This is a genomic window from Vibrio sp. B183, assembly GCF_000740665.1.
Classification (GTDB): Bacteria; Pseudomonadota; Gammaproteobacteria; order Enterobacterales; family Vibrionaceae; genus Vibrio; species Vibrio coralliilyticus.
Genome location: NZ_JPQB01000019.1, coordinates 1 through 57671, shown reverse-complemented (window position 1 = coordinate 57671; position 57671 = coordinate 1). Strand labels below are relative to the sequence as shown.

At 46.5% G+C, this 57671-nt stretch carries 51 protein-coding genes, 2 tRNA genes, 2 rRNA genes and 1 other RNA gene (1 of these 56 running past the window's edge); 21 read left to right on the top strand and 35 right to left on the bottom strand.

The features are described 5' to 3' along the window. A protein-coding gene (locus IX95_RS20670) for a CYTH and CHAD domain-containing protein (RefSeq protein ID WP_038163665.1) crosses the window boundary here: on the bottom strand, positions 1–773 show its 5' portion. 745 nt of this gene lie to the left of the window's left edge; the window shows 773 of its 1518 coding nt (coding positions 1–773); it begins with the start codon at positions 771–773; its stop codon lies beyond the left edge, outside the window. Positions 774–977: 204 nt separating this feature from the next. On the opposite strand from IX95_RS20670, the gene IX95_RS20665 reads away from it, so the two are divergent. From IX95_RS20665 to IX95_RS20655, 3 genes are all read left to right on the top strand, one after another. After that, entirely contained in the window at positions 978–1658 is a 681-nt protein-coding gene (locus IX95_RS20665; RefSeq protein WP_038163663.1) for a TIGR00153 family protein, read from the top strand. 130 nt (positions 1659–1788) lie between these two features. Continuing rightward, complete coding sequence (locus IX95_RS20660) at positions 1789–3048, top strand: inorganic phosphate transporter (protein WP_006957777.1); 1260 nt, start codon at positions 1789–1791, stop codon at positions 3046–3048. Positions 3049–3202: 154 nt separating this feature from the next. After that, positions 3203–3814, top strand: coding sequence for a TIGR04211 family SH3 domain-containing protein (locus IX95_RS20655; RefSeq protein ID WP_006957778.1), 612 nt, complete (start codon positions 3203–3205; stop codon positions 3812–3814). 41 nt (positions 3815–3855) lie between these two features. Here the strand turns inward: IX95_RS20655 and IX95_RS20650 are convergent, their stop codons facing one another. Both IX95_RS20650 and IX95_RS20645 read right to left on the bottom strand, forming a co-directional pair. Further along, the gene (locus IX95_RS20650; RefSeq protein WP_038163660.1) at positions 3856–4632 is read right to left on the bottom strand and encodes a general secretion pathway protein GspB; all 777 of its coding nucleotides are present in this window, start codon (positions 4630–4632) and stop codon (positions 3856–3858) included. Further along, on the bottom strand, positions 4632–6242 hold the full coding sequence (locus IX95_RS20645; protein WP_038163658.1) for an ExeA family protein: 1611 nt from the start codon (positions 6240–6242) through the stop codon (positions 4632–4634). The genes IX95_RS20650 and IX95_RS20645 overlap by 1 nt, the downstream gene beginning before the upstream one ends. A 90-nt stretch (positions 6243–6332) precedes the next feature. Between IX95_RS20645 and IX95_RS20640 the strand changes: the two genes are divergently transcribed. Continuing rightward, the gene (locus IX95_RS20640) at positions 6333–7550 is read left to right on the top strand and encodes a multifunctional CCA addition/repair protein (RefSeq protein ID WP_038163656.1); all 1218 of its coding nucleotides are present in this window, start codon (positions 6333–6335) and stop codon (positions 7548–7550) included. Positions 7551–7941: 391 nt separating this feature from the next. On the opposite strand, the gene eno is transcribed toward IX95_RS20640, so the two are convergent. The 5 genes from eno to rlmD form a co-directional block, all read right to left on the bottom strand. Next, entirely contained in the window at positions 7942–9240 is a 1299-nt protein-coding gene (gene eno / locus IX95_RS20630; RefSeq protein WP_038163654.1) for a phosphopyruvate hydratase, read from the bottom strand. A 78-nt stretch (positions 9241–9318) separates the two neighbouring features. Beyond that, the gene (locus IX95_RS20625; RefSeq protein ID WP_038163652.1) at positions 9319–10959 is read right to left on the bottom strand and encodes a CTP synthase; all 1641 of its coding nucleotides are present in this window, start codon (positions 10957–10959) and stop codon (positions 9319–9321) included. Between the two features lie 156 nt (positions 10960–11115). Beyond that, positions 11116–11916 (bottom strand): nucleoside triphosphate pyrophosphohydrolase, encoded by an 801-nt coding sequence (mazG, locus tag IX95_RS20620; RefSeq protein WP_038163650.1) that lies wholly within the window; start codon positions 11914–11916, stop codon positions 11116–11118. Positions 11917–12162: 246 nt separating this feature from the next. Further along, the gene (relA, locus tag IX95_RS20615) at positions 12163–14382 is read right to left on the bottom strand and encodes a GTP diphosphokinase (protein WP_038163647.1); all 2220 of its coding nucleotides are present in this window, start codon (positions 14380–14382) and stop codon (positions 12163–12165) included. Between the two features lie 74 nt (positions 14383–14456). Continuing rightward, entirely contained in the window at positions 14457–15776 is a 1320-nt protein-coding gene (gene rlmD / locus IX95_RS20610; RefSeq protein WP_038163645.1) for a 23S rRNA (uracil(1939)-C(5))-methyltransferase RlmD, read from the bottom strand. Positions 15777–15946: 170 nt separating this feature from the next. Here rlmD and barA point away from each other — a divergent pair, with 170 nt between their 5' ends. Further along, complete coding sequence (barA, locus tag IX95_RS20605; protein ID WP_038163643.1) at positions 15947–18730, top strand: two-component sensor histidine kinase BarA; 2784 nt, start codon at positions 15947–15949, stop codon at positions 18728–18730. Here the strand turns inward: barA and acpS are convergent. The 11 genes from acpS to rpoE form a co-directional block, all read right to left on the bottom strand. Further along, complete coding sequence (acpS, locus tag IX95_RS20600; protein WP_038163640.1) at positions 18715–19098, bottom strand: holo-ACP synthase; 384 nt, start codon at positions 19096–19098, stop codon at positions 18715–18717. The genes barA and acpS overlap by 16 nt on opposite strands. Before the next feature lie 5 nt (positions 19099–19103). Continuing rightward, positions 19104–19835, bottom strand: a complete 732-nt coding sequence (gene pdxJ / locus IX95_RS20595; RefSeq protein ID WP_006957789.1) for a pyridoxine 5'-phosphate synthase — start codon at positions 19833–19835, stop codon at positions 19104–19106. Beyond that, positions 19832–20560 (bottom strand): DNA repair protein RecO, encoded by a 729-nt coding sequence (gene recO, locus IX95_RS20590; RefSeq protein ID WP_006957790.1) that lies wholly within the window; start codon positions 20558–20560, stop codon positions 19832–19834. The genes pdxJ and recO overlap by 4 nt, the downstream gene beginning before the upstream one ends. 93 nt (positions 20561–20653) lie before the next feature. Then, positions 20654–21628: a GTPase Era gene (gene era / locus IX95_RS20585; protein WP_021458523.1), complete on the bottom strand. Its 975-nt coding sequence runs from the start codon at positions 21626–21628 to the stop codon at positions 20654–20656. Next, on the bottom strand, positions 21621–22298 hold the full coding sequence (rnc, locus tag IX95_RS20580) for a ribonuclease III (protein WP_038163637.1): 678 nt from the start codon (positions 22296–22298) through the stop codon (positions 21621–21623). The genes era and rnc overlap by 8 nt, the downstream gene beginning before the upstream one ends. Before the next feature lie 81 nt (positions 22299–22379). Continuing rightward, entirely contained in the window at positions 22380–23276 is an 897-nt protein-coding gene (gene lepB / locus IX95_RS20575) for a signal peptidase I (RefSeq protein ID WP_038163635.1), read from the bottom strand. Positions 23277–23364: 88 nt separating this feature from the next. Further along, positions 23365–25158 carry a translation elongation factor 4 gene (gene lepA / locus IX95_RS20570; protein ID WP_038163633.1) on the bottom strand — a complete coding sequence of 598 codons (1794 nt, stop codon included), beginning with the start codon at positions 25156–25158 and terminating at the stop codon, positions 23365–23367. A 105-nt stretch (positions 25159–25263) separates the two neighbouring features. After that, positions 25264–25734, bottom strand: coding sequence for a SoxR reducing system RseC family protein (locus IX95_RS20565; protein WP_038163632.1), 471 nt, complete (start codon positions 25732–25734; stop codon positions 25264–25266). Further along, the gene (rseB, locus tag IX95_RS20560; protein WP_038163629.1) at positions 25731–26696 is read right to left on the bottom strand and encodes a sigma-E factor regulatory protein RseB; all 966 of its coding nucleotides are present in this window, start codon (positions 26694–26696) and stop codon (positions 25731–25733) included. The genes IX95_RS20565 and rseB overlap by 4 nt, the downstream gene beginning before the upstream one ends. After that, positions 26693–27322, bottom strand: a complete 630-nt coding sequence (locus tag IX95_RS20555; protein ID WP_038163626.1) for an RseA family anti-sigma factor — start codon at positions 27320–27322, stop codon at positions 26693–26695. The genes rseB and IX95_RS20555 overlap by 4 nt, the downstream gene beginning before the upstream one ends. Positions 27323–27348: 26 nt before the next feature. Continuing rightward, positions 27349–27927 (bottom strand): RNA polymerase sigma factor RpoE, encoded by a 579-nt coding sequence (rpoE, locus tag IX95_RS20550; RefSeq protein ID WP_038163622.1) that lies wholly within the window; start codon positions 27925–27927, stop codon positions 27349–27351. A 383-nt stretch (positions 27928–28310) separates the two neighbouring features. Here rpoE and nadB point away from each other — a divergent pair, with 383 nt between their 5' ends. After that, entirely contained in the window at positions 28311–29927 is a 1617-nt protein-coding gene (gene nadB, locus IX95_RS20545; RefSeq protein WP_006957799.1) for an L-aspartate oxidase, read from the top strand. A 13-nt stretch (positions 29928–29940) separates the two neighbouring features. Here the strand turns inward: nadB and IX95_RS27100 are convergent, their stop codons facing one another. Together IX95_RS27100 and IX95_RS20535 are read right to left on the bottom strand one after the other, a co-directional pair. Beyond that, complete coding sequence (locus IX95_RS27100) at positions 29941–30336, bottom strand: protein YgfX (RefSeq protein ID WP_443082996.1); 396 nt, start codon at positions 30334–30336, stop codon at positions 29941–29943. Then, positions 30308–30568, bottom strand: coding sequence for an FAD assembly factor SdhE (locus IX95_RS20535; protein ID WP_006957800.1), 261 nt, complete (start codon positions 30566–30568; stop codon positions 30308–30310). The genes IX95_RS27100 and IX95_RS20535 overlap by 29 nt, the downstream gene beginning before the upstream one ends. A 187-nt stretch (positions 30569–30755) precedes the next feature. Between IX95_RS20535 and ygfZ the strand changes: the two genes are divergently transcribed. From ygfZ to IX95_RS20520, 3 genes are all read left to right on the top strand, one after another. Further along, positions 30756–31724: a tRNA-modifying protein YgfZ gene (ygfZ, locus tag IX95_RS20530; RefSeq protein ID WP_038163618.1), complete on the top strand. Its 969-nt coding sequence runs from the start codon at positions 30756–30758 to the stop codon at positions 31722–31724. Further along, positions 31714–32187, top strand: a complete 474-nt coding sequence (locus tag IX95_RS20525; protein ID WP_038163615.1) for an aminoacyl-tRNA deacylase — start codon at positions 31714–31716, stop codon at positions 32185–32187. Before ygfZ ends, IX95_RS20525 begins: the two co-directional genes overlap by 11 nt. 626 nt (positions 32188–32813) lie before the next feature. Continuing rightward, positions 32814–33020 carry a DUF1107 domain-containing protein gene (locus IX95_RS20520; protein ID WP_006957803.1) on the top strand — a complete coding sequence of 69 codons (207 nt, stop codon included), beginning with the start codon at positions 32814–32816 and terminating at the stop codon, positions 33018–33020. Positions 33021–33073: 53 nt separating this feature from the next. Here the strand turns inward: IX95_RS20520 and IX95_RS20515 are convergent, their stop codons facing one another. The 3 genes from IX95_RS20515 to IX95_RS20505 are packed head-to-tail and all read right to left on the bottom strand — an operon-like array spanning position 33074 to position 36092. After that, entirely contained in the window at positions 33074–34300 is a 1227-nt protein-coding gene (locus IX95_RS20515; RefSeq protein WP_038163613.1) for an FAD-dependent 2-octaprenylphenol hydroxylase, read from the bottom strand. A gap of 25 nt (positions 34301–34325) precedes the next feature. Next, on the bottom strand, positions 34326–35504 hold the full coding sequence (gene ubiH / locus IX95_RS20510) for a 2-octaprenyl-6-methoxyphenyl hydroxylase (RefSeq protein WP_038163611.1): 1179 nt from the start codon (positions 35502–35504) through the stop codon (positions 34326–34328). Positions 35505–35516: 12 nt separating this feature from the next. After that, the gene (locus tag IX95_RS20505) at positions 35517–36092 is read right to left on the bottom strand and encodes a YecA/YgfB family protein (RefSeq protein WP_006957806.1); all 576 of its coding nucleotides are present in this window, start codon (positions 36090–36092) and stop codon (positions 35517–35519) included. 235 nt (positions 36093–36327) lie between these two features. Between IX95_RS20505 and IX95_RS20500 the strand changes: the two genes are divergently transcribed. The 7 genes from IX95_RS20500 to glpQ all read left to right on the top strand — a co-directional run bounded on the left by IX95_RS20500 (position 36328) and on the right by glpQ (position 42470). Beyond that, entirely contained in the window at positions 36328–36636 is a 309-nt protein-coding gene (locus tag IX95_RS20500) for a cell division protein ZapA (RefSeq protein WP_006957807.1), read from the top strand. Between the two features lie 20 nt (positions 36637–36656). Then, positions 36657–36839: non-coding RNA, 6S RNA (ssrS, locus tag IX95_RS26050), on the top strand. A 31-nt stretch (positions 36840–36870) separates the two neighbouring features. Continuing rightward, positions 36871–37458 carry a 5-formyltetrahydrofolate cyclo-ligase gene (locus tag IX95_RS20495; protein WP_038163608.1) on the top strand — a complete coding sequence of 196 codons (588 nt, stop codon included), beginning with the start codon at positions 36871–36873 and terminating at the stop codon, positions 37456–37458. A 63-nt stretch (positions 37459–37521) separates the two neighbouring features. Beyond that, complete coding sequence (gene rpiA, locus IX95_RS20490; RefSeq protein WP_006957809.1) at positions 37522–38178, top strand: ribose-5-phosphate isomerase RpiA; 657 nt, start codon at positions 37522–37524, stop codon at positions 38176–38178. 253 nt (positions 38179–38431) lie between these two features. Further along, positions 38432–39661, top strand: a complete 1230-nt coding sequence (gene serA / locus IX95_RS20485; RefSeq protein WP_006957810.1) for a phosphoglycerate dehydrogenase — start codon at positions 38432–38434, stop codon at positions 39659–39661. Between the two features lie 337 nt (positions 39662–39998). Next, the gene (gene glpT / locus IX95_RS20480) at positions 39999–41363 is read left to right on the top strand and encodes a glycerol-3-phosphate transporter (protein ID WP_038163606.1); all 1365 of its coding nucleotides are present in this window, start codon (positions 39999–40001) and stop codon (positions 41361–41363) included. A gap of 51 nt (positions 41364–41414) precedes the next feature. Then, positions 41415–42470 (top strand): glycerophosphodiester phosphodiesterase, encoded by a 1056-nt coding sequence (gene glpQ, locus IX95_RS20475; protein WP_038163603.1) that lies wholly within the window; start codon positions 41415–41417, stop codon positions 42468–42470. 60 nt (positions 42471–42530) lie between these two features. On the opposite strand, the gene ilvN is transcribed toward glpQ, so the two are convergent. From ilvN to IX95_RS20440, 7 genes are all read right to left on the bottom strand, one after another. Then, a complete protein-coding gene (gene ilvN, locus IX95_RS20470) occupies positions 42531–43025 on the bottom strand; it encodes an acetolactate synthase small subunit (RefSeq protein ID WP_006957816.1) in 495 nt (164 codons plus the stop codon). Position 43026: 1 nt separating this feature from the next. Further along, positions 43027–44751, bottom strand: coding sequence for an acetolactate synthase 3 large subunit (locus IX95_RS20465; protein ID WP_038163600.1), 1725 nt, complete (start codon positions 44749–44751; stop codon positions 43027–43029). Positions 44752–45188: 437 nt separating this feature from the next. Then, positions 45189–46997, bottom strand: a complete 1809-nt coding sequence (locus IX95_RS20460) for an AMP-dependent synthetase/ligase (RefSeq protein WP_038163598.1) — start codon at positions 46995–46997, stop codon at positions 45189–45191. 168 nt (positions 46998–47165) lie between these two features. Then, on the bottom strand, positions 47166–48125 hold the full coding sequence (gene leuO / locus IX95_RS20455; RefSeq protein WP_006957822.1) for a transcriptional regulator LeuO: 960 nt from the start codon (positions 48123–48125) through the stop codon (positions 47166–47168). 394 nt (positions 48126–48519) lie between these two features. Then, positions 48520–49566 (bottom strand): MJ1255/VC2487 family glycosyltransferase, encoded by a 1047-nt coding sequence (locus IX95_RS20450; protein ID WP_038163596.1) that lies wholly within the window; start codon positions 49564–49566, stop codon positions 48520–48522. Positions 49567–49570: 4 nt separating this feature from the next. After that, positions 49571–50101: a phosphatase PAP2 family protein gene (locus IX95_RS20445; protein ID WP_038163592.1), complete on the bottom strand. Its 531-nt coding sequence runs from the start codon at positions 50099–50101 to the stop codon at positions 49571–49573. Between the two features lie 82 nt (positions 50102–50183). After that, positions 50184–50708 (bottom strand): phosphatase PAP2 family protein, encoded by a 525-nt coding sequence (locus IX95_RS20440; RefSeq protein ID WP_038163590.1) that lies wholly within the window; start codon positions 50706–50708, stop codon positions 50184–50186. 465 nt (positions 50709–51173) lie between these two features. On the opposite strand from IX95_RS20440, the gene leuA reads away from it, so the two are divergent. The 5 genes from leuA to IX95_RS20415 all read left to right on the top strand — a co-directional run bounded on the left by leuA (position 51174) and on the right by IX95_RS20415 (position 56834). Further along, a complete protein-coding gene (gene leuA, locus IX95_RS20435; RefSeq protein ID WP_038163588.1) occupies positions 51174–52721 on the top strand; it encodes a 2-isopropylmalate synthase in 1548 nt (515 codons plus the stop codon). Positions 52722–52781: 60 nt separating this feature from the next. Further along, positions 52782–53873 carry a 3-isopropylmalate dehydrogenase gene (gene leuB, locus IX95_RS20430; RefSeq protein ID WP_038163585.1) on the top strand — a complete coding sequence of 364 codons (1092 nt, stop codon included), beginning with the start codon at positions 52782–52784 and terminating at the stop codon, positions 53871–53873. A 54-nt stretch (positions 53874–53927) separates the two neighbouring features. Then, entirely contained in the window at positions 53928–55328 is a 1401-nt protein-coding gene (gene leuC, locus IX95_RS20425) for a 3-isopropylmalate dehydratase large subunit (RefSeq protein ID WP_038163583.1), read from the top strand. 11 nt (positions 55329–55339) lie between these two features. Beyond that, positions 55340–55942, top strand: a complete 603-nt coding sequence (leuD, locus tag IX95_RS20420; RefSeq protein WP_006957836.1) for a 3-isopropylmalate dehydratase small subunit — start codon at positions 55340–55342, stop codon at positions 55940–55942. A 109-nt stretch (positions 55943–56051) separates the two neighbouring features. Next, a complete protein-coding gene (locus tag IX95_RS20415; protein ID WP_038163581.1) occupies positions 56052–56834 on the top strand; it encodes a DUF547 domain-containing protein in 783 nt (260 codons plus the stop codon). A gap of 281 nt (positions 56835–57115) precedes the next feature. On the opposite strand, the gene IX95_RS20410 is transcribed toward IX95_RS20415, so the two are convergent. From IX95_RS20410 to rrf (IX95_RS20395), 4 genes are all read right to left on the bottom strand, one after another. After that, positions 57116–57192 (bottom strand) — tRNA-Asp (locus tag IX95_RS20410). Positions 57193–57223: 31 nt separating this feature from the next. Continuing rightward, positions 57224–57339, bottom strand: a 5S ribosomal RNA gene (rrf, locus tag IX95_RS20405). 13 nt (positions 57340–57352) lie between these two features. Next, a tRNA-Thr gene (locus IX95_RS20400) sits at positions 57353–57428 on the bottom strand. Positions 57429–57470: 42 nt separating this feature from the next. After that, positions 57471–57586 (bottom strand): 5S ribosomal RNA (gene rrf / locus IX95_RS20395). Positions 57587–57671: the final 85 nt, after the last annotated feature.

Below are 57671 nucleotides of genomic sequence, written 5' to 3'. Positions count from 1 at the left end.
CTTTTAATTTCATTCAAGGCTTCTACCGACTCACGCTCAACATAAATTTGCTCGTGGTAATGCCAGTGTGACAAACCATGCTCCAAAGAGTTGATAAAGCAAGACTCAACCGTGTCGTGTTTGTCCGTATTAACCAAAGCCAGCGGTTTGACGTCATCGCCAGTGTAACCATTTGCTAAACGATAACCTTTAGCCGCCTTGCTCAGATTACCAAGGCGCATGCCCCCTTCTTCAGAGAAGCTACGCGCAAGCGTAAATAGAGCATCTGTTTGGCCTGATTTCAGCTCTAGCTCTACTTCACAAATCGGGTCTTCTTTATCACCTGCTTCTACTTTGCCCTGATCGAAAGCAACTTCGATTTGACTGCCGTCTGGCATGGCGATCAACCATTGCTCACGAGTGAAGTTTGTCGAGAAAAGCGGGGTAAGTTCGGATTGCAGCGTTTCAGTGTCTTTGCCAGTCGGCCAGATATCTGATGGGTGAAGAGAAAGAAGCGGATCATTGCTGTCATGCTCGGCGTTGAATTCAGGTCGTTGGTGTAAACCTGCCACCACACGTCCGGACGTCTTGACCGTCTGGACATACACATCGTCAAAACGGCGGATTCTTAAGCCAATGTCATGCTGACGTAACCAATTGTCGGGAGTATCAAAGTAGGTATTTCCTAGCTCACGACAACTGTGCTGAAGTACTTTGGTCTGGGAGATTTTATCTCGTAAAGTATTTGAAAAATCAGGAGAAACAAAAAACTTCAGTTCTATCTCGGTTTCCATAGTTATACCTTTTAAAGCAGATACAAACAGGATATTGCCAATTTTCGTACTGGGCAAGAAAGAAATATCGCAGCAATGATGATCTAAAACAGTTTTAATGATGGATTTAATGCGTTAACATGCGCGCCTTTATAGCCATCGTTCAACATTTCACCACGAATGGTGTATGTTATTTTTAGGTTATATTAATTAGGTTGAATGACCATGCCAGTAAATACAATTATGGGGTTATTTGCAAAGTCCCCTATTAAGCCTTTGCAGCGCCACGTAGTGTGTGTCAACGAATGTTGTTCTCACCTAGTGAATTTCTTTGAAGTCAGTTCAAAGGGTGACTGGGAAAAAGCATCAGAAATTCGTGCACAGATTTCTCACCTAGAGAAAGAAGCTGACGTACTTAAGCGCGAAATTCGCCTTAAACTTCCTCGCGGTTTGTTTATGCCAGTAGATCGTAGCGACATGCTTGAACTACTGACTCAGCAAGACAAACTGGCAAACCTAGCAAAAGATATTGCTGGCCGCGTATACGGTCGTCAATTGACTTTCCCAGAGCCTCTCCAAGAAAACTTCATTGCGTATGTTAAACGTTGTCTCGATGCAGCGAATCAGGCGCAAAAAGTCATCAATGAGCTCGATGAGTTATTGGAAACTGGATTTAAAGGCCGCGAAGTAACACTTGTGGCTGAAATGATCCATCAACTGGATGTGATTGAGGACGATACTGACGCGATGCAGATTCAACTTCGCCAACAACTGATGGCGGTTGAAAACGATCTGAATCCGATCGATGTAATGTTCCTTTATAAGATTCTTGAATGGGTAGGTGGCATAGCTGATCAGGCGCAACGTGTTGGTGCGCGTCTAGAGCTAATGTTGTCTCGCTCATAAACAAATAAGTTAACCAAATAACGAAGAGCATCTTAATAGCACTCCCCTGATAGGCGTTAAATAATGAGACGCCGAAGGGGTTTTGTCGTGCCTAATTTGCTCCGCTTGTTATCAACAACTAGGTATTACGATGGATATCCTTGCGAACTACGGCACTGTCCTGATTATTATTGCAGCAGTTTTTGGCTTTATGATGGCTATCGGTATTGGCGCGAATGACGTGGCCAATGCGATGGGTACATCGGTAGGCTCTAAAGCGCTAACCGTAAAACAAGCGATCATTATCGCGATGATCTTTGAATTTGCGGGGGCATACCTTGCAGGCGGTGAAGTAACCGACACTATCCGTAAAGGCGTAATCGAAACGTCACTCTTTGCTAGCCAGCCGGACGTTCTTGTCTTCGGTATGATGTCAGCCCTACTTGCGGCAGGTACATGGCTACTCCTTGCTTCTTACATGGGTTGGCCTGTATCAACTACTCACTCGATCATTGGTGCCATCATTGGTTTCGCCTGTGTGTCTGTGGGTACCGAAGCGGTCGATTGGGGCTCAGTTCAAGGCATCGTTGGTAGCTGGATCATTACTCCAGTCATCTCAGGTTTCTTTGCGTACGTGATTTTTGTCAGCGCCCAGCGCCTGATCTTTGATACCGAGAAGCCACTCTTCAACGCTAAACGTTTCGTCCCAGTTTATATGTTCATCACTACCATGGTGATTGCGCTGGTAACGATCAAGAAAGGCCTTAAGCACGTTGGTCTGCACCTTTCTGACGGCGAAGCATGGATGTGGGCAGCTGCGGTATCTGCACTGGTTATGGCGGGCGGTTACTTCTACATTCAGAAGAAATTCTCAAGCCGCGAAGATGATCACGGTTTCGCTGGCGTAGAAGGTATCTTCAGCGTACTTATGGTTATCACAGCATGTGCAATGGCATTCGCTCACGGTTCAAACGACGTTGCTAACGCGATTGGCCCTCTGTCTGCAGTTGTATCTACCATTGAACACATGGGCGAAATTACAACTAAGAGCACCATCGCTTGGTGGATTCTACCTCTTGGCGGTTTCGGTATCGTTGTTGGTCTGGCAACACTTGGTCACAAAGTAATGGCTACTGTAGGTACAGGTATCACTGAACTGACACCAAGCCGCGGTTTCGCAGCTCAGTTAGCAACAGCGTGTACTGTTGTTCTGGCATCAGGTACTGGCCTTCCTATCTCGACCACACAAACACTGGTTGGTGCGGTATTAGGTGTTGGTTTTGCTCGCGGTATCGCAGCATTGAACCTAGGTGTTGTACGTAACATCGTTGCATCTTGGATTGTGACCCTGCCAGCAGGTGCACTGCTTGCGGTTGTTTTCTTCTACGCAATTCAGGCAATGTTCATCTGATGAGCAAGTCAATGATGTGTTAACACACTGTCATTATTGACTCAAATCCACAGAAAGGGAGGCTCAGCCTCCCTTCTTTGTTGCAGTGACTGGGGAAACTACTTACTATTTGGCACTAGCAAGTTATAGACAAAAGACTGTTAAAGGATTTACCGTGAAAAAACTGGTTTGCTTCGTTCTAGCATCACTGCTCGCTGTTCCAGCAGCAATGGCTCAAGACCGATACATTTCTGATAAGCTATTTACCTACATGCACTCTGGTCCTAGCAACCAATTCCGCATTATCGGCAGTGTCGATGCCGGTGACAAAGTGAAGCAACTTTCGACCAACCGAGATACTGGCTACACCCAGATTGAAGACGCCAAAGGTCGCAAAGGCTGGGTAGAAAGCCGTTTCGTCACAAGACAAGAAAGCATGGCGCTTCGTCTTCCTAAACTAGAGAAAGAACTGGCAGATGTTAAAGGAAAGCTTGCCAATGCTCGCTCTAGCGCTGACCAAGAAAAAGCAGGTTTAGCGGATTCACTAGAAAACCGTAATCGCCAGATTGCCGACCTTGAGAAGAGCTACGGTGAAATCAGTCAACAACTGACAGCCTCACAAGAAGAAGTCCGTAATCTACGTGCTAAGCTGGATACGCAGAAAGATGACCTACTACTGAAGTACTTTATGTACGGTGGTGGTGTAGCGGGTATTGGATTACTATTTGGCCTGCTCTTGCCACACATTATTCCACGCAAAAAACGCTCTCCATCTGGCTGGGCTTAAATACAGAACATCAAAAAAGGTCGCCTTGGCGACCTTTTTTATTATCCTTTCCAGTCATATAAAGCTGGCACTTCAATCACCGAGCCTTTAAATGAAATCGCACTGCGTTGCGGTTCAATGTGCTGCAATTGAATGTCATTGCTAATCCAGTCACCTTCGCGATATTCGGTCCCATTGACTTTCACCCAACGTTTGTCTGGGTTGCTTGAGTAAACGTGTGTCTGGAAATTCAGCGGTGGCAGCTTTCCTTGCCACTGGCGACTGTATATCGCTAGATCGGACGCCTCACTGTCATCATATTTCGGCTCTGGGTTTGCACTCGACTCCAGTGCAGATTCAACCCGCATAGCCAGTTCAGGTGATAAGCCAGATAAATCTAAACCATCCAATAGTGTACTGTTTTGTGGCTGAGCAGGCGGCTGAACGCGCGGCTGAACAGGTTCTTGAGGTTGAACCACTGGTGGTTGAGTTTCTTCGCTTGCCACTTCTATATGACCAGTGTCAGCCTTAGCATATTCGTAAGTTTCACGAAGCTCGCTAAATGATGGGTAAGGCAAAGTCTGATACGCAAACGGGACTTCTAGCACTTGAGGTTTCGCCTGATGGCTCGCCTGCCATTGCCCTCGTTGCTCGAGGTAACTCTGATATGTACTTAGAGCTCCCGTCACCAACGCAGGGGCAACAATAACCGTAGCTAACAACCAGCCTGATACCGTCCGTCGAGGTCGCACATCATTGACTGATTGGTAATGATTCACGCTGTTAAATGTCTGATGGTTTTGCTCAGAGTGGTCTAAAGCCTGTAGTACTTTTGACATTATGCTTTCTCCTCTGAGGCAGTTAACGAAGGGGCATGCTCTTGAGATAACTTTTCAAGACGCTGCAAGGTTCTTCGTCCGGCAATGCCATCCACATGGAGTCCCTGCCATTGCTGGAAAAGCTCAACCTTACGCATCAGTTCCTGATCATAAACATCGGACTCTCTTTCGGGCTCACCCAGAACTTTAGACAAACGAGCATCCAATTCAGCGATCGCATGTCCTGACATATTAGGTTTCAAAGTCTGATGCCAGTAACCTTGCCAGATCTGGTGATATTGCCCCTGCCATAATTCCTTGAGCTTGGAGATAGGCAGTTCAATTCGCTCCGTTCCTAACAAGAGCTGAGCAGAATTCTGTGTGAGCTTATATAGCACAGCATAACTTTGCAGGCCGTCTTTGCTGAGAGACAAAAGCACGGGAACATTAGCTTGTCTGAGCGTATTCAGCGTTCCACGTGATTGAGTACAACGGAACGCACTTTGATCACTTTGCTGGCAAAGGCGCTCAGCCACAGACGCATTCAGCCCCCACACATGGTAAAGCTCCGCGATACCCTGCTGGAAATCCGTTGCACGAGCCAGAGTGGATTGTAATTCAACAGGAAAAACTTCCTTTTCTATCGCTTCCACATTTGACGCTGGATACGCTTCACTTAGGTGCGCTTCAATCGACGCACTGAAAAGCATTGGAGCTAACCAATAACTACCGACAGCCAGTACAGCTCCTACGGCAGCGGCAATACCCAGTGGAGAACGCTGTGGCAATGAAGGCACTGGTTGAGCGGGCTGATGATACGAGGTTTGAAAACTCATCACCTCTTCACAAGCCGCTTCAACACTTGAATGGCTCGGTACCGCTTCTCCGATGCTGTAAGCTCGTTTTAAAGCTGCATCACAAATCAGATTAATCAGGCGTGGAATACCCAGCGACTGCTGAGCAATATGCTTGAGCGACTTAGCAGAAAACAAACTCGCTTCGCCACCCGCCAATTCAAGACGATACTGAATATAACTGGCGGTTTCTTTGCTATCCAATGGCAACAGGTGGTATCGCCCCGTAATACGCTGCGCTAGCTGGCGCAACTGAGGCATCTGCAATTTCTGTTGTAACTCTGGTTGGCCAACAAGTAGCACTTTGAGTAGCTTCTGGTTGTCCGTTTCAAGATTAGTCAATAAGCGCAACTGCTCTAGCACTTCAGCGGACAAATGCTGTGCTTCGTCGATCACCAGCAAAGTCTGAATACCATTCGCATATGTACTGAGCAGAAATTCATGAATCTTCTGATTCAGTTGTTTGAGCGTTGCGCCAGATTGATACTCAATCGAAAATTCATCGCAGATTGCTTCAAGCAACTCTATGCTTGAAAAGGTAGGGTTGAGGATTAGACCAGGCTGAGTATCCGTACCGAGTGATTTCAGCAATGCGCGTGCAACGGTTGTCTTCCCGGTACCAACTTCACCAGACAACATCGCAAAGCCCCCACCCTCGCCAAGGCCTGCTTGTAAGCGAAACAGCGCTTCTTTATGCCTTTGGCTTTGGAACAGGAAACGAGAATTCGGCACAATCGAAAACGGCAGCTCTGTGAATCCAAAATGTTGTTTATACATACTTCTCGTCTCTGGGAATTTACCGATAAGAAAAGTACCATTGCTGGCATGAATAGCCAATTCTAAAATCCGAATTTAAGAGAGACATCTGTGCAAATATTTCTGGTTGGTGGTGCAGTCCGCGATAAACTGCTGAAAATCGACGTTTACGACCAAGACTGGGTCGTGGTTGGCGCATCGCCTCAGGTATTACTGAACCAGGGGTTTGTTGCTGTTGGAAAGGACTTCCCTGTGTTCCTACACCCTAAAACCAAGCAAGAGCATGCCCTAGCAAGAACCGAACGCAAAACTGGCTCAGGCTACAAAGGCTTTGATTGTTATTTTGCTCCTGATGTCACCCTTGAAGAGGACCTGATTCGCCGAGACCTGACTATCAATGCAATGGCAGAAGATGAGCAAGGTCGGATTATCGACCCTTACGGCGGCCAAAAAGATCTCAATGATCGCGTTCTTCGCCACGTTTCAGATGCTTTTACAGAAGATCCTCTTCGCGTACTTAGAGTCGCGCGCTTCGCGGCGAAATTGCATCACCTTGGTTTTGCCATCGCCCCAGAAACTCAACAGCTAATGGCTCAGATTGTCGAGTCTGGAGAGTTAACTCATTTAACGGCTGAACGTGTGTGGCAGGAATGGCACAAATCGCTATCAACCCAAGATCCACAGATTTTTCTATCGGTCCTGCGTGACTGCGGTGCCCTCAAAGTGATACTTCCTGAATTGGATCGCTTGTTTGGTGTACCTCAACCAGAAAAGTGGCACCCAGAAATTGATACCGGTATTCACAACCTTTTAGTGGCGAAACAGGCTGCCCTACTCAGCCCCTCTAACAGAGTGCGCTTTGCCGCACAGATGCACGATTTAGGCAAGGGAGTGACCCCAAAAAATGAGTGGCCGAGCCACAAGAAGCACTGTCACACGGGCCTTAGCATCATCAAAAAACTGTGTGAGCGTGTCCGTATTCCGAATGAATATCGCGATCTTGCGTTAATGGTGTGTGAGCAACACTCCAATATCCACCGAGCAGCAGAGCTTAGAGCCGATACCATTATCAAAATCCTCAATGGCTTTGATGTATGGCGTAAGCCCGAACGTTTAGAAGAAATCTTGCTGTCTTGCATGGCTGACAGCCGCGGTCGTACCGGCTTCGAAGATATTGAGTACCCTCAAAAAACTATTTTTGAGCAGGCATACCAAGCAGCACTGGCGGTTAACGTTCAAGACATCATACAAGATGGATTCAAAGGTGCCGCAATACGAGGAGAAATGGAGAAACGCCGAATCGAAGCCGTTCGGGTAACAAGAGGTTAAACATTGCATTCAAAGAAAGGCAAAACCCGAAAAACCTAGCGTTAGTGCCTGCTTGACTTACCCCTGCCTAGTCTCTTCCCTAAAAACAAAAACGCCCCCGAAACCGGAGGCGTTTTTAAAGCTTTAAAAACGCCCCCGAAACCGGAGGCGTTTTTAAAGCTTTAAGCTAATAATTCAAGCTATGAATTACTGACCTTTAACTTCTTTTAGACCGTTGTAAGGAGCTTTAGCACCTAGAGCTTCTTCGATACGGATTAGTTGGTTGCTTTCTTTTAGGTGTAGCAGCAACACGGTCAGAACGTCTCATAGTTCCTAAGCTCTAAAACACAAAATGCCCCACTAAAAAGTGAGGCATTCATTAAAGCTTTAAGCTAATAATTCAAACTATGAATTACTGGCCTTTAACTTCTTTAAGACCGTTGTAAGGAGCTTTAGAACCTAGAGCTTCCTCGATACGGATAAGTTGGTTGTACTTAGCAACACGGTCAGAACGGCTCATAGAACCAGTCTTGATTTGACCTGCAGCTGTACCTACCGCTAGGTCAGCGATAGTTGCATCTTCAGTTTCGCCAGAACGGTGAGAGATTACTGCTGTGTAACCTGCGTCTTTAGCCATCTTGATTGCAGCTAGAGTCTCAGTTAGAGAACCGATTTGGTTGAACTTGATAAGGATAGAGTTAGCTACGCCTTTCTCGATACCTTCAGCAAGGATCTTAGTGTTAGTAACGAATAGGTCGTCACCAACTAGTTGAAGCTTGCTACCTAGTAGTTCAGTTTGGTGCTTGAAGCCATCCCAGTCAGACTCGTCTAGACCATCTTCGATAGAAACGATTGGGAATTGGTTAGCTAGCTCAGCTAGGTAGTGGTTGAACTCTTCAGAAGAGAAAGTCTTACCTTCCCCTTTCATGTTGTAGATGCCAGCGTCTTTGTCGAAGAACTCAGATGCCGCACAGTCCATCGCTAGAGTTACGTCTTTACCTAGTTCGTAACCAGCAGCAGCAACTGCTTCTGCGATAACTTCTAGTGCTTCAGCGTTAGACTTAAGGTTAGGAGCGAAACCACCTTCGTCACCAACTGCAGTGCTGTAGCCTTTAGACTTAAGAACTTTAGCTAGGTTGTGGAATACTTCAGCACCGATACGTAGACCTTCTTTAAGAGTCTTAGCACCAACTGGTTGGATCATGAACTCTTGGATGTCAACGTTGTTGTCTGCGTGCTCACCACCATTGATGATGTTCATCATTGGTAGAGGCATAGAGAACTGACCAGCAGTACCGTTTAGCTCAGCAATGTGCTCGTATAGAGGCATGCCTTTAGCTGCTGCTGCAGCTTTAGCGTTTGCTAGAGAAACCGCTAGGATTGCGTTAGCACCGAACTTAGATTTGTTTTCAGTACCGTCTAGGTCGATCATAACTGCGTCGATTGCAGCTTGGTCTTTCGCGTCTTTACCAACTAGAGCTTCAGCGATTTCACCGTTTACCGCTTCAACAGCTTTAAGAACACCTTTACCTAGGAAACGAGCTTTGTCGCCGTCACGTAGCTCAAGAGCTTCACGTGAACCAGTTGATGCGCCAGATGGAGCAGCAGCCATACCTACGAAACCGCCTTCTAGGTGTACTTCAGCTTCTACAGTTGGGTTACCACGTGAGTCGATGATTTCACGACCTAGAACTTTAACGATCTTAGACATTAATGTTTCCTCTCGTTCAAATATAAATGTCAAATTTAAAAGGCAGCAGCACAACCTTCGCCACTGCCCGTATCCTTTTTACTTCTCTAATTCGCTGCGTTGGAATTCACCTGCCGCTTTCACGAACCCTGCGAATAGTGGGTGACCATCGCGAGGTGTCGAAGTGAACTCTGGGTGGAACTGAGCCGCTACAAACCATGGGTGAGCTGGATTCTCAATAACTTCCACAAGTTTCTTATCTGCTGACAGGCCTGACACTTTTAGGCCCGCTTTTTCAATTTTTGGACGCAGATTGTTGTTCACTTCGTAACGGTGGCGGTGACGTTCATGAATAGTCGCGCTACCGTAGAGTTCACGAGCTTTAGTCCCTTTCTCTAGGTGACATAGCTGCGAACCAAGACGCATCGTACCGCCTAGGTCAGACTTTTCGGTACGTTCTTCAACTTTACCTTCGCCGTCTACCCACTCTGTGATCAAACCTACCACAGGGTACTTCGTCTCTTTGTTAAATTCTGTTGAATGTGCACCTTCCATACCCGCAACGTTACGCGCGTATTCAATCAGTGCCACTTGCATACCCAGACAGATACCTAGGTAAGGGACCTTGTTTTCACGAGCGTATTGCGCCGCACGGATTTTGCCTTCCACACCACGATCACCGAAACCACCAGGAACTAGGATAGCATCCAGACCTTCCAGCGCTTCTTCGCCTTTGGTTTCTACGTCTTGTGAGTCAACGTACTTAATCTTAACGCTCAAACGGTTCTTCAGACCTGCGTGTTTCAGCGCTTCGTTGACCGACTTGTAAGCATCCGGCAGTTCGATGTACTTACCGACCATACCAATGGTCACTTCTGCCGTCGGGTTTGCTTCTTCATAGATAACCTGTTCCCACTCAGTCAGATCAGCTTCAGGAGCAGAAATACCGAAACGAGAACAAACCAGGTCGTCAAGACCTTGAGATTTGATCAATTGAGGGATCTTGTAGATTGAATCTACGTCCTTCATAGAGATAACCGCTTTTTCTTGTACGTTACAGAAAAGAGCGATCTTCTTACGCTCGTTCGCTGGGATCATGCGATCAGAGCGACAAACGAGAATATCTGGTTGGATACCGATAGACAGCAGCTCTTTAACTGAGTGCTGAGTCGGCTTAGTTTTCACTTCACCTGCTGCGGCAAGGTAAGGAACCAGTGTCAGGTGCATGAACATAGCACGCTCACGGCCCAGCTCGACTGCTAGCTGACGAATTGCTTCCATAAATGGTAGTGATTCGATATCACCCACTGTACCGCCGACTTCAACGATAGCAACGTCATGACCTTCAGAACCTGCGATTACACGGTCTTTGATGGCGTTAGTGATATGAGGGATAACCTGAATCGTTGCGCCTAGGTAATCACCGCGACGTTCTTTGCGTAGAACATCTGCGTAAACACGACCGGCAGTGAAGTTGTTGCGCTTAGTCATCTTGGTGCGAATGAAACGCTCGTAGTGACCAAGGTCTAGGTCAGTTTCTGCGCCATCTTCCGTAACGAACACTTCACCGTGCTGAGTTGGGCTCATTGTGCCCGGGTCAACGTTGATGTAAGGGTCAAGCTTCATCATAGTCACTTTAAGACCACGAGCTTCAAGAATAGCGGCAAGAGATGCTGCTGCAATACCTTTACCTAGAGAGGATACAACCCCGCCAGTAACAAAAATGTAATTTGTCGTCATGTTTAACCTGAAATTGGTTGAATGAGGGAAATGGATTTCTTCTGGACGGGAGATAAATATACCAGAAGACCCTTATCGCCACAACGTGAAATCTATCACACTGTAATTTTTTATTTTTTGCTTCAAATCAAATTCGAGCAGCTCGATACACTGGGTTTATTGTTGCGACTCTCGCCGTTTCACTTCATCCCACATGCTATCGAGTTGCTGTAAATCGAAGTCCGTCAACTGCTTACTTTGCTCAGCTACCATCTTCTCAACACCTTTAAAACGATGAGAAAATTTGAGGTTTGCTTTGCTTAATGCCGATTCAGGATTTTGTCCAAGATGACGGCTTAAGTTGACGACCGCAAACAACAAATCTCCCAGCTCAAGCTCTACTTTTTCATCATCGGGGGCCACTTGCAGCGCCTCATCCATGACTTCATCGACCTCTTCGCGCACCTTGTCGACAACCGGACCGAGCGAGTCCCAATCAAAACCAAATTTAGCGCACTTTTTCTGAATTTTGGTCGCTCGTGAAAGGGCCGGGAGCGAACTCGGTATTGAGTCTAGGATACTTTGTTCTTTTTTGCCGACTTCAGCTTTTTCTTTGGCTTTTTCCGCTTCCCAGTTGGCGTTGATTTCTTCGTCTGATTCAAATTCAACATCAGAAAAAACATGGGGGTGACGGCGAGTCAGTTTCTCATTCACTGTGTCAACAACATCTGAGAATTCAAACAGCCCCTGCTCTTTCGCCAGTTGACTGTAAAAAATCACCTGAAACAACAAGTCCCCGAGCTCTTCCTGCAAGTTCGGCCAATCACGGTTATGAATTGCATCCACCACTTCGTACGTTTCCTCAATGGTGTGAGGAACAATTGTGTCAAAACTTTGTTTTAGGTCCCAAGGGCAACCATTCTCAGGGTCACGAAGCTGCGACATTATCGCTTCTAGTCGTTCAATCGGGTGATTCATAATCTTTGTTTCCTTTAACCCTATCTATCTAAAGAAAAAGGTGAGCGGTATAACCACTCACCTTTAAAAATTTATCGTCATCCCCAATCGCTCGTCTCACTCTAGGGAATGACCACTCTTTTTTACTAAGTAGTTAGCTCTTCTAACAAGGCAACAAACTTACGAGACTCCTGAGCATAGCTTGCCTATGTGTGGAGCGAGTATAGTCAAGTTAACGCAGTTAGAAAGCCAAATACGACGTAAAAACTAGCCGAGGCGTTTTACCGACATAACATCTTTAATCTGTTCAACTCGTTTCGACACACGCTGCAGAATCTCGATGTTAGTAACCTCTAGATCAAAGTCCATAATCGATAGCTGCTTACGGTAATCAACACGGCTCTTCATGCTGGTGACTTTGATTTTCTCGTTGGCAAATAAGGTGGTGATGTCTTTGAGTAGCCCACCACGCTCCATCGCTTCTACACGAACCGTAAGGATATAAGAGCCGACAAAACCACTGCCCCACACGGTATCAATGATACGCTCTGGCGCGTGATGACGCAGCTCTTCAAGCTGTTCACAGTCGGCGCGGTGAACCGAAATGCCTCGACCTTGAGTGATGTAACCTGCAATCTCATCCCCTGGAATCGGCTGACAGCAGCGCGCAAGGTGCGTCATCAGGTTATCAACCCCTTCCACGACCACAGCATCTTTCTTAGGGCGGCTTTGCGCAGGCGCTTTGGTCTCGGCTTCCTGTAGCTTCTCTAGCGCTTGCTGATCTTCTTCCTCTGCAGTTGGCTTGTTCACCAAAGCATTAATGTGGTTAATGATCTGGTTGATGCGCAAATCACCGCTACCAACACCAACATACAACTCATCGGCACTGTTGACGTTAAAGCGCTTCAACGCATACTGCTCGGCGTCTTTCAGTGTCGCATTGATTTTGGCTAACTCCGCTTCAAGAATCTCTCGGCCCGCTTCAAGGTTTTTTTCACGAGATTGCTTACGGAACCAGGCATTGATCTTAGCGCGTGCTCGACCCGATGTGACAAATCCCATTGATGGGTTCAGCCAGTCACGAGACGGGTTCGGCTCTTTAGCTGTGATGATTTCGACCTGATCGCCCATCGTTAGTTTATGGGTAAACGGCACAATACGGCCTGCAACTTTGGCGCCGATACAACGGTGTCCCACTTCTGAGTGAATGTGGTAAGCAAAATCAAGCGGTGTCGCGCCCATTGGTAAGTCGACCACATCGCCACGTGGCGTAAACGCGTATACTCGATCATCAAATACCTGACTGCGCACTTCATCAAGCATTTCGCCCGAATCTGACATTTCTTCCTGCCAATCAAGCAGTTTACGCAGCCAAGTAATTTTCTCGTCATAACCACTTCGGCCGCCGCCACCTTCTTTGTATTTCCAGTGCGCCGCCACCCCAAGCTCCGAGTCTTCGTGCATGTCTTTAGTACGAATCTGGATCTCGATGGTTTTCCCTTCCGGCCCAAGAATCACAGTGTGGATTGACTGATACCCGTTCGGTTTTGGGTTCGCAACGTAGTCATCAAATTCACTTGGCAGGTGTTTGTATTTGGTATGCACTGCGCCCAGCGCGGCGTAACAGTCCTGAAGTTTGTCGGCGATAATACGGACGGCGCGAACATCAAACAGCTCATCAAATGCTAAGCTCTTCTTCTGCATTTTGCGCCAGATACTGTAGATGTGCTTAGGGCGCCCACTAACTTCCGCATTGATGCCTGAAGAGGTAATTTCATTAGAGAGATCATCCACAAAGTCCGTGATGTATTGCTCACGCACGATGCGGCGCTCTGAAAGCTGTTTCGCGATCTGTTTGTAGGTGTCAGGCTGTTGATAACGGAAAGCGTAATCTTCAATTTCCCATTTCAACTGACCAATGCCAAGACGGTTTGCCAGAGGCGCGTAGATGTTTGAACACTCTTTCGCCGCAGCTTGGCGAACTTCGTCCGGGGCTTTCTTTACCTCGATCAGATTACAGATACGTTCAGCAAGCTTAATGACCACACAGCGGAAGTCATCGACCATCGCTAATAACATACGGCGAACATTATCTACCTGAGCCGAAGCAGCGCTGCCTTCCATAGTGACATTGAGCTGTCCCAGTGCCGCCATTTCCTCAACGCCATCAATCAATTTGATCGTTTCTTTGCCGAAATCCTCTTCCAGCGCTTCACGTTCATAAGCCCCACTGGACACCACTGGAAACAACAAAGCAGCCACTAAGGTGGCTTTGTCCATGGAGAGAGTAATGAGAATTTCGATCATTTCACGCCCACGCCATAACAGCAGTGGACCCTGATCGTTGTCTTGTAGAATGGTTTCACAATGTCGATATACCTCTTTAAGGCGTTTCGACACTTTATTGTCTTGCTCTAGGCTCGCAATCCAATTATCTAGTTCAAACTGTTCGTCTTGATTCAAATGTGCGCTTCTTACCGCAACCATCGTCTTCGTCCTGTAATACTTTTTATCTTCGACCTACCCCGTTTTGAGACTACTCACTACGGGCTAAGTTCGCATTAATCCTTCACAAAAAGCGCCATTGATTCTAAGTGACTGGTATGGGGGAACATATCTAACATCCCCAGTTTCTTTAACTCAAATCCCTGACTTAGTAAGCTCTGAGAATCTCGGGCTAGAGTAGCAGGATTGCAAGAAACATAAACAACTCTTGTCGCACCTAGCGCAGAAACTTGCTCGACAATTCCACTGGCGCCAGCTCGTGCTGGATCGAGCAGTATTTTATCAAACTTTTCTCTCGCCCAGAGCTGACCAGACATATCTTGTTCCAAATTTGCCTGATAAAACTGAGCATTATCAATCTGGTTAACTTGAGCATTATGAGCAGCTTTACTCACCATCTCATCGACCCCTTCAACACCGGTAACACTTTTTACCTGCTTAGCGATGGGGAGGCTGAAGTTCCCTAACCCACAAAACAAATCTAACACTCGATCTTGCTCAGATAACGCCAGCCAATCCAACGCCTGAGCAACCATCTGCGCATTCACTTGTTGATTAACTTGAATGAAATTATTTGGCTCAAACGGGATCGTGACGCCCGTTTCCTTGTAAACACCCGCTTCACCGGCTTCAAGCACCAGCTGTTCGTTGTTTGGCATTAGATAAAGCGTAATCTGATTGAGCGTGGCAAATTCAAGCAGGGCATCATGATCTTTATCTTTCAGTGGCTTGAGGTGGCGCAAAACCAGAATGCGCGTGTTGTCAGCTTTCACCAACTCGACATGACCAATGTTCTCTTGTTGAGAAAAGCGCGTTAGCAACGCATATAACTCAGGCAATAACTCATCCAATTCCGGCGCCAAAACGGGGCAGTGAGTCAGAGTGACGATGTCTTTACTCTGCTTTTTACGGAAACCAAACTTCAGCTGACGCGTTTTTTTATCCACCATGACACTGATGCGAGCGCGGCGACGGTAGCCTTGCGATTCGCCCACTATCGGGGCCTCTAAGTTGAGGCTCTGCCCAGCAAACTTGCTCATCAATTGGCTCAGCGTTTGCTGTTTGTGCATCTGCTGGTGCTCACTACTCAGGTGCTGCATATTACAGCCTCCACATTGCTGATAATGTGGGCAGAAGGGTTCAACTCGTTGTTCACTCGGCGTTTGCACCTTAATCAGCGCCGCACGTGAGAACTTGCTCTTGCTTTCGGTCAACTGAGCTAAAACTTGCTCTCCCGGCAGTGCCCCTTCAATAAAAATTGGCTTCTTATTTTGGTAAGCGATACCTGCACCATGATGATCGAGTTTTTCGATTTTCAACGATTGGTGCTTAGTGTCGAGTTGAGTTTTCTTTTTCGGTTGGAAGAAACGCGCCATACTTTGCTCTGTGCCTTTTAACTATTGCTCTGTATTGCTGTCCAGGCGTCACCTTTTCAGGCCTGAATCATTGTCTGAGCCGAACGAGTTTATTATGCTTAAGGATTCGACGGCTTCTTTTATTTGTGGAAGTTATTTTCCCATATCCACACCACGATGTTTAGACAATAATGACAAGATATGGCTTACGCGCCCGCGTTATTACCCTCACACTCGCGCCGACGTTGATCATTGGCCTGTTACTGAGTGCGTTTTTCTCCTTTAATCGCTACCACGACTTGGAAAAGCAGGTCATCAATTCTGGCTTAAGTATTATTGAACCTCTGGCGATTGCCAGCGAAGAGGGGCTGAAAAACAACAGCCGCGAATCTGTCCGTCGAATTATCAGTTATGCGCACCGCAAAAACTCAAAGTTTGTTCGCAGTATCGCCGTCTTCGATTACAACCACGATTTATTCGTTACTTCCAACTTTCATCCGAACTTTGAATCCCTAACCTTTCCACGCAATGAACCTATTCCTCTGCTGGTGACGTCTGATCTTCAGGAGAACACACTGATTTTGCGCGCGCCGATCATTGCTGAGTCCGGTTTGATATCGACGCCTAAAGGGCAAGATACCAACCCAGCCCTTGGCTACATTGCCGTAGAGCTCGATCTCTCTTCCTTACGCCTGCAACAATATCAAGAGATTTTCTCAGCGTTTTTAGTACTGCTCTCCGGATTGGGGCTGTCCGCGGTGTTTGCCTATCGCCTGATGCATGACGTCACCCGACCGATTTCTCATATGAAGAACATGGTCGACAGAATTCGTCGCGGTCATCTCGATGTACGGATTGAAGGCAAGATGCATGGTGAGCTTGATTCTCTTAAAAATGGTATCAACGCGATGGCGGTTTCACTGTCGGAATACCATGTGGAGATGCAACACAGTATCGATCAGGCGACTTCGGACTTACGGGAAACGCTCGAACAGCTTGAGATCCAGAACGTTGAATTGGATATTGCGAAAAAACGCGCGCAGGAAGCAGCACGCGTGAAATCCGAGTTCCTTGCCAATATGTCTCATGAACTTCGCACACCATTAAATGGCGTAATTGGCTTTACCCGTCAGATGCTTAAAACCAAACTGACTAACAGCCAAGCGGATTATTTGCAGACCATAGAAAAGTCAGCCAATAACCTGCTCAATATCATCAATGACATTTTGGACTTCTCTAAACTGGAAGCAGGCAAGTTGGCACTGGAGAATATTCCGTTTGAGTTCCAGGAAACCCTCGAAGAAGTTGTGAGCTTGCAAGCCACCAGCGCCCATGAAAAAGGCCTCGAATTAACCCTTAAAGTCGATCCTAAGATCCCGGCAGGCCTAGTTGGAGACCCACTGCGAATCCAGCAAGTACTCACTAACTTAGTAGGGAACTCGATCAAATTTACCGAGCGAGGCAACATCGACATCAGTGTTGAGCTACGTTCACAGAAAGAAGATGCGGTTGAATTACAGTTTATGGTACGCGATACCGGAATTGGTATTTCCGAGCGCCAGCAAGCTCAACTGTTCCAAGCATTCAGCCAAGCAGACGCCAGCATTTCTCGCCGTTACGGCGGGACAGGGCTGGGTCTGGTCATCACTCAGAAGCTAGTGAGTCAGATGGGGGGAGAAATCAGTTTAACCAGTCGCCTGCACCAAGGCTCAACCTTCTGGTTTACGCTCAGACTCAACTCAACGGACATGCCAGTGAGCGACTTACTGGAAACCCAAGTACTGCGACAACGTACTTTGCTACTTGTCGAGCCGAACATGCAAGCAGCCTCAGTGACTCAACAAACCCTGGTACAAGAAGGACTGATTGTCACCTACCGCTCATCCATCCCAGAAGAAGCTAGCCAGTTCGATTATGTGCTACTTAATCTCGCGCCGAACAAAACCAACGAAGCTGAGCTGGTTGAACAGTGGGTGAAACAGGCCCAGCAATGTGCACCTCAAGTGGTTGTGGGTATCCCAAGTACCGCTCTGGCGCTGTCGGATCACCTGATTCAAACACACCATGTTCATTGCATCACTAAGCCGTTATCACGTCGGAAACTGCTACAAACGTTAGCCGCCAATCAAGAAAGCTTGCCAATGATTGAGATTGAACCGGCTTACAACGAGACGCTACCTTTAACGGTTATGGCCGTCGATGACAACCCAGCAAACCTGAAACTGATCAGCGCCCTCCTCCAGGAGCGGGTCGAAAAAGTGGTGACTTGCACCAACGGCCTCGACGCAGTAGCTCAAGCGGAAACCCAGCATTTCGATATCATCCTGATGGACATTCAGATGCCACACATGGATGGCGTAACCGCTTGTGGCAAAATCAAGCAGATTGAGCTTAATGCCAACACTCCTGTGATCGCCGTCACCGCGCACGCGATGAGTGGCGAACGTGACAGACTCCTCGGAGCGGGCATGGATGATTATCTCACCAAGCCAATTGAGGAGCACGTGCTGCAACAAGTGTTAATGCACTGGAACCCAAATACCACGGAATCTGAAATGGAGAAGCTCGACTTACCGCCCGACGTTGAGCCTTCCGAGCTATCTTCGTCTGCCGTAATTGAACATGACAACATCATCATCGACTGGCAGGCGGCGTTAAAGCAATCCGCCAATAAAGAAGATCTTGCCCGTGATATGTTGCAAATGCTGATCGACTTTATTCCGGAGGTTAGCAATGTGGTTGAAGCTGCGCTGGAAGAAGATGACTTTGACAGCGAAACGCTGATTCATCACGTACACAAGCTCCACGGCAGCAGCTCATATTGCGGCGTTCCAAGGCTGAAAAAAGTCTGTGCCACCATCGAGAAAGCTTTGCTCTCAGGTGCAAGCTTAGAAGATATTGAGCCGGAGTTGTTTGAGCTGCAAGATGAAATGGAGAAGGTCACCGCGAGTGCGGCGCCTTATTTAGATTCGTAAATAACGGTAGCAACAGCGTAGTGCCGTTCATCAGAAATAGACAGGTGGATACTCTCCACCTGTTTTTTTTGAGCAAACTCTAGGGCTTTACCAGACAAAGACAAAAGTGGCGCACCGTGTTCATCATTGGTAATGGTGAAATCATGGAAAGTCACCCCCAATGCAATGCCAGTTCCCAATGCCTTTGACGCCGCTTCTTTAGCGGCAAAGCGCTTGGCTAAAAACCGCCCCTGCTGCTTAAGCGATTGGAAGCGTTGTAGCTCGACATCAGTTAAAATACGTCGGGCAAACGCTTCACCGCTGCGGGACAGTGCCTTTTCAACACGTTCAATTTCCGCAATATCTGTCCCTAAACCAACGATCGCCATTGCGGTTACTTACGCGCTTCGACCATCAGTGCTTTCATGTCTGCCACGGCTTTATGCAAGCCATCAAATGCGGCACGACCGATGATAGAGTGACCGATGTTCAGTTCATAGATTTCAGGGATAGCAGCAATCGGAGCTACGTTATGGTAAGTCAGACCATGGCCTGCATTCACGGTGATACCTAAGTCAGCCGCATAGCTTGCACCAGCTGCAATTTTCTTCAGCTCATCTTGCTGATCTTCATCGTTTTCAGCATCCGCATAATGACCAGTGTGCAGCTCGATGTAAGGCGCGCCACACGCTTTTGCTGCATCAATCTGTTCACGATCAGCGTCAATAAACAGAGAGACTTTAATGCCCGCTTCCGTCAGTATTTTGGTCGCTGCTTTGATCTTTTCTACGTGGCCCGCCACGTCCAAACCACCTTCGGTGGTCAGCTCTTCACGCTTTTCTGGAACCAAACACACGTATTCAGGTTGGGTTTGCAGAGCAATTTCAACCATCTCATCCGTCACAGCCATTTCAAGATTCATACGAGTTTGGATCGTTTCCCTTAGGATACGTACATCACGATCGACAATATGGCGACGGTCTTCTCTAAGGTGAATGGTAATGCCATCTGCTCCAGCACGCTCGGCGACTTCCGCTGCATGAACAGGATCTGGGTACTTAGTACCGCGCGCGTTACGTAATGTGGCAATGTGATCGATGTTAACACCCAGATAGATTGAGCTCATTTTCCAATACTCCGTGATTTGGGCGCTAAGATTTGCATAAATAGCTCCCGACTCTTTAATGGTTTGCCGCCAAGATACGGCTTTAATGCTATACGTGTAAAGCGTTTTGCCGCTTTAAGTTGTTCTTTTGTGGTGAACCTTCGTTCACTAATCGCAATCAGTTCATTCCCGACGAAAGTCAGATTGTCACGTCGAACTGAAGCGATAAATCCCTTCTGCTCTCGATAGCGATAGGTCATCTCAGGTTCAATCGGCTCTCCAGTACCCGCGCAATGGAGAAAGTCGACGCCATACCCCATAGCAGACAGCAGTGCCAGTTCAAAACGGCGCAATGCCGGTTCCGGATTTTCACACTGAGCCAGTTCAGTAAGAGCATGCAGGTAATCATGAAACAGGGCTGGCATTGACACTTCCGCCATCAGTACTCGCCCAATCAACTCGTTGACATACATGGCGGAGTAAAGGTTGATCCCCGTCAGTGGCAAGCCCAGACTGATCGGCTCCGCCTGACGCAGTGTCTTCATCGATCCTTTACCCGACCACTTAAGTAATAGAGGCGTAAAAGGCTGCAACGCGCCTTTGAGGTTTGAACGTTTACTGCGCGCGCCTTTAGACATTAAAGTGACACGACCAAACTCCTCACTGAAGACATCGAGAATTAAACTCGACTCACTGTAAGGGCGACGATGAAGAACGAAACAACGCTGTAAGCCTTCTGAGGTCATAGAGATTGCCAGATGAATGTTACATAAAAAATAAGGAGCCTGATGGCTCCTTATTCTAACTCATGTTGGAGCGAAGTGAATTCGCAGCCAAGCTTATAGATCGTCGATGTAGCCTAGTGAACGCAAGGCACGTTCATCATCAGCCCAGCCGGATTTCACTTTAACCCACGTCTCTAAGTACACTTTACGACCGAACAGTTCTTCCATGTCCAGACGTGCTTCACGACCTATGGTCTTAATTTTCTCGCCGCCTTTACCAATCACCATTTTCTTCTGACCATTGCGTTCAACCAGAATCAGCGCATTGATATGGAAGCCATCGGTTTCAGGGTTGTAATCAAAACGTTCAATTTCTACCGTCACCGAATAAGGCAACTCTTCACCTGTGAAGCGCATTAGTTTCTCACGCACAATTTCCGACGCCATAAAGCGCTGAGAACGATCAGTAACATACTCTTCAGGGAAGTGATGTGTCGCTTGAGGTAAGTGTTCACGTACATGCTTACGCAGAACATCGATATTTTTGCCTTGCTTCGCGGAGATAGGCACCACATCAACGAATTCCATCTTCTTCGACATGTCCATCATGTGCAGCATAACGTCGTTACGGTCTTGTACGTTATCGACTTTGTTGACACACAATACCACTGGGAAGTTAGACTTCTGCAGCTTAGTCAAGACCATTTCGTCGTCTTTGGTCCAGTGGGTACCGTCAACAAGGAAAAACACTAGGTTCACATCACTCAATGATGAGTTGGCCGCGCGGTTCATTAAGCGGTTGATCGCACGCTTTTCTTCAATGTGAAGACCTGGAGTATCGACATAAATCGCCTGATAATCGCCTTCAGTGTCGACACCCATAATGCGGTGGCGTGTTGTTTGGGGCTTACGAGAAGTGATCGAAATTTTTTGCCCAAGAATTCTGTTCAGTAGCGTTGATTTACCCACGTTTGGACGACCAACAATAGCAACAAAGCCACAATGTTGGTTTTCCGGTGAGCTTACTTCACCACTCGATGAGAAAAACGCATCGATATCGAATTCGTTGTTATCTGTTGAATCAGTCATTGCTCAGTTGCTCTAGTGCTAGTTCCGCAGCCGCTTGTTCTGCCTTGCGGCGGCTGGTGCCTTTACCTATTACAGGCGATCCGACACCTGCAACTTCACACGACACAGTAAACTGCTGGTTGTGTGCTTCACCTTTAATATTAGTCACTGTGTAGACAGGCAGTGGTTTTCTTCGCCCCTGTAGGAACTCTTGAAGACGCGTTTTAGGGTCTTTCTGAGAAACACCCGGTTGGATCGCTTCAAGGCGTTGCTTATACCAGCTAAGGATAATGCCACGCACCATTTCAATATCACTGTCTAGGTAGATTGCACCTATGATAGCTTCAACAGCGTCAGCCAGAATAGAATCACGACGGAACCCGCCACTCTTCAATTCACCTGGACCTAATTTTAAGTGATCTCCTAGTTCGAATTCTCGACCTAGCTCCGCAAGCGTGTTACCACGAACAAGTGTCGCGCGCATACGGCTCATGTCCCCTTCATTCACTTTCGGGAAACGGTGATAAAGATCGTCAGCAATGACAAAACTTAAAATTGAATCGCCCAGAAACTCAAGACGCTCATTATGTTTTCCATGAGCACTGCGGTGAGTCAGCGCTAAGTTAATAAGCTCTGCATCATTGAACTGATAGCCGAGCTTTTTCTCTAGTTTGGCAATAGGAGAATTCATGCTCTCTCATTAAATTGTTTTTCATTCTCTATAGTTAAGTGACGCAGCCAAGACGGCTGCGGCATCAAATATAACGAGAAATTAGTTAATACCACCGATGCGGTTAAACCTAACACCAGTTGGGATCCATGATGGTAAGAAGCTATCTGCACTGCGTTCGAACTCGAAGCTGATCCAGATACCAACCGCTTTACCAACCAGATTCGCCTCTGGAACAAAGCCCCAGTAGCGGCTGTCTGCACTGTTGTCACGGTTATCCCCCATCACAAAGTACTGACCTTCTGGCACAACCCACTCATTAACACCACCACGTGGCTGATAAGCCGACACGCGATCGCGGCGTAATGGGTTCACCAAAATTTGGTGTTCAACTTCACCCAGTTTTTCATTCAGTTGAATCAGTGGCACACCATCTTGGATAAATGGGCTTTCTTCCACATTCGACAACGGCACCTGAGTACATCGGCTTTCGCCTTTAGGTTGAACACACACTTCTTTCTTGCTGCTGTAACGCACCGTATCACCCGGTAGGCCAACAACGCGCTTGATGTAGTCAATGTTTGGCTGAGGTGGGTATTTGAATACTACGATGTCACCACGCTCTGGCTTACCCGTTTCAACCAGTTGTGTACGCCACACTGGGTCCTTTAGACCGTATGCGTATTTCTCAACCAGAATAAAATCCCCAACCAGTAATGTCGGCATCATTGAGCCTGAAGGGATTTGGAACGGTTCGTAGATAAACGAGCGCAATACCAAAACAGCCGCAATGACAGGGAAAATTGAAACACTGTTTTCAATCCACCATGGCTGCTTTTCCACTTGTTCAGCAGTTGCAGCATCCAGTCCGTTTGTCTGAGCTTCAACTGCCGCTAGTTGGGCCTGACGTTTCTTCGCAAACACCAGCTTTTCCAACACCCAAACAATACCAGTGACCAGAGTGACAATAACCAAGATCAGTGAAAATGTATTTGCCATTGACTTCCCTTACCTCAAAAATACGAAAGTGAAAGAGCCGAAACCCTTTCACTTAACAAGTTCTTATATTGAGTCATTACTCAACAAATTAATCTTTACCTACGTGTAAGATCGCTAAGAAGGCTTCTTGAGGCAGCTCTACGTTACCGATCTGCTTCATACGTTTCTTACCTTCTTTCTGCTTCTTCAGTAGCTTTTTCTTACGGCTCACGTCACCGCCATAACATTTTGCGATTACGTTCTTACGTAGCTGTTTAACCGTTGAACGCGCAATAATATGGTTACCAATCGCCGCCTGAATCGCAATATCAAACATCTGACGTGGAATGAATTCTTTCATCTTCTCTACGAGCTGACGGCCACGAGTCTGAGATTGATCTTTGTGCGTAATCAATGCCAGTGCGTCCACTTTATCGCCGTTGAGAAGTACATCAACACGAACCATGTTAGACGCTTCAAAACGCTGGAAGTTATAATCCAGAGACGCATAACCACGAGACGTTGACTTCAGACGATCAAAGAAATCGAGTACCACTTCCGCCATCGGAATATCGTAAGTCACAGCTACTTGGTTACCGTGATAAACCATATCAACCTGAACACCACGCTTCTCAACACATAGAGTAATCACATTACCTAAGTAATCTGAAGGTACAAGGATGTTACAACGCGCAATCGGCTCACGAATTTCTTCGATATCATTCACTGCTGGTAGCTTAGCTGGACTATCAACGTAAAGAATTTCGCCATCCGTTTGCTCTACTTCGTACACTACCGTTGGCGCAGTGGTAATCAGATCGAGATCGTATTCACGCTCCAGACGCTCTTGGATGATTTCCATGTGCAGCATGCCAAGGAAACCACAACGGAAACCAAAACCAAGTGCAGCTGAGTTTTCTGGTTCATAGAACAGAGACGCATCGTTTAAGCTCAGTTTACCTAGTGCATCACGGAAGTTTTCATAGTCATCCGAAGAGACTGGGAATAATCCGGCGTATACCTGAGGCTTCACTTTCTTAAACCCTGGTAGCGGTTCTTTACAACCGTGCTTAGCTAGCGTTAGCGTATCACCAACAGGCGCACCTAGGATATCTTTGATACCACAGACAACCCAACCTACTTCACCCGTTTGCAGCTGCGTCGTGTCTTCCTGCTTAGGTGTGAAGATACCAAGACGATCCACACCCCAAACTTGGCCAGTGCTCATCACCTTGATCTTATCGTTCTTCTTCAGGACGCCATTTTTAATACGGACCAGAGAAACAACACCTAGGTAGTTATCAAACCAAGAGTCAATGATCAAAGCTTGCAGTGGCGCTTCTGGATCACCTTCTGGTGCCGGAATCGCAGAGACGATGTTTTCTAGTACGTCTTCAATACCTAGGCCCGTCTTAGCCGAACAGCGCGTGGCTTCCATCGCATCGATGCCAACAATTTCTTCGATCTCTTCTGCTACTCGCTCAGGATCCGCAGCAGGTAGATCGATCTTGTTCAGAATTGGCACCACTTCCAGATCCATTTCGATCGCGGTATAGCAGTTAGCCAACGTCTGAGCTTCAACACCCTGACCAGCATCAACCACCAGCAACGCACCTTCACATGCTGCTAGAGAGCGAGAAACTTCGTAGGCGAAGTCAACGTGCCCTGGAGTATCGATGAAGTTCAATTGGTAGGTTTCACCGTCTTTAGCGGTATAGTTGAGTGTCACACTTTGAGATTTAATAGTGATGCCACGCTCACGTTCAAGGTCCATGGAGTCCAGAACCTGAGCTGCCATTTCACGGTCACTCAATCCACCACAGTCTTGGATCAAACGGTCTGATAGGGTCGACTTACCATGGTCGATGTGGGCGATAATCGAAAAGTTACGAATGTGCTTCATGATTTGGTGTGACTAAACTCTTTAAAATAGGGACATAAGAAAGCCGTCTTGTGACGGCGTTTCAATCAAGTTGGCAGATTCTACCCAATTTCTGTGCACTTCGCACTAGCTAATTGGATCTCCCAAAACCCGAAGTAATATGACTTCTCGCAGCGACTGGCGTTCAAAATTAACGGCCAGGCTTTTTGCGCCATAAATGCCTGCCACAGTAAAGATAGCAGATGTCAGGATAGCAATACCTTCGCCCAGACCAAACGCAGGCGCTAATAGCCACTGTCCAACAACCGAGCCTAGGATCATGGCAAACAACGGGACTAAATAAACCACCGCGGCCGATTGCAGCAGGCTTTTTTCCGGTAAGCCGATTTCCACCACTTGGCCTTCTTTAACCCGTTTGCTGGTCACTAGGTGCCAGTGCAGAGACTTGTTCCCCACCGCTTTCGAGACAATGCCGGTACCACAGCTTTTTTGCGACGAGCAGCTGCTGCAGCTGGTTTGCTGTTCACAACTCAGCTCCACATCATAGCCCTTAGGCCCTGATTTCACTGCAGATACTGTCGCTAAAGCGGTCATCATTGCGTGGCACTCGCTTGTTTATTGATGGTGACCGATTGAGCAATTCGCTTAGCGGTTGCAGGCGGAATATCTCCGATCACAGAGATCTCTTTGTCACCTTTTACGAAGCTGTGAAGTGTACGGCGCCCTTGACGAACCAGCTGACCTTTAAGTGAGTAATTGTCACTCTCAGACACATAGATGGAAAAACTAAACAGACCATCAGTGTACATCTGAGTTTCGACCATGCGGTTAGTATTCGCCATTCGATAACGGTTCAATTCTTTGGATTCAAACCCTTTCGGGATCCAGCCGACCGTCCAAAAGCTTTTCTCTAGCTCACCTTTTGGCAGAGATAGTACATCGGGCAATTTAACGGTATTCAAACCGCTAAGAATATCGGAAATCTGATCATTGACGCTATAGGAAATGGTGCGAAACTGTTCCAGTACTTCGCCATCGCGATCAACCAGATCAGCTCTTAGTGGAAGTTTAGTTTGCTCATCGATCCATAGGATGTAGGAATAGCGTAACCCGTCTTTCGGAGCAATTCTCAATACTTGGCAAGCCGCACCCGCTTCACGCGCTCGACCGACTTGAATAAAGTCGTAAATCTCACTCAGTTCACCAACATTAGAATTTAGAAGCGGGATAGTCGGGGCAACCATGTTACCGGACTCAATGGTAAACGGCTCAACACCAGGCTCGATATAACTAACCTCATCACCTCGGCGAATCACTTCACGTACAGGTCCACTTAGGTAAACAAGGTGAGCGAGTTGCTGATCTTCGCTGCGAGCGTGGCGATACAGCAAAGGTTCGATGCTGTTTTTCTTAATCAGGATATAAGACAGTTCATAATTGAGGTGCTGACTGGCTTCGTTCATTTGATGCAACAAAGCCTCTGCAGGTTTTTCTTCTGCAAAGGCTAGTGGCGAACTCAAACTGAACAGTGTCAGCGCACTGATCAGAAATTTTCTCATTCAACTACCGTTTCTGGGTTGTCATTATGCTCTACAGCGTTATCGCTATTGAGGCGAAGCTGTAATTCATAGTCTTGAAGCATGGCGTTAATCCGACGGCGCTGCTCCTGCACGTTAGTCTCACTTGAGGCTGTTGGCTGTTCCACCGAAGAACGTGTCAAGCTCACTGGTTCAGCACTGCCAGCAAATGGAATCGTCTGCAGAACAGGCAATTGCTCCGCTTCCGGTTGGCTAGGGTCGCTACCACCATATTGTTGTACGCCTAAGATCACAGCAAGTGACACACACGCGGCAACCGCCACCTGACCAAATTGGCTGAGCCAAGCTGGCAACTGACGACGCGCTTGAGAAGGCGTCGGCTGCGCTTCTATGCGTTGTTCATTAATATCGGTAATCTTGCCAGAGGTGAACGTTGAATGCGTGGGCTCATCTTCTAGCGCAAGTGCAACGCTATCTGCAATGTTCCACTCCGGTTTCTCCGGTGCTTCACCTCGCATCACATCACCAATTAAATGGTAATTTTTCCAGGTTTGTAGGCTAGTTTGGTCTTGCTCTAATTCACCGATTAAAGCCTTATCGACCAACTCTCCATCCATGAGTGCTGAAAGTTTCTCTTTGTCAGCCATTCTTTTCACCATTAACGTTACTGGTACTAGCGTTGCAAAAGGGGTTGAATCTTTTTCTCAACCGCTTCACGAGCTCGGAAGATACGCGAACGCACCGTTCCAACAGGACAATCCATCACCGCAGCGATTTCTTCGTAACTCAAGCCATCAAGCTCGCGCAACGTCATTGCGGTTTTTAAGTCATCAGGTAGTGCTTCGATCGCACCAAAAACTACTTGCTTCAATTCCTTGGACAACGTTAAGTTCTCAGGGTTCGAAATTTCTTTTAATGCACTACCAGTTTCGTAATATTCAGCTTCTTCAGTATCCACATCTTGCGCAGGCGGTCTACGACCTTGAGCGACGATGTGGTTTTTCGCAGTATTAACAGCGATTCGATATAACCAAGTATAGAAGGCACTTTCGCCGCGAAAACTTGGTATAGCGCGATACGCTTTAATAAATGCTTCTTGTGCTACGTCAGGTACATCCCCCGGATTATTGACGTAGCGAGAAATAAGATTACATACTTTGTTTTGGTATTTAGTGACCAACAAATTAAATGCTTGCTTATCTCCATTCTGAACTCGCTCAATTAACACTTGATCGGTCAGCTGCTCGTTCATTCGAGCGGGTACTCCTATTGTTATTAACCCCTATCTTGTCAGATATGAGCATTAATTATGCAAAATGTAGTATTGACACCACTGCTTACTTGAGCACTATTGTGACTCAGCAATGAATATAAAGTTCAAACTTTCTTCGAATTTTATTTGAGAAGTGATGGACCAGTAACTTCTGTTCCAGATTGTGGGGACGAAAGAGTTCAAAAGCAATGTTATTTACGAAGAATTGCATTCACTCCAGTGCTACTATAGTGAGCTAACTCTGGTATTTTCAGAGTCCATATTGCAATTTTAAATTGATTTAAGAGCGGGAACGCTCTGTAGCTGACGCTAAAAAGTTGGATTGGCGCCAGTACAACTTAACTCGGGAATTTAAAAGTTTTATGAACGCAAACCGTGAACATCAATGTGATGTGTTAGTGGTGGGTAGTGGCGCAGCCGGTCTGTCGTTAGCGTTACGTGTCGCGGAATATGGCAAAGTCATTGTATTGAGTAAGGGGCCGAGAAGTGAAGGCGCTACATATTACGCTCAAGGTGGTATTGCCGCTGTTTTTGACGAGTCAGACAGTATTGAATCGCATGTAGAAGACACACTAATAGCTGGCGCTGGCCTTTGTGAGCAAGAAACCGTTGAGTTTATCGCTGAAAATGCCAAAGAGTGTGTCCAGTGGCTGATCGATGGTGGGGTCCCATTTGATCGTGAAGATGGTGACAGTGACGAAAAACCTCGTTACCACCTGACGCGTGAAGGGGGTCATAGCCACCGTCGAATTTTGCATGCCGCGGATGCTACCGGTATGGCCATGCAAACGTCCTTGCAAGATAACGCTCACAACCACCCAAATATCACGGTCCTAGAGCGACACAACGCACTCGATCTAATCTGCGAAGATAAAGTCGGTGGCGACAGCAAGAAAATTGTCGGCGCTTATATCTGGAACCGAAACCAAGAACACGTTGAAACGGTTCGAGCCAAGTTTGTAGTACTGGCAACAGGTGGCGCGTCTAAGGTTTATCAGTACACCTCTAACCCTGACGTTTCCTCTGGTGATGGTATTGCGATTGCGTGGCGAGCAGGCTGCCGGGTTGCGAATATGGAGTTCAACCAATTCCATCCAACTTGCCTGTATCACCCTGAAGCACGAAACTTCCTGCTCACCGAGGCTCTGCGTGGTGAAGGCGCTTACCTGCGTCGTCCGGACGGCACTCGCTTTATGCCAGACTTTGATGAGAGAGAAGAGTTAGCTCCTCGTGATGTCGTCGCGCGTGCGATTGACTTTGAAATGAAACGCCTTGGGGCTGACTGCATGTATTTGGACATCAGCCACAAGCCAGCAGATTTCATCGAGAAGCACTTCCCGACCATCTACACACGCCTGATGGACCTTGGCATCGACATGACCAAAGAGCCGATTCCGGTTGTACCTGCGGCCCACTACACCTGTGGTGGCGTAATGGTCAATAAACAAGGTGAAACGGATCTGTCTCAACTCTATGCCATTGGCGAAGTGAGTTATACCGGATTACATGGCGCCAATCGAATGGCATCAAACTCACTGCTAGAGTGTGTTGTTTATGCGTGGTCAGCGGCCAACGATATTATCCGCCGAATGGATACTGCCGAACTTCCTCCTTCTCTTCCAGCATGGGATGAAAGTCAGGTTAGCTGTTCTGATGAAGAGGTTGTGATTCAGCACAACTGGCACGAATTGCGTCTGTTCATGTGGGACTATATGGGAATCGTTCGTACCGATAAGCGCCTAGAACGCGCGCTACGTCGTATTCAGTTGCTGCAGCAGGAAACGCACGAGTACTACAGTAACTTCAAGGTATCTAATAACTTACTTGAGCTACGTAACCTACTTCAAGTCGCGGAACTGATGGTGCGCTGTGCAATGGAGCGCAAGGAAAGCCGCGGTTTACACTACACGCTCGACTATCCGGAACTGGCCCCGGACAGCGGCCCAACCATCCTTGAACCAGAGAAAATCGATTCTTAATAATAAAGGGAGCTTAATGCTCCCTTTTTAACATCACTAATAACTGCCGATAGTGCTCTTCCTTAACACTGTCTCGCCAAATTATTCTCTTGCGGCCAACTTTAGGCCAGATCAATATTCCGAACCAGGCTAAGCTCAAAATACTTCTTTGTATCTCGATGGGCTCACCATCCATTTCGCAGGAATCCGCAGAAGAGAAAACTAAGCCCCCTTGCATCGGCTCAGCAAACCAGTTTGTTTGACTATGATATTTAAGGAGTAACGCCGCCATAAAGACGGTAGCCGTCAGCGGGAGTTCGGAAGTAATCAAAAAACAGCAGGCCAACATCAGGAAACTGATGTTGGCCTGTTGTGAAACGAATGACGTGGAGGCGAAGAGCCTAACGCACTTTACTGAGGTTGTGGGCAACAATCTTGTCGACCATAGAAGCGTGACCTAAGTTTTCACTGCGACCGTGGCCCATAATCCAAGTAAACAAGTCTGGGTCATCACATTCAAGCAGAGACACAAAGTCACGCTGCTCATTGTCTTTCAGTTCTTCAAAGCACTCTTCAAAGAAAGGCATAATGACAACATCCAGTTCCAGCATTCCGCGGCGACACGCCCATTTAATTCGCGCTTTTTCTTCGGTGGTGTACATTCTAATTCCTCACCTGTTCGGTTGTTTGCGCCGAGTTTAACAATCAAAATTGCCGACAACTACTAACTCAGTCACACTCCCGAGCTAGCTAACACATTTACGGCATAAATCCATACAGCTGAAAGGTTGTTTCCGTTAGTGCTTAAGCGCTAACATAGTGCTATTCGATAGCATTCAGGTAAACATCATGGAATGGCAACACGACTTTGCTCCACTTTCTCTTTCTAGCAATGACTCTCTTCCCGAACTTGTACTCACCCACCTTACGTCGTGGGGAATGATCACCGCACAAGGCGATGATAAAAAGTCTTACCTACAAGGTCAGGTGACCTGTGATGTTGTTCAACTGACCGAAGATACCGCGACTTTTGGCGCGCATTGTGATGCAAAAGGAAAAGTGTGGAGCGTATTCCGCCTGTTCCACCACCGAGGCGGTTACGCAATGCTACAGCCAAGCTCCGCGATTGAGACTGAACTCGCTGAACTTAAAAAGTACGCTATTTTCTCCAAAATAGAATTTGCACAAAGTACCGATGTATTGCTGGGCTTAATTGGCGATAAAGCGAACTATGTCGTTGAAGAGCTCTCGCAACAACGCGGTGATGTGCGAACTATCGAAGGTGGTACCGCGATTAAAATTGATCAGCAACGCTGGTTGCTGGCCATTGATGCCACTACTGCGGAACAACTATGCCAATCGATAAATGCGACCAAAGCTTGTGAAGACATCTGGACTCGACTGGATATTGAAGCCGCTATACCTGCAGTCACACAAGAGCAGCAAAGCGAGCATATTCCTCAAGCGCTTAACGTCCAAGCTCTGGGTGGAATTAGCTTCAGCAAAGGTTGTTACACGGGCCAAGAAACCGTCGCTCGTGCCAAGTACCGTGGTATAAATAAGCGCGCATTACAAATCGTCAAAGGCCACTCTGAGTCAGAGATCAAAGCCGGAGCGGAAATAGAACGCTCTGTGGGTGATAATTGGCGCAGCGCTGGCCAGTTGATGAGTAGCTACCGCTTCAATGATGGCGTAAGCATCGGTCTCATCGTATTACCCAATAACCTTGATTCTGATACCCAATTCCGTTTGAAAGATACGCCAGATTCGGTCTGGACCATGCAAGCACTGCCGTATTCTCTTGAAGATGACAAATAAGTTTGAGACAAAACTAACCCGCTACTTGATCGAGCAGCGGGTTTCTTTCCGTATCTTGCCCCATCAGTCCCCTGCAATCACCATTGAAGACGCGGCTCAACAGCGAGGAGTTAGACCAGCTCAGATGGTCAAATCCATGCTATTACGCGATATGGGTGATTTGTATGTGCTGGCTTGCGCGCCGGGTGACCAATCTGTTGATCCCAAAAAAGTGCGAGCATTACTCGGTTGCCGCCGAATGACCTGCGTTGATCTCTCCATGGTTGAAGAACTGACTGGCTACCAGATTGGCACGGTAACGCCTCTGCTGTTGCCGACAGAGATGCCAATTGTCTTTGATCGCCAGCTCCTGAATGAAGAGACGGTAACCATAAGCAGCGGCTCCAACATGGCAGGGATAGCATTAGCACGAGATGACCTCATTCGTCTCTGCAATCCAGTACTCGCAGACATCTGCCGTTGATAAGCCTTTCAAATCCTCTTGTATCACGTCATACAGATTGCACTTCAATGTGACAAAGATCTCAATAAGAAACATATTCAATTTAAATTATTATTCATATCGAAAGCATATATAGTCAAAAATAATATTTTAGTTTATGCTTATTTTCGTTGGTTAAAGTGCGAGCGAATTATGATGTATTGCTTGGTGTGTTTAGCTGCTGAGCGTTTGAATAGTAATAAACACACAAATCCTTCTCCAACGAAAAAGTGAATCCACTGATTGTTTCAGGACATCCACTTTTTGTGTAATGCATCTGTGACTATTCGCCCGCAATTATGCGGGCTTTTTTTATGCAAAAAATTTACCGTAAGCTGGCATATTATAAAAAAGTTAAACTATTCTTAGAAATGTCATAAATCTCGGGTTAACTATTGCGCTGAATGATTAACCAAGACGAGTTCCCATCACAGAACATAAGTGAGGTAATTGTCACAATAAAATGGATATTTATCGGACGTTTTGCCTACAACAACACAAATATCCAAACAAACTCATTTTACTGCATATTCCTCCACCATAATCACATAAATAACAGGCGGAAAATCGTATACTTTGCAGTGCTTGCTAAACATAAGGATTACTCTATGAGACTGTTTAAGCGCTATACACCAGGTATGATTGCTAAACACGTAAGTCGGCTATTTAAGGGAAGAATTTATATCTACGGTATTGGTAAGTTTGAATTTGATAACGGTAAACTGGTCTTGCCAGAGAAAGCCGAACGGCGACATTTCCAAACGGTCAAGGAAGTGAATCAGGAAATTATGCGACTACGCTGCGCATACGCGTAGGCAAGAATTAAAAAGGGTTGGCAATCGCCAACCCTTTGTCATTTAAAATACCATCAAGGTAAGGTCGCTTCATGATATTGCGCTAGTGCAGGAAGATTCCCTTTTAAGCCAAGGGCGCGCTTCATGATTTCATCCTTCGCTCCTGGCAATTGTCCTACCAAAGCCATGCCAATGCCTCGCGCTAGCTTCTTCGCAGGGTTATCACCAGCAAACAGATCTTTAAAGCCTTGCATCGCGGCAATCATCTTCGCAGCTTCAGATTTACGCCAGCGTTCATAACTGCGCAGGTTACGCTTAGTGCCGATATCTTCACCTTTACGCCATAAGGTCATCACCTCTTGCGCTAGACTCGCGGCATCAAGCAAACCCAGGTTAACGCCCTGCCCGGCTAATGGATGAATAGTATGTGCGGCATCCCCCACTAAGGCGACCCTTTCAACCGCAAAATCACGCGCGTAACGCATTTTTAGCGGGAAGGCGAAACGTTGACCAACGACTTCACACAAGCCCAGTCGAGCGTCAAATTCTGCCGTCAGCGACTTGTTGAACTCTTCATCGGACATCGCGACTAAACTCTCTGCTCGATTCGGTTCTATAGACCAAACAATCGAACTCATATTACTTTCTCCCATAGGTAAGAAAGCCAGAGGTCCTTGTGGGGTAAAAATCTGACGAGCCACTCTGTCATGCGTTTCTGCTGTCCAGATATTCGCAACCACAGCACTATGCCCATAGTCCCAATGCGTTAGCGGTATATCCTGTTGCTTGCGCACCCAAGAATTGGCACCATCCGCGCCGACCACAAGTTTAGCCGTCAATGCATGACCATTATCCAAAGTGAGCCAAGCTTCACTTTCACCAACCGCCATAGAGCTGCACTGAGCAGGCATAAACAGGCTGACGTTCGACTGCTGCTTCACCTGCTCAAGTAGTGATAGCTGAATCACACGATTCTCAACAATATGTCCGAGATCGGGTTGAGCGAGCTTTTGCGCATCAAATTCAATCCGAGCAAAGCTGTCTTGCTCCCAAACTTCCATCGCCGAGTATGGCGCGGCACGGCGCTCTACAATGCCATTCCAAGCCCCTAAATTACGCAATATGTTTTCACTTGAACGGCTCAAGGCTGACACACGAACATCCGGTAAGTCCGTTAATTCGCTATCAGGTACTCGACTTTCTATCACCGCAATACGCAAGTCGGTATCTTTAAATGCCGCGGCCAAAGCTAGGCCAACCATGCCACCACCGACAATTGCAATATCAACGCTTTGCATCATCTGAATTCAATCCTCATTCAAGCTGCTATCGAGCAACTAAGCCTAAAGTTCTTGCTAATAAAGGCGCTTTCAACATTGGAATGTTGTCCATCGCGGCCAAGCTGAGATTTCGACCAATACGTAGCGTGAGATAATCATTAGAAAAAATATGAACCAGAGACGATGTCAGTGAAATCGTCGCACTGCGATCATTTTCGCGGCGGCGTTTAAATTGGCTCAATACCGAATAATCTCCAGGATCGCCGCTATGACTGGCTATCGCCTCAGCCAATGTCGCTACGTCACGAATCCCAAGGTTAAACCCTTGGCCAGCAATCGGGTGCAATGTTTGCGCTGCATTACCAACAATGGCAAATCGATGTGAGGTGTTCTGCTCTCGATAACGTAACAACAATGGATACGCAGCCCGCTGGCCGACTTTTTCCAATTTCCCCAATCGCCAGCCAAATGCGTGCTGGAGCTCTTTTAGAAAGGCATCATCATCGAGCGACATAACGCGCTGTGCATCATCTGGTCTTAAACACCAAACCAGAGACATGCGATGTTCGCTCATTGGCAATAGAGCCACAGGTCCAGAAGAGGTAAAACGTTCGAAAGCGCGACCTTGGTGATGCTCTGCCGTCTTAATGTTAGCAATGACCGCGACTTGCTCGAAGTCGTGCTCGTTGAAATCGAGCCCGATTTGCTGACAGCAGGTCGAAATCGCACCGTCCGCCGCCACCAGCAGTTTCCCACTGATGGTTTGGCCATTATCTAGTTCGATGTGAACGCATTGCTGCTGTCGTTCGATCTGATTAACCGAGGCTGGGCACAGTAAAGTGATATTAGAGTCCTGAGCGACCTTTTCATGATAGAGACGGCCAACATCTGCTAGTTCGACAACATAGCCCAGAGCTTCAACGCCAACTTCGAGGTTATCAATCTCAGTCATACCTGCATGAGAGCGGTCAGAAACATGAATATGGCGGATAGCAGTCGCGAAGGTTGAAATGTCTTCCCACAGCCCGAATTGCTTAAGAATATTGACAGTACCGTAAGACAGGGCAATAGAACGAGAGTCAAAGCCAGGATGAGCCTGATGGTCGACTTGGTAAGGCTCGACAACCGCGATAGACAGCGGCTGCTGAGAGAGTTTATTGATCGCCAGTGCCAGCGTCATGCCCGCCATTGCGCCACCAGCAATTACAACATCAAACTGCTTCATGGGGAGTCCTGATTAGTGGATGGTCGGAGCCTTTTGCTCTACCGGCTTTTGGCCAAATTCAGCGTGAATCGTCAGCGCACACGCTTTAACATGTTCAATCACCTGCTCTAGCAGTTGAGCTTGCTCTTGCATATCGTCATCTTCATCGATGCCCAGCTTGGCAATCTCTTCTAAATCTGCCAACGCTTCTTTAACATCCGTTGAAGCTTTTTTCAGATCAGCATTCACAAGGCCTAAGCCAGAAATGTAGTGATTCACCCATTCAGCAACACCGTCAGCGGTATCGAATAGACTTGCACTGGCATCTTCATCAGGGATCAACATTGAAATATCCATGCCTGAGCCGGTAAATTCTACGATGGTTGCATCCAATGTCGCCTGAGCCAATTGCAGTGACTTAGCAGGCCATCCCATACCATCATTGGTGTAATCAAAGATTAGCGGTTGCCAGCTTTTGTCTGTCAGACTTAAACCACCGCTTAGCATTCCCGCTAACAGGCCATGCAGTTCCGCAGGATTCACCGCCAGACCAGCAGACTGAAGTTCACTTGCTAATGTCAGGTATTCTGGAAGATTGCGTTCGCTCATGAAAGAGACCTAAATTTGCTAAATAAGGCCAATCCTACCATTTACCAAGACCAGCGAAAACGAGCGATTGCGCAATTGTGGATAGCTTTTACACAATTTGCCCAATTACTGTGTTATTGCGTCATGATTTGTGCACCTTGATTGGGAAAAGCTTGAATCTTAACAAGCCTTTTCCTATAGTTTCCTCCTCGGTGATTGTCTGCATATCACCCCTACTAACGCATTTAGAGTCGGTATGAGTAATCAAGCAGTTGAAGTCGAAATTTTAGGTAAACTAACCCGGGTTAACTGCCCGTCTGGACAAGAAGAGTCTTTACGTAACGCCGCTCAGCATCTTGATGAGCGTTTACAAGACATGGCTGCCAAGACAAAGATTACCAACGAAGTTCAACTGCTCACCTTTGTCGCTCTGAACGTCTGTCATGAGCTTGAAAGCCGTGATACAGTAGATGAACAACAGCAAAATGCGTTAAATGAGCAATTGGAAAAGCTCACGGCATCACTCAGTGATGCACTAAGTAAAGTAAAGCCAGGACAACAATAGCCTTTACCGCCAAACAAGAATTTACCCTGGAGTGTTCGTGAGGGGATTAAGTCCCTGAGCCGATAAGCAATCCCTAAGGGTTAGTACTTGATAGCTATTGAGCAAGCTCGGCTTGAACCGAGAAGCCTACGGTTATCATTGCTGATCCGCCTTGAACCAGCTGGTTCAAGGGTCAAAATCTCCAACGGCACTCTGGGGTATCCTCCTCGGTACCCAACAACCATGGGTACTCTTATGATTCTTTCTCGACAAGATTTCAGAAAACTAATTCGCACCAAGCGCAATCAACTCAATGATGAAACCAAGCAAAAAGCGGGGTTGGATTTAATTACCCAATTTGCTCAATTGCCGGAAGTCTCTTCAGCTCAACACATTGCCCTTTACCTGTCTGCTGACGGTGAAATCAATACCGCCCCACTAATTGACTGGTTGAGACAGCAAGGAAAAACGATTTACCTCCCTGTTATCCATCCATTTTCAGCCGGACATTTGTTGTTTCTACGCTACGACCTTGAAACACCGATGGTACTTAATCGTTATAAGATTCAAGAACCTAAGCTGGACCAAACTCAAATTATTCCCGTCAGTCAGCTCGACCTTATCTGTACTCCACTAGTAGCGTTTGATCACCATGGACATCGTCTCGGCATGGGTGGAGGGTACTACGACCGAACGTTGGAGCCTTGGTTCCATCATCAATCTGGGCCTAAACCCATAGGCCTCGCGCATGATTGCCAACAGGTCGAGCAACTACCCACTGAATCTTGGGATGTGCCTTTACCAAAAATAGTGACACCAAAGCAGATCTGGGATTGGGAATAGCCTTAGATTGGTTATATAATCGCGCCGCAAACGTTAAATTCAAACCTCATTCAGGAGATGGGCATGACTCAAGATGAAATGAAGAAAGAAGCTGGTTGGGCAGCACTTAAGTATGTTGAAAAAGACAGCATTGTCGGTGTTGGTACAGGCTCTACGGTAAATCACTTCATCGACGCACTCGGTACAATCAAAGACGATATCAAAGGTGCGGTTTCTAGCTCAGAAGCATCGACTGAAAAGCTGAAAGGTTTAGGCATTGAAGTCTTCGACTGTAATGAAGTATCGAACTTAGATGTCTACGTTGACGGTGCTGACGAAATCAACGCAGCGCGTGACATGATCAAAGGTGGTGGCGCGGCGCTAACACGCGAGAAAATTGTTGCCGCTATTTCAGATAAGTTTGTCTGTATCGTAGATGGTACCAAAGCTGTTGACGTTCTGGGTGAGTTCCCGTTACCTGTAGAGGTCATCCCAATGGCGCGTTCTTACGTCGCTCGTGAAATGGTGAAACTTGGTGGCGACCCTGTATACCGTGAAGGCGTGGTGACAGATAACGGCAACGTTATCCTGGATGTGCATGGCATGCAGATCACCCACCCGAAAGAAATGGAAGATAAAATCAATGCTATCGCAGGTGTTGTGACGGTTGGCTTGTTTGCTCACCGTGGTGCGGACGTGGTGATCACTGGCACGCCTCAAGGGGCAAAAATCGAAGATTAATTGAAGCTAGTTTCGGTTATTTCATTACAAACGGCACCATTAGGTGCCGTTTTCGTCTTTTATCCTATAAAAATTATTCCTTATTCCGTAATTTTCTTACCCAAAGTGTATTTTTTTTGTTAACTTAGTGAGCAGAAGACGCACAAGGAAAACGTTTGCGTCAGGCTTTTTGCTAACAAAACGTTTGCTTTAATAACATTACACCGCTTGTGCGCCAGTTAAGCCCCAAATTTCCATTTTAAGGACGAAGACAATGGCCAAAGTTTCACTGGAAAAAGACAAAATTAAGATCCTCCTGCTTGAAGGTCTTCACCCATCTTCGGTAGAAGTGCTGCAGGCTGCTGGTTACACCAATATTGAATACCACAAAGGCTCGTTACCGGAAGACGAATTGCTAGAAGCAGTAAAGGATGTTCATTTCATCGGTATTCGCTCCCGCACTAACCTATCGCAGGAAGTGATCAACGCAGCGGAAAAGCTAGTCGCGATTGGTTGTTTCTGTATTGGTACCAACCAAGTCGATCTTAATGCAGCCGCCGTTCGCGGTATTCCAGTGTTTAATGCCCCATTCTCGAACACACGCAGTGTGGCGGAATTGGTTCTCGGTCAGGTCCTGCTTCTACTGCGCGGGATTCCAGAAAAGAATGCCCTAGCACACCGTGGTATCTGGAAGAAAAGCGCCGACAACTCGTACGAGGCTCGAGGCAAACGCTTAGGTATTATCGGCTACGGTCACATCGGCACGCAGCTGGGCATTATCGCGGAAAACCTAGGGATGCGTGTTTACTTCTACGATATTGAGAACAAGCTATCACTTGGTAACGCAACTCAAGTACATACCATGAGTGAGCTACTGAACAAGTGTGATGTGATTTCTCTGCACGTTCCAGAAACCGCGGGCACCAAAAACATGATGGGTGCAGAAGAATTTGCTCGTATGAAACCGGGGGCGATTTTCATCAACGCAGCGCGTGGCACTGTGGTTGATATTGAAGCGCTTTGTCATGCGATGGAATCTGGTCACCTAGCTGGTGCTGCAATTGACGTATTCCCAACCGAGCCTAAAACTAATGCAGACCCATTTGAATCACCACTGCAGAAGTTCGACAATGTCATCCTGACACCACATGTGGGTGGTTCTACGCAGGAAGCTCAAGAAAACATTGGTGTCGAAGTGGCAGGTAAACTGGCGAAATACTCTGACAACGGTTCGACGCTTTCAAGTGTTAACTTCCCTGAAGTGTCTCTGCCTGAGCACCGTGACTGTTCTCGTCTATTGCACATTCACAAAAACCGCCCAGGTATCCTGACTCAGATAAACACTATCTTCGCAGAAGAAGGCATCAACATCGCGGGTCAGTATCTACAGACTAGCGCCGATATCGGTTATGTCGTTATCGATGTTGAAACCAGCCGCTCTGAAGAAGCACTTAAGAAACTCAAAGGTATTGAAGGCACGCTACGCGCGCGTATTCTTCACTAAGTAAAACCTCAACGCTATCAAAGCCACTGCCTTTGCAGTGGCTTTTTTAATACTCCACATTTCTGCCCTTACCAAACATCACACCATAATGTTCTCTTGTGAACAAAAACTGTTCATTAATGAGCTTCTTAGTTATCACGAAAACTAGCAATTACGGAATCAAAGTCGAAGTTTTTCAGACTAACTTTCTGTATTTTCGCAAAATTTAATACTTATGCAACATTTATCACAGAAATAACTCTCATTATTCATACAATGCCCAACACTTTCGAACGAAATACATTTTGCTCGTTCGCTTTTCCTTTACTTACCATCGCACAATAACAATGAGGTCCCTATGTTTGGAATCTTCAAACCTAAGGCGCACATCGACCGCTTATCTTCCGATAAGCTCGACAGCACTTATTCCCGATTACGTTGGCAGCTCTTTATCGGTATCTTTGTCGGCTATGCTGGCTACTACTTAGTTCGAAAGAACTTCAGCTTGGCAATGCCTTACCTGATCGAACAAGGCTTTAGCCGTGGCGATCTTGGTGTTGCTTTAGCGGCAGTTTCGATTGCATATGGCTTATCTAAATTCTTAATGGGTAGCGTCTCTGATCGATCAAACCCACGCTATTTCCTCAGTGGCGGCTTGTTGATGTCCGCACTGATCATGTTTTGCTTCGGCTTCATGCCTTGGGCAACGGGCAGCATCACTGCAATGTTCATCCTGCTTTTCCTAAATGGTTGGTTCCAAGGGATGGGCTGGCCTGCCTGTGGTAGAACCATGGTTCACTGGTGGTCACGCAAAGAACGTGGTGAAGTCGTTTCAGTATGGAATGTCGCCCACAACGTAGGCGGAGGTCTGATTGGTCCTCTCTTCATCCTTGGGCTATGGGCATTTAATGACGACTGGCGTACCGCTTTTTACGTTCCTGCCTTTTTCGCCACGCTGGTTGCCATTTTTGTCTGGATGACAGTTCGCGACACACCACAATCCTGCGGTTTGCCACCCATTGAAGAATACAAAAACGACTACCCAGACGATTACGATAAATCACATGAAAAGGAAATGACGGCCAAAGAAATCTTCTTTAAGTACGTTTTTTCTAACAAGCTACTCTGGTCAATCGCCATTGCGAACGCGTTTGTTTATCTGATCCGCTATGGCGTGCTTGACTGGGCACCGGTTTACCTCAAAGAAGCAAAAGACTTCACGGTTGATAAATCTTCATGGGCTTACTTCCTTTACGAGTGGGCAGGCATTCCGGGCACCTTATTGTGTGGTTGGATTTCCGACAAGCTGTTCAAAGGTCGCCGCGCTCCAGCCGGTATCTTGTTTATGGCCTTAGTAACTGTTGCCGTCTTGGTTTACTGGTTCAACCCAGCCGGTAACCCTGCGGTAGACATGATGGCACTGGTTGCCATTGGCTTCCTGATTTACGGTCCGGTTATGTTGATCGGTTTGTATGCTCTTGAACTTGCACCGAAAAAAGCCGCAGGTACCGCTGCTGGTCTAACCGGACTATTTGGTTACCTAGGCGGTGCTGTGGCTGCTAACGCGATTCTGGGTTACACCGTGGATCACTTTGGCTGGGATGGTGGATTTATCATTCTCGTAGCCTCTTGTATCGCGTCGATTATTTGTCTAATTTATGCATTTGTTGGCGAACGTGCTCACCATAAACAGAAAGAAGCCGAAAAGGCAGCACTCGCTTAATACTCATCAAAGAGGCAGCATCGCTGCCTCATTTTAATCAAGGAATGAAGAATGAAAACAACGTCAGTTTGCGCTACATTTCTGGCTCTTAGCCTATCTGCTGGAGCTTTGGCTAAGCCTCTGGTTATCGCTCACCGCGGCGCGTCAGGCTATCTGCCAGAACATACTCTAGAAGCCAAAGCTTTGGCTTACGCAATGAAACCGGATTACATCGAGCAAGATGTTGTCATGACTAAAGACGATCAATTAGTTGTCCTCCACGATCATTATTTAGATCGAGTCACCGATGTAGCAGAGCGCTACCCTGATCGTGCTCGCGCTGATGGCCGCTATTATGCGATTGACTTTACGCTCGCTGAAATCAAAACCCTAAAGGTGACTGAAGGGTTCAATATTGACGACAATGGCAATAAAGTTGCGGGTTATCCGACTCGTTTTCCGATGTGGAAATCCGATTTCAGCGTCCCTACTCTGGCTGAAGAAATTGAGCTGATTCAAGGGCTCAACAAGACACTTGGTTACGATATTGGTATCTACCCTGAAATCAAAGCACCTTGGTTCCACCGTCATGAAGGCAAAGATATCTCTTCCGCTGTGCTTAAGCTATTAAAGCAGTACGGCTATGACAGTCAGAATGACAAAGTGTACCTGCAATGCTTTGACGCCAATGAGCTCAAACGCATTAACGATGAACTCATGCCTAGTATGGACATGGATCTCAAGTTAGTGCAGCTGATGGCTTACACTGACTGGAACGAAACCATGGTCTACAAAGGCGATACGGCAACCCCGTACAGCTATGATTGGATGTTCGAATCAGGCGCAATGAAGGAAGTTGCCAAGTACGCCGAAGGCATTGGCCCTTGGAAACCTATGTTGGTCGATGATAAATCAACCAAAGACAACATTATTATCAAGCCGTTGATGAAAGAGGCAAAAGCAGCAGGCCTAGATGTTCACCCATACACTTTCCGAGCCGATCCTGGCCGTATTCCGAGTTATACGGATAGCTTCGAGGGAATGATGGATATCTTCTACAATCAGGTCAAAGTAGATGGTCTGTTTACCGATTTCCCAGACAAAGCAGTTAGCTTTCTCAGCAAATGACCCTTAAACAAAAAAGCCTTAGTCCATGACTAAGGCTTTTTTTTAACAACTCGTATCAGGCTAAGGTTTTAGTGAACGCTCACCGCGTGCAATCCCTACCACACCACTTCGCGCAACCTCAATAACATCAGTCACCTCTGAAATCGCTTGAATAAACGCATCCAGCTTTTCACTGGTACCCGCTAGTTGAACCGTGTATTGAGAAGCAGTGACATCAACAATCTGACCACGGAAGATATCCGCTGTACGCTTTACTTCTGCACGAGCAAAACCACTGGCTTTCACTTTAACCATCATCAGCTCACGCTCAATATGATCAAGCTCGGTAACTTCTTGAACTTTCAGTACATCAATCAACTTATTGAGCTGTTTCTGAATCTGTTCAAGCTGCATATCATCGGAAATCGTTGTAATGTTCAAACGCGACAGCGTTTCATCATCTGTCGGTGATACGGTTAACGACTCAATGTTGTAGCCACGTTGTGAGAACAGACCTACCACTCGGGATAACGCACCCGGTTGGTTTTCCATTAGCAGTGAAATAATGTGTCTCATATTATGTTCTCTCCGTTTTGCTTAGCCACATCTTGTCCATACCTTCGCCTTTGATTTGCATTGGGTACACATGCTCAGTTTCATCAACATTGATATCAACAAACACTAAACGATCTTTCATTTCTAATGCTTGTTTCAAACCAGACTCAAGCTGGTCTGGAGTTTCAATGCGAATCCCCGCATGTCCGTATGCTTCTGCAATCGCAACGAAGTCCGGAACGGAGCTCATATATGAGTTAGAATGTCTTCCTTGGTAAACAATGTCTTGCCACTGTTTCACCATACCTAGGAAACGGTTATTCAGGTTAATGATCTTGACTGGGATATCATATTGCAGCGCCGTCGACAGTTCCTGAATGTTCATCTGGATACTGCCATCACCCGTCACCACTACCACCTCTTCATCAGGCTTAGCAAATTTAACCCCAAGGCCAGCTGGCAGACCGAAGCCCATCGTGCCGAGACCACCAGAATTAATCCAGCGACGTGGTTTATTAAATGGATAGTAAAGCGCAGCAAACATCTGGTGCTGACCCACATCAGAAGCAACGTACGCATCGCCATTCGTTAGCTTGTGCAGTACTTCAATCACCTGTTGAGGTTTAATGCGCTCAGGCGTGGATTCATAAGACAGGCATTCGCGATCACGCCAAGTCTGGATATCATCCCACCAGCTTTGAAGCGCTTCGCCATCATTGGTCGCGCCTTGCTCTTCCAGCAGTGACACCATACTCGCCAGCACTTTCTCTGCAGAGCCAACAATAGGCAGGTCTGCTTTGACGTTCTTCGAGATAGATGACGGGTCAATATCAATATGCATCACTTTGGCATTCGGGCAGTATTTTTCCAAATTGTTGGTGGTTCGATCATCAAATCGTACACCGATGCCAAAGATTAAGTCTGCGTTGTGCATGGCCATATTGGCCTCATACACACCATGCATCCCCAGCATACCAAGAGAGTTTTTATGCGTACCCGGGAAGGCACCTAGCCCCATTAAGGTACTAACGACAGGTAAGTTTAATGCCTCTGACAGCTTCTGAATCTGCTCATCCGCTTCAGAAATTACGGCGCCGCCACCGACGTAAAGAACCGGCTTTTTCGCCGCAAGTAGTGCTTTCAAAGCCTTTTTGATCTGGCCTTTGTGACCCGTCGTAGTTGGCTTATATGAACGCATTGAAATACTGGCAGGATATTCGTATGGCAGTTTGATCTGCGGATTCATAACATCTTTTGGCAGATCGATAACAACCGGGCCAGGACGCCCTGTTGTCGAAATATAGAAAGCTTTCTTCATGATTTCAGGAATATCTTCTGCTTTCTTTACCAAGAAGCTGTGTTTAACAATCGGACGCGAGACACCGACAATATCACACTCTTGGAAAGCGTCATTACCAATCAGGTTGTTAGGCACGTTACCTGAAATCACGATCATAGGAATAGAATCCATATACGCGGTCGCAATACCTGTCACAGTATTGGTCGCGCCTGGACCTGAGCACACCAGAACTACGCCTGGTTTGCCAGTTGCACGGGTATAGCCATCTGCCATATGGGTAGCGGCTTGTTCATGACGAACTAGGACGTGCTTGATTTGATCTGTCTTAGCATGAAGAGCATCGTAGATATCCAAAACAGAACCGCCTGGATACCCGAAAATTTGTTCAACACCTTCTTCGATCAGAGATTGAACAACCATCTCCGCACCGGACAACATTGCTGCCATATTATTCTCCTCACCAGTTTACCAATTAATAAGGTCAACTAATTGGGCTGGTTTTACATAGTCTAGGGCTTATTCGTAGCCTAAATCGAAATACTTCCACTTTTTCGGCTATGTCTTGTTCTGTCGTAACAGAAAACAAGTTCACGCAACAAATGTAACGTTTTCTTATCAAAGGATCTAATGCGACTTAACTCTCATTTTAAACAAGATGCTATTTATCAAACTAATATAAGGAAAGAACACCAGCCGAAGCATAAAAATCAGAAAATATGACAAATTAACCTCAAAAATTCAGAGTAAAATATTATCCAACACTGTATCTCCACGATATTTTCACCGTAAAAGGTCGTAAAATTCAGGTATAAAAAATCCCTCACCGGCAAGTTTGAACCGATTGAGGGATTTTTAAACACTTCGAAATTTAACTTGTCAGAGATTTACTTTTTCATTGCTGTATCACTGTACATTTCTTCGATTTCGTCCTGATATTTGTCGTTAATAACCTTACGGCGCAGTTTCTGAGTCGGGGTTAATTCACCTTCATCCATCGAGAAGGCTTTTGGTAGCAATTTGAACTTCTTAACCTGCTCAAACTTCGCCAGCTCTTGCTGCAGGTCATTCACTCGTTTTTCGAGCATTTCTATCACTTGATGATGCTTAATCAGCTCAACACGATCATGGTATTTGATGTTCAACTCTTTCGCGTATTCTTCCAAACTGTCGTAGCACGGCACAATAAGCGCAGAAACAAACTTACGCGTATCCGCAATCACGGCGATCTGCTCAATAAAGTGGTCTTTACCGATTGCTCCTTCAATCATCTGCGGTGCAATGTACTTACCACCAGACGTTTTCATCAACTCTTTAATGCGATCGGTAATAAACAGGTTGCCGTCTTCATCAATATGACCCGCATCCCCAGTTTTGAGGAAGCCATGCTCATCAAACGTTTTTGCCGTTTCTTCCGGCATCTTGTAGTAACCACGCATCACCATAGGTCCACGGACGAGAATTTCGTTGTTTTCGCCAATCTTTACCTGTGCACCAGGCATCGCCATACCTATGGAATCTGGGTTGAAGCTATTGTCTGACCAACACGACACCGTCGCTGTCGTTTCTGTCATGCCATAGCCAAGCTTGACGTTGATTCCCATCGCATGGAAAAAGCGACCAATCGTCTCATCCAACTTCGCACCACCACATGGCATAAAGTTAATTCGACCACCCAGTAGAGCGCGTAGCTTGGACAGCACCAACTTGTCAGCCAGCTGATGGGACTTTTTCAAAATGAAAGAGGGTTGACGCCCTTCCTGATCACAGGCGGCTATTTTAGCGCCCATATTCACAGCCCAGGTGAACAACACCTTGCGAATCATCGGAGCCTTGGAGACTTTTTCATGAATGGCTGAGAAGATTTTCTCGTAAAAACGTGGAACCGCACACATCACTGTCGGTTGAACTTCACTCAACGCTTCACGAACCTGCATCGTATCCTGCAGGTAACAGTTGGTAGCACCACGATACAATACGTAGAATGTCCATGCTCGCTCAAACACGTGTGATAAAGGCAGAAAACAAAGCGAAACATCATCTTGAGACAAACTTAATCGGGCGTCATGACCTTCAAGCTGAGCTGCGACATTACCATAGTCCAGCATAACCCCTTTTGGCTGACCCGTCGTACCTGAGGTGTAAATCAAGGTCAGCAAGTCTTCAATATTGGCATCATTGAGGCGAGTATCTAATTCGCTCTGCATGGCTTTATCAGCAGCAAAGACAAACTGCTGCCAAGAGCGAGAAAAATCATAATCGCCTACATCAACATCGTCCGACATCGCCACAACCAATTCCAATTGCGGGCATTGTTCAAAAATCGACACAGCCGCATCAAACTGGGCCTGCTCGCCGACAAATAAGATGCGCACATCAGCGTCTTGCAGAATGTAGGAAGATTGCGCTGCGGTATTGGTAGGGTAAATAGGCACTGTCACCGCACGGGTTTGAAGTGCCGCGAAATCCGTGATGGTCCACTGAGGCATATTGTTGGCAAAGATGCCGATTTTATCTTGGACTTTTATGCCGTGCGTCAAGAACGCAAGCGATAATGCATCTATCTGCTGGCCAAACTGCTTCCAACTGATGCCGTTCCACATCTCACCCACTTTATGTTTAAGAGCAATACGGTCACCGCTTTTGGCAATTTGTTCGCGAATTTTTTTTACAATATGAAAATCTAAGTTGGCCATCTCTAACTACCTTTAAGCTTACACCTGTAAGCTTTTTTGAGCGCACAAGTGTACATTTCAGGTCACAAAAGGCAACTGACAGGCATCAAAGTTACCAACTAAATAGTAAAAAACCTTGAATGGCGAATAGCCACTCAAGGTTTTATTGATCTCTTAAATAACAGTAAATTAGTCTAGAGCAACTACTTCACCACAGATCATCATTAACTGGTCACGTAGCCAGATGTGACCTTTATCTTTCTCACTTGATTCATGCCAGCTCAGGAAGCCGCTGATCTTGCCGTTTTCAAATGGGAAGTCCAGAACTTGTAGCTGATCTTTGTTCGCTGCATTTTCTACCATCCAACGTGGTGCAATCGTCACGAGTTCAGATTGACCAACAACGTAAAGTACGTTGCTCAGGCTCGTACCTTCGTAGTATGCCTGCACATCCAAATCACGATACGCCTGCTCAGAGAAACTACGCTGACCATGTACGCGAGAAAGTTTCGCATGACGCTCACCTTTCAGAAGGTCCGCCGTTACTGCTTCTTGGATGCGTGGGTGAGACTTAGACGCCACTACCACTAGCTCATCTTGGAAGATTTCAGTGCTTGAGAAACCTTGCTCATCAAAGCGAGCGTAATCAATCACGAAGTCGATTTCCTGGTAGCGCATTCTTTCAGCCAGCTGGCGATCAAATTCCGCATCAAGGTGAAGCTGTACATTTGGCGCTTGATCATGAATTGTCGACATGATCTTAGGAGCGAAGCGCATATCGCATGGGCTGCAGATCGCCAGTTTGAACAAACGCGTCGATGTTTCAGGCGAGAAAATTGAGCTTGGTAGCTCGTTACGGATAAGTTGCAATGCTTGGCGTACAGGGCCAAATAGCTGACGAGCGCGTTGAGTCGGTTGGATACCACGACCCTGGCGCATAAACAGCTCGTCGTTAAACATTACTTTCAAACGAGCTACTGCGTTACTTACCGCTGGCTGAGACATGCCAAGGTTATGAGCAGCACGGGTAATATTTTGCTCTTGCATTACTGCATCAAACACAGTCAGAAGGTTTAGATCTACTCCACGTAGAGTGCTTTCCATTCGGTAGCTAGCAATCGCACTCATAGACTCTTTTTTATCAATCATCAGGCAAGCCTCTTGTATTCGTCAATGTATAAATGGTTCTTAAAATGAATATTGGTTGGGAATAGATAACCCGTATTTTGTTATATTTATCCGTCAGATGACTCCTGGCGGATTTCTACTATCAACGAATCAATCAATCATTAGCAACAAGATTGATAATTAATCAGTATTTTTTACTTAAGTCATAAAATTAAGCTTAATAATCACAACCTTAAGCAACATATAAAAAAGTATAAATCACTCATACTGTAAAGATTTAGCCAATGAATTAAGTTTAAGAATGAATGCTAAGAGCTTGACGGGAACTATTGGTAGGAAAAATAAGTCCAAGGGTAGATACAAAAACAGCATCAATAGATTGATGCTGTCAAGATTCTAATGATTGAGTGGTGGGCTAGATGTTAGTCACGTAGCTAGGAAAATCGACTTTCTCCCACAAGCGATGTGTCAGCTCCATTTTGTTTTCCCAGTCACCTTTCACCAGCCAGTCTGCGATCGCCTCTGCAACATCAGGGTAACTGACACTTTCGGCCTGCTCTTCATCCAGCCACTGGCGAACAATCGAGGCATCCAACATATCCATACAACTTGCCAAGCCAAGATCTTCCAATGTGGCGACATTGCTCATCTGCTCGAACTGACCAGACAGAGGTTTAAGCAATAGCTTTTTACCTAGCGTCAATGCTTCTGAGGGCAGCTCAAAACCGCCGTTCGCAATCACGCCATTGCAGCGATTGAGGTGATACTGGAAGCCATGAAAGCTCAGTGGCAAATAGTGGACATTGTCGACAATCTGCTCTTCGATGATATCAGGGTGATAGCACACAAATCGTTGCTTGGAAAAACGCAGTAACAGCTCTGCTATCTCATGGATACTCTCAAATGGCAGATAAACGAGGACAAAATCTTCACCGACAACCTGCTCTTTTTGTGTATGAACAATAGGCGGTAAAATAGGTTGATCAAAGTGATACCAGTGTAAGCCGATGTGGTGCTGAGCTGGGGCAAAATAATGAATGATTTTCTTATCTAACCAACTCGCCCCTTTGAGTGGCACAGAATAACGAAATGCATTCTGATGGCTGATACTAATGGACGCCTTGCCCTGCCTTCTGGCCGCCCACGCAGAGACCGGTTCAAAATCGTTGAGCACTAAGTCAAACCGACTTAAATCTAGTTGTTTGACCTCTTTATAAAAAGCAAACAGATTGTTGTTCAAGCAGGTTTTTTTATAATTAACCTGACCATTTTCGGTCACAAAAGTGAGGCCACGGCGAGTGTGATAATTACCGAACGCTTCCATTGAAAAATACTTGTCTTCTGCTCGGCCTGAGAAAAGGAATTCAACGTCAATACCGCGCTGGTTCAAAGCATGACTCATTGCTCTAGCTCTAGCGATGTGTCCGTTACCTGTCCCTTGCACGCCATACAATATTTTCATTAGCCTAACCTCCCATCACAATCGTCAATGCCATATGAGCACAACCGATTCCAAGCAAAGCACCCAGAATGACGTCTGTCAGAAAATGTACCCCAAGTAAGATTCTTGAAGTCGCGATCAACGCAGCCCAAACAAATGCAAACAATTCGAGTTCGACATAGAAATAACTGATTAACGTCGCCATCAAAAACGCGGCGGCCGTATGCCCTGAAGGCAAGCTGTAACGGTCTGAAGGCGTAATAAATGACGTCACCAGCTCTGACAGCTCTTCTGGGCGACGACGTTTAAAGAGGTTTTTAGCTGTCCAGTAGATAGGTAGCTCTACGACAAAAGCAAGCAAACCGGCCAGTAAAAAGAGCGTACCGACTTCTCCACCAAACCACCAAGCAACAAGGCCGATCACGGCATACAAATGCCCATCCCCCGTGTGAGAGATGGCTTTGCTCCATCGAGAGAGCGGGTATGAGAATTTATGTTGTAAACAAAACAGTGAGAACGCCAAATCAAACTTGGCGATTGGTTCGATTGAACGCATTACCGACTCCTTGTAACGACGGTTCTGCGTTCAAACTAAGAGAAGTAAGTGACAAATCAGTGAAGCTTTAAGGTTGATTCAGTTACATCGTCAACATCAACGCCAGCTTGGCACACGCAATGCCCAAACCCGCCCCTATCACGATATCAGTGAAGAAGTGCACGCCAAGAAAAATCCGTGAGGCGCTCACTGCTGCTGCCCAGCCGTACGCTGCAATGGCATATTGAGGGTAAAAGCTCGCGATTAATGTGGCCATCAAAAATCCAGCCGCAGTATGACCGGATGGCAAGCTATACTGATCCGCCGGTTGAATAAACGAAGTGAGTATTTCGGAACGGTCATAGGGACGACGGCGCCGGAAGCCATTCTTCAAAGCCCAGTAAACGGGTAATTCGATGGTAAATGCCAGAATGCCGACTTTAAGAAAAGCGACACCTGTGGTCGTATCCAGTGCCCACGCGATCAAACCAATCAGCAGATACAGATGCCCATCTCCAGTATGAGAAATCAGGCGACTCAGCTTAGCTATCGGCAGATTAAAGCGATGACCTAAGCAAAATGAGGACAATGCCAGGTCAAATTTGATGATGGGCTCAACGGCACGCACGGTATTTTTCTCCTGTAATCACATGCGAAGTCACATCATAGGTATTGTGAGATGAACCAGAGATTAATCATCTCGTTCATCTTGCCATTCACTGCTCGAATAGCAGGACAATATCTGCTGTATCCTTAATATGGTTTAACGCCACAAATCAGTTCATTTGACTATTGATGAATAAAAAAACAACTTTAGGGTTGACGTACTCGGTGGAGTGCGGTACTAATTTGTTAACTTAATTTTGTGGTTTATTTAACGCCCTAATAGGAACCGTTAACAATGATGAAGCGTTTTTCTATCCTGCTGAGCCTCCTCCTTATCGTGACACGATCGCGCGGGTAGGCTGTGGAAGAAAAATAACCACAACGAGATATCAGAAACCCGCACGCAGATGCGGGTTTTTTTATACCTAAATACCGGAAGAAAACGATTAACTGTGTGGTAAACACACGAGTCAGGAAGGAAGCAAACATGAACGATCAAGTCATTATTTTCGACACCACGTTACGTGATGGCGAACAAGCGTTGTCAGCAAGCTTGACAGTTAAAGAGAAACTGCAGATTGCCTATGCGCTAGAAAGGCTAGGCGTTGATGTAATTGAAGCGGGCTTCCCAGTTTCATCTCCTGGCGACTTTGAATCAGTGCAGACCATCGCCAAACACGTGAAAGATAGTCGAGTCTGTGCACTTGCACGTGCTGTTACGAAAGACATTGACGCAGCAGGCGAAGCGTTAAAAGTTGCTGATCAATTCCGCATTCATACCTTCATTTCTACTTCCACCGTTCACGTTCAAGATAAGCTACGCCGCAGTTACGATGACGTTGTCGAGATGGCGGTCAAAGCGGTCAAACACGCTCGTAAATACACTGACGATGTTGAATTTTCCTGTGAAGACGCTGGCCGTACGCCAATTGATAACTTGTGCCGTATGGTTGAAGCCGCTATCGACGCTGGCGCCAACACGATAAACATTCCTGATACCGTAGGTTACACAGTGCCAAACGAGTTTGGCGGAATTATCCAAACTCTGTTTGATCGCGTTCCGAATATCGATAAAGCCATTATTTCGGTTCACTGTCACGATGACTTAGGCATGTCGGTCGCAAACTCTATCGCAGCCGTTCAAGCAGGTGCTCGTCAAATCGAAGGCACCATCAACGGCATCGGCGAACGCGCTGGTAACTGTTCTCTCGAAGAAATTGCCATGATCATCAAGACACGTCAGGAATTCTTGGGTGTCCACACTGGCCTTAAACACGACGAAATTCACCGCACCAGTAAATTGGTCAGCCAGCTATGTAATATGCCAATCCAGAGCAATAAGGCAATTGTTGGTGCCAACGCATTCAGTCACTCTTCAGGTATCCACCAAGATGGCATGCTAAAGAACAAGAACACCTACGAAATCATGACGCCTGAGTCTATCGGCCTTAAGAACCAAGCACTAAACCTAACAAGTCGTAGTGGTCGCGCAGCAGTGAAAAGTCACATGGATACCATGGGCTACAAAGAAGATGAGTACAATCTAGATGCATTATATGAAGACTTCTTAAAGCTAGCTGACCGTAAAGGCCAAGTTTTCGATTACGATCTGGAAGCCTTGATGCATTTCTCAAATCTTCGCGAAGAAGATGATTTCTACAAATTGAACTACCTAAGCGTTCAGTCAGGTAGCGTCATGGCAACTACAAGCATCAAGCTGCAATGTGGTGATAAAGAGACGTCTGAAGCCGCGGTAGGTAACGGCCCTGTTGACGCGCTTTACCAATGTATCTATCGCGTCACCGGATATGATATCGTGCTAGACAAGTTTGATTTAACCGCGAAAGGCGAAGGTGAAGACGGGCTTGGTCAGGCTGATATTATCGCCAACTACAAAGGTCGTAAATACCATGGTACTGGTGTGTCGACCGACATCGTAGAAGCTTCTGGTCAAGCATTATTGCACGTAATCAACAGCATTCACCGTGCAGATAAGATTGCTGAAATCAAGCAGAAAAAAATCGCAACAGTATAAGTAGACTCTAGGGATGCGAGTCATCTCTGGAACAAAAGATATAAAAATTAAAGGATTACCATGACAGACAAATCTTACAATATTGCCGTTCTACCAGGAGACGGCATTGGCCCAGAAGTAATGCAGCAAGCACACAAAGTGCTAGACGCAATCGAAAAGAAACACGGTATTACCTTCTCTCGCAACCAGCACGATGTGGGTGGTATTGCTATCGACAATCATGGTTGCCCACTACCAGACAGCACAGTAAAAGCCTGTGAAGAAGCAGATGCAGTACTATTCGGCTCAGTCGGAGGCCCTAAGTGGGAACATTTACCGCCAAATGATCAGCCTGAACGCGGTGCTCTTTTACCTCTGCGTAAGCACTTTCAGTTATTCTGTAACTTGCGCCCAGCACAAATTCACAAAGGCCTAGAAGCTTTCTCACCTCTACGTGCAGATATTTCTGGCAATGGCTTCGATATCGTCGTGGTACGTGAACTGACTGGTGGTATCTACTTCGGTCAACCAAAAGGTCGTGAAGGCGAAGGAGCGAATGAAAGAGCGTTTGATACCGAGGTTTATCACCGTTTTGAAATTGAGCGCATCGCGAAAATTGCGTTTGAATCAGCTCGTCTGCGTGATAAGAAAGTTTGCTCAATCGACAAAGCGAACGTTCTACAGAGCTCTATCCTGTGGCGTGAAGTGGTCGAAGAAGTAGCGAAAAGCTATCCAGATGTCGAGCTGTCACACATGTACATCGATAACGCAACCATGCAACTAATCAAAGACCCATCTCAGTTTGACGTCATGCTGTGTTCAAACATCTTCGGCGACATCATCTCTGATGAATGTGCAATGATCACTGGTTCTATGGGCATGTTGCCTTCTGCCAGCTTGAACGAAAGCCAATTTGGGCTGTATGAACCAGCAGGCGGCAGTGCACCAGACATCGCAGGTAAAAACATCGCAAACCCTGTTGCACAGATTCTTTCTGCTGCACTAATGCTGCGTTACAGCCTAGGTGAAGAAGCTGCAGCACAAGATATTGAAGCAGCAGTATCTAAAGCACTGTCTGCTGGAGAGCTGACCGCCGACCTAGCAGGTGATAACCCAGCTCTTTCAACTTCAGAAATGGGCGATAAAATCGCTGAGTACATTCTAAATTCATAATAATTATTCGCTCCTGATAAGCCGTTGTCAGGAGCTATACACGGGATAGTAATAATGGGCAAAACACTGTATGAAAAAGTCTACGACGCACACGTTGCCGTAGCCGCCGAGGGTGAGAACCCAATTTTGTATATCGATCGCCACTTGGTACACGAAGTGACTTCACCTCAAGCCTTTGATGGCCTGCGTGAAAAAGGTCGTCAGGTGCGTCAGGTCAGCAAGACCTTTGCCACCATGGACCACAACGTATCCACTACCACTAAAGACATCAATGCATCTGGTGAGATGGCACGCATTCAGATGGAAACGCTGTCAAAGAACTGTGAAGAGTTTGGGGTAACCCTTTACGACATTAACCACAAATACCAAGGTATCGTGCATGTAATGGGCCCAGAGTTGGGCATTACCTTACCAGGCATGACGATTGTTTGTGGTGACTCTCACACAGCCACTCACGGTGCATTTGGCTCACTCGCTTTTGGTATTGGTACTTCCGAAGTTGAGCATGTTTTAGCAACTCAAACGCTAAAACAAGCGCGCGCTAAAACGATGAAGATTGAGGTGAAAGGTAAGGTTAATCCTGGCATCACAGCGAAAGATATCGTTTTAGCCATCATTGGTGAGACAACAGCAGCTGGCGGTACCGGCTATGTGGTTGAGTTCTGTGGCGAAGCCATTACTGATCTGACGATGGAAGGTCGTATGACAGTGTGTAACATGGCTATCGAGCTTGGTGCCAAGGCAGGTCTAATCGCACCAGATGAAACCACGTTCGAATACATCAAAGGCCGTAAATTCGCACCTCAAGGGGATGACTTGGAAGCTGCCATTGAGTACTGGTCTTCACTAAAAACTGATAACGATGCAGAGTTCGATGCAGTCGTTACTCTAAATGCCGCGGAAATCAAACCTCAGGTGACTTGGGGTACAAACCCTGGTCAGGTAATCGCCGTTGATCAACCTATCCCAGCACCAGAAAGCTTCGCAGACCCTGTCGAGAAAGCATCGGCAGAAAAAGCATTGGCGTATATGGGGCTAGAAGCTGGCAAAGCACTATCAGATTACAAAGTCGATAAGGTATTTGTTGGCTCTTGTACTAACTCTCGTATCGAAGACATGCGCGCCGCTGCAGAAGTAGCAAAAGGCCGTAAAGTTGCAGATAACGTGCAAGCTCTTATCGTACCGGGCTCTGAGCAAGTAAAAGCGCAAGCAGAAGCAGAAGGCTTAGATGTCATCTTTAAAGAAGCGGGCTTTGAATGGCGCCTTCCTGGCTGTTCAATGTGTCTGGCCATGAACAACGATCGCCTAGGTCCACACGAACGTTGCGCATCAACTTCAAACCGTAACTTTGAAGGCCGCCAAGGTCGTGATGGCCGTACCCATTTGGTAAGTCCTGCGATGGCAGCAGCGGCAGCAATTGCTGGTCACTTTATAGATATTCGTGAGTTGGACTAAGGAGAGAACAAATGTCAGGTTTTAAACAACACACAGGCTTAGTCGTTCCTCTAGATGCCGCGAACGTCGATACTGATGCCATTATCCCTAAACAGTTCCTACAAAAAGTTTCTCGTTTGGGCTTTGGTAAACACCTATTCCATGATTGGCGCTTCCTAGATGATGCAGGTGAGCAGCCAAACCCAGAGTTTGTAATGAACGCACCTCGCTATCAAGGTGCCTCAATCCTACTCGCTCGAGAAAACTTTGGCTGTGGTTCCTCACGTGAGCACGCTCCGTGGGCACTGGCAGACTATGGCATCAAAGCGATGATCGCACCGAGCTTTGCCGATATTTTCTATGGCAACTCTATAAACAACCAAATGGTACCAGTTCGCCTCACCGAGCAAGAAGTGGATGAGATCTTCCAATTCGTTGAAGCAAACGAAGGCGCACAAGTTGAAGTAGACCTAGAAGCGAATGTGGTTCGAGCGAACGGCAAAGAGTACTCATTTGAAATTGATGAGTTCCGTCGCCACTGCCTATTAAACGGACTAGATAACATCGGTTTGACACTTCAGCACGAAGATAAAATTGCCGATTACGAAAGTAAGATTCCTTCATTTCTCAAGTAATTAAAACCGATATAAAAAGGTTGGCTGATGCCAGCCTTTTTTTATTTTTGAAAGTTATCATTCGTAGGCTCGGTCTAAAATCATAATGCTATTATGAATAGGACTGACCATGAGATTCTTTCTTGCTTTTGTCGCCACGTTGATATCGTTCCACGCTTTCTCTGCTCCCAAATCTGAACTTTGGCCTTATTGGAATACGAGTAATGAATCCGATACCACCAAAGTCGACCATAAGCCTTGGCAACAAATACTCGATAAATACCTAGTCACGGAAGGCGAATACACGCTTTTTAAATATTCATCAGTCAGTGGCCAAGATAAACAGCAACTCAATCACTACTTAGCACAGCTGAGTCATATTAATCCACTTCAGTTAAGCAAAGCTGAGCAGTACCCATATTGGGTAAACTTGTACAACGCAATTACAGTCGATTTGATTTTAGACGCTTACCCAATCAAATCGATCACAAAACTAGGTGGGTTATTCAGCTTTGGCCCTTGGGGAGATGAAGTAGTTACCATCAATGGAAAAGAGCTCACGCTGAATGATATTGAACATCGAATTTTACGCCCGATATGGAATGACCCAAGAACTCATTATGCGGTCAACTGTGCTAGTTTAGGCTGCCCAAACCTACAATCTCAGGCGTTTACTGCAGAAAATACAGAAGCCTTACTTGAGCAAGCGGCGACCACCTTCATTAACAGTGAAAAAGGCGTGCTCATCAAAAATGGTAAAACTCAACTATCTTCCATTTATGATTGGTTTGCTGATGACTTTGGTAATAACCAACAGTTGATCCAGCATCTGGCAAAATACCGTCCAGAGTTATCGGATTTAAGTGGTAAGTTTAGTTATGAATACGATTGGGACTTAAACGAAAAGAAATAGTGATAACCCAATACGAATGGTGTTACTACCCAGCTCCAGAATAAGTGAAAACTGAACGAAGTAGCGTTTAGCAAGCAAGTCCTTTTGGAACTCGATAGAAAATCATATATACCATAAAACACAAAACCCAGTCCTTAGACTGGGTTTCTCAATAAGTGGCTGACAGTGGGAATGCCTAGTCCTAGTTTGCGCTCAAACGGAACTTGTTAGTTACAGGCCTAAAATCATACTGCAGATGCGAAAAAGCCCTAACATAACTGCTAGGGCTTTATCTAAATAAGTGGCGGAGCGGACGGGACTCGAACCCGCGACCCCCGGCGTGACAGGCCGGTATTCTAACCAACTGAACTACCGCTCCGCAATGGTTAGACTCTGGAGTCTAAATAAGAACCTGGCAATGTCCTACTCTCACATGGGGAAGCCCCACACTACCATCGGCGCTACTTCGTTTCACTTCTGAGTTCGGCATGGAATCAGGTGGGTCCAAAGCGCTATGGTTGCCAAGCAAAATTCTTTGCTGGTGCTGATACCCAGACTCGAACTGGGGACCTCATCCTTACCAAGGATGCGCTCTACCACCTGAGCTATATCAGCATAATTTTGCTCAAGATATTTATCTCAAACAAGGTATTTAAAGCCTGGCGATGTCCTACTCTCACATGGGGAAGCCCCACACTACCATCGGCGCTATTGCGTTTCACTTCTGAGTTCGGCATGGAATCAGGTGGGTCCACAACGCTATGGTCGCCAAGCAAATTCTTTAATTCGGAAAGCTGTTTTTAAGTTCTGTATTTACACATTCAAAGTTCTTGCTTTGAGTCCATGACTCTTATACAA

Excerpts from the sequence above, each read along its gene's own strand:
- IX95_RS20665 (WP_038163663.1), top strand. The coding sequence starts at position 978 with ATGCCAGTAAATACAATTATGGGGTTATTTGCAAAGTCCCCTATTAAG.
- IX95_RS20660 (WP_006957777.1), top strand. The coding sequence starts at position 1,789 with ATGGATATCCTTGCGAACTACGGCACTGTCCTGATTATTATTGCAGCA.
- IX95_RS20650 (WP_038163660.1), bottom strand. The coding sequence starts at position 4,632 with ATGTCAAAAGTACTACAGGCTTTAGACCACTCTGAGCAAAACCATCAG.
- IX95_RS20645 (WP_038163658.1), bottom strand. The coding sequence starts at position 6,242 with ATGTATAAACAACATTTTGGATTCACAGAGCTGCCGTTTTCGATTGTG.
- eno (WP_038163654.1), bottom strand. The coding sequence starts at position 9,240 with ATGTCTAAGATCGTTAAAGTTCTAGGTCGTGAAATCATCGACTCACGT.
- IX95_RS20625 (WP_038163652.1), bottom strand. The coding sequence starts at position 10,959 with ATGACGACAAATTACATTTTTGTTACTGGCGGGGTTGTATCCTCTCTA.
- mazG (WP_038163650.1), bottom strand. The coding sequence starts at position 11,916 with ATGAATCACCCGATTGAACGACTAGAAGCGATAATGTCGCAGCTTCGT.
- relA (WP_038163647.1), bottom strand. The coding sequence starts at position 14,382 with ATGGTTGCGGTAAGAAGCGCACATTTGAATCAAGACGAACAGTTTGAA.
- rlmD (WP_038163645.1), bottom strand. The coding sequence starts at position 15,776 with ATGGCGCGTTTCTTCCAACCGAAAAAGAAAACTCAACTCGACACTAAG.
- barA (WP_038163643.1), top strand. The coding sequence starts at position 15,947 with ATGACAAGATATGGCTTACGCGCCCGCGTTATTACCCTCACACTCGCG.
- acpS (WP_038163640.1), bottom strand. The coding sequence starts at position 19,098 with ATGGCGATCGTTGGTTTAGGGACAGATATTGCGGAAATTGAACGTGTT.
- pdxJ (WP_006957789.1), bottom strand. The coding sequence starts at position 19,835 with ATGAGCTCAATCTATCTGGGTGTTAACATCGATCACATTGCCACATTA.
- recO (WP_006957790.1), bottom strand. The coding sequence starts at position 20,560 with ATGACCTCAGAAGGCTTACAGCGTTGTTTCGTTCTTCATCGTCGCCCT.
- era (WP_021458523.1), bottom strand. The coding sequence starts at position 21,628 with ATGACTGATTCAACAGATAACAACGAATTCGATATCGATGCGTTTTTC.
- rnc (WP_038163637.1), bottom strand. The coding sequence starts at position 22,298 with ATGAATTCTCCTATTGCCAAACTAGAGAAAAAGCTCGGCTATCAGTTC.
- lepB (WP_038163635.1), bottom strand. The coding sequence starts at position 23,276 with ATGGCAAATACATTTTCACTGATCTTGGTTATTGTCACTCTGGTCACT.
- lepA (WP_038163633.1), bottom strand. The coding sequence starts at position 25,158 with ATGAAGCACATTCGTAACTTTTCGATTATCGCCCACATCGACCATGGT.
- IX95_RS20565 (WP_038163632.1), bottom strand. The coding sequence starts at position 25,734 with ATGATGACCGCTTTAGCGACAGTATCTGCAGTGAAATCAGGGCCTAAG.
- rseB (WP_038163629.1), bottom strand. The coding sequence starts at position 26,696 with ATGAGAAAATTTCTGATCAGTGCGCTGACACTGTTCAGTTTGAGTTCG.
- IX95_RS20555 (WP_038163626.1), bottom strand. The coding sequence starts at position 27,322 with ATGGCTGACAAAGAGAAACTTTCAGCACTCATGGATGGAGAGTTGGTC.
- rpoE (WP_038163622.1), bottom strand. The coding sequence starts at position 27,927 with ATGAACGAGCAGCTGACCGATCAAGTGTTAATTGAGCGAGTTCAGAAT.
- nadB (WP_006957799.1), top strand. The coding sequence starts at position 28,311 with ATGAACGCAAACCGTGAACATCAATGTGATGTGTTAGTGGTGGGTAGT.
- IX95_RS20535 (WP_006957800.1), bottom strand. The coding sequence starts at position 30,568 with ATGTACACCACCGAAGAAAAAGCGCGAATTAAATGGGCGTGTCGCCGC.
- ygfZ (WP_038163618.1), top strand. The coding sequence starts at position 30,756 with ATGGAATGGCAACACGACTTTGCTCCACTTTCTCTTTCTAGCAATGAC.
- IX95_RS20525 (WP_038163615.1), top strand. The coding sequence starts at position 31,714 with ATGACAAATAAGTTTGAGACAAAACTAACCCGCTACTTGATCGAGCAG.
- IX95_RS20520 (WP_006957803.1), top strand. The coding sequence starts at position 32,814 with ATGAGACTGTTTAAGCGCTATACACCAGGTATGATTGCTAAACACGTA.
- IX95_RS20515 (WP_038163613.1), bottom strand. The coding sequence starts at position 34,300 with ATGATGCAAAGCGTTGATATTGCAATTGTCGGTGGTGGCATGGTTGGC.
- ubiH (WP_038163611.1), bottom strand. The coding sequence starts at position 35,504 with ATGAAGCAGTTTGATGTTGTAATTGCTGGTGGCGCAATGGCGGGCATG.
- IX95_RS20505 (WP_006957806.1), bottom strand. The coding sequence starts at position 36,092 with ATGAGCGAACGCAATCTTCCAGAATACCTGACATTAGCAAGTGAACTT.
- IX95_RS20500 (WP_006957807.1), top strand. The coding sequence starts at position 36,328 with ATGAGTAATCAAGCAGTTGAAGTCGAAATTTTAGGTAAACTAACCCGG.
- IX95_RS20495 (WP_038163608.1), top strand. The coding sequence starts at position 36,871 with ATGATTCTTTCTCGACAAGATTTCAGAAAACTAATTCGCACCAAGCGC.
- rpiA (WP_006957809.1), top strand. The coding sequence starts at position 37,522 with ATGACTCAAGATGAAATGAAGAAAGAAGCTGGTTGGGCAGCACTTAAG.
- serA (WP_006957810.1), top strand. The coding sequence starts at position 38,432 with ATGGCCAAAGTTTCACTGGAAAAAGACAAAATTAAGATCCTCCTGCTT.
- glpT (WP_038163606.1), top strand. The coding sequence starts at position 39,999 with ATGTTTGGAATCTTCAAACCTAAGGCGCACATCGACCGCTTATCTTCC.
- glpQ (WP_038163603.1), top strand. The coding sequence starts at position 41,415 with ATGAAAACAACGTCAGTTTGCGCTACATTTCTGGCTCTTAGCCTATCT.
- ilvN (WP_006957816.1), bottom strand. The coding sequence starts at position 43,025 with ATGAGACACATTATTTCACTGCTAATGGAAAACCAACCGGGTGCGTTA.
- IX95_RS20465 (WP_038163600.1), bottom strand. The coding sequence starts at position 44,751 with ATGGCAGCAATGTTGTCCGGTGCGGAGATGGTTGTTCAATCTCTGATC.
- IX95_RS20460 (WP_038163598.1), bottom strand. The coding sequence starts at position 46,997 with ATGGCCAACTTAGATTTTCATATTGTAAAAAAAATTCGCGAACAAATT.
- leuO (WP_006957822.1), bottom strand. The coding sequence starts at position 48,125 with ATGATTGATAAAAAAGAGTCTATGAGTGCGATTGCTAGCTACCGAATG.
- IX95_RS20450 (WP_038163596.1), bottom strand. The coding sequence starts at position 49,566 with ATGAAAATATTGTATGGCGTGCAAGGGACAGGTAACGGACACATCGCT.
- IX95_RS20445 (WP_038163592.1), bottom strand. The coding sequence starts at position 50,101 with ATGCGTTCAATCGAACCAATCGCCAAGTTTGATTTGGCGTTCTCACTG.
- leuA (WP_038163588.1), top strand. The coding sequence starts at position 51,174 with ATGAACGATCAAGTCATTATTTTCGACACCACGTTACGTGATGGCGAA.
- leuB (WP_038163585.1), top strand. The coding sequence starts at position 52,782 with ATGACAGACAAATCTTACAATATTGCCGTTCTACCAGGAGACGGCATT.
- leuC (WP_038163583.1), top strand. The coding sequence starts at position 53,928 with ATGGGCAAAACACTGTATGAAAAAGTCTACGACGCACACGTTGCCGTA.
- leuD (WP_006957836.1), top strand. The coding sequence starts at position 55,340 with ATGTCAGGTTTTAAACAACACACAGGCTTAGTCGTTCCTCTAGATGCC.
- IX95_RS20415 (WP_038163581.1), top strand. The coding sequence starts at position 56,052 with ATGAGATTCTTTCTTGCTTTTGTCGCCACGTTGATATCGTTCCACGCT.